Source organism: Aeromicrobium sp. Leaf289, assembly GCF_001423335.1.
Classification (GTDB): Bacteria; Actinomycetota; Actinomycetes; order Propionibacteriales; family Nocardioidaceae; genus Aeromicrobium.
In genome coordinates this window covers 669,989-725,649 of the sequence record NZ_LMNK01000002.1, presented here as the reverse complement: position 1 = coordinate 725,649, position 55,661 = coordinate 669,989, and the positions used below count along the sequence as shown (strand labels likewise).

The window sequence follows — 55,661 nt, the reverse complement described above, 5'->3', positions numbered from 1 at the left end:
CGGCCAGCGGCTCCGACGTCGGGAACATCGCGTCGATCACGGCGGCATAGCCGCGGGTGTAGGCGAACTCGAGGTACTCGGGGTCGGAGAGGTCCACGAAGGAGTGGCGCAGGCCGTCGAGCACGAGCAGGCGGCCGTCGGGGGTGGATCCCCCCGGCTCCACCGACGCGCAGTGGTAGGTGGTCTCGACCTCGCAGCCGCCGGGCGCCAGGGCCGCGGTGCCACCGACGAGCACCGCGCCGCCGACGGCGAGCAGGCCGAAGCCCGGCCCGCGCAGACGCAGCTCCAGCACGGCGGCGGCCACGGCCAGGAGCACCCCGAGGCCTACCAGGATCACGCTCACCCGGACGTGCGAGATGAGCACGAAGCCCGTCAGCACGGTGCCGACGATGGCGCCCACGGTGCCGATGCCCGAGAGGCGACCGACGACCGTCCCGGTCTCGTCGAGGGTGCGCAGCAGCAGCTTGGTCACCATCGGCGTCACTGCCGAGAGCAGGGCGCCCGGCACCACGATCGTCGCGGCGGCCACCAGGTACAGCAGCCCCACGGACTCGGGATCGGCCACGCTGCGCACCGCGAACGGTGTGGCGGCGATGACGACGCCCGAGATCGCGAGCAGCGGCGCGAGGGCCCGGCGCGGGTCGATCGTGTCGGCGGCCCTGCCGCCGGCCCACGAGCCCGCCGCGATGGCCGCCAGGGCCAGGCCGATGACGGTGGTCGACGTCTCGAGGGTGAGGCCGAGGTAGGGCGCGAGCAGCCGCAGCGCGACGATCTCGACCACCAGCACCGCGGCGGACGAGCCGAACACCAGGACGCCTGCGGCGAGGTCGCTCAGCGGTGGCGGCTCGCTCCCGGGGTCGGGAACGGCGCTGGAGGACTCTCCGTCGGTCATGCCGACAGTCTTCCAGCCGTTCCCGCCCCCGCAGGGTGGACGGCGTCCCTCAGTGGTCGCGCAGCTTCTCGATCAGCTCGTCCTTGCGCAGGTCCGAGTAGCCCTCGAGACCGAGCTCCTTGGCCCGGCCGCGCAGGTCGTCGACCGTCCAGTCCTCGTAGGAGCCGGACTCGCCCCCGCGCTTGCCGACGGTCTTCTCGCCGTCGCGGGCGGCCGCGTTGGAGATCCGGGCGGCCTTCTCCTTCGAGGCTCCGTGGTCGCGGAGCGTCTCGTACATCTCGGGGTTCTTCAGCGACGGCTCGTCGCTCGCGTCCTTGCCTGCCGGCATGGCGCACCTCCTGTCGTCGTCCGGTTCTCTCGTTCAATGGTGGCAGCGTCCCGTCAGAAGACGGGCTTGCCACCGGTCACGCCCAGCACCGTGCCGGACACGTATCTCGCGTCACGGTCCGACGCCAGGAACACGAAGGCGGGAGCCACCTCGGCCGGCTGGCCCGCGCGCCCCAGCGGGGTGTCGGATCCGAACTGCTCGATCTTCTCCGTCGGCTGGGTGGCGGGCTGCAGCGGCGTCCAGATGGGGCCGGGTGCCACCGCGTTCACGCGGATGCCGTCGGCCCCGAGCTCGGCGGCCAGGTTCACGGTCAGGTTGTTGAGCGCCGCCTTGGTGGAGGCGTAGTCCAGCAACGACGTCGACGGCTCGTAGGCCTGGATCGACGTGTTGTTGATGACGTTGCCCCCGCGCTCACGCAGGTGCGGCACTGCCGCACGGGTCAGCCAGAACGCGGCGTAGAGGTTGGTCTTCAGCACGCGGTCGAGATTCTCGTCGGTCAGCGCCTCGATGCCCTCCTCGCGCGCCATCTGGTAGCCGGCGTTGTTCACCAGCACGTCGAGACCGCCGAGCTCTCCGACGGTCTGGGCGACCACGTCGTCGCACGCCGCGCGGTCGCGCAGGTCGGCCTCGAGCGCCAGGACGCGGCGGCCCGCCTCGGCGACCAGGCGGCCGGTCTCGGCCGCGTCGTCGCCCTCGTCGGGCAGGTGCGTGAAGGCGACGTCGGCGCCCTCGCGGGCGTAGGCGATGGCGACGGCGCGGCCGATGCCGGAGTCTCCGCCCGTCACCAGGGCGACCTTGCCCTCCAGGCGGCCGTGGCCGACGTAGGACTCCTCGCCGTGGTCCGGCTGGGGGTCCATCGCCCCCGTGCTGCCGGGCGGGTCCTGCTGCTGGGCGGGGAAGCCGTCACTCATCGGATCCCCGTCTCGTCGGGGGCCGGCGTCGGCTCGAGGGGGACCTCGGGCACGTCGTCCGGATCGTCGGGCTCGATCGGCTGCACGTCGGGCTCGGCTCCCGGGTCGGATGCGGGGTCCGCGTCCGGCTGGGGTACGGCGAACGGGTCGTCAGGAGCGATGGTCATGGTGATTCCTTCCGTTGTCGTGCACACGTCGACGTTCGCGTGGATCGTCAGACCTTGCATCTCGGGCTCGTCCTCGAGGACCGCGCTCGCGCCGTCGGGCGTGGCGGGCTCCAGGACCATGAGCCGCAGACCCGGCGCGTCCTGCGCGGTCGTCCACGCCGCCACCCGGGAGATGGCGGCCAGGACGCCGGGAGCGGCCAGCTCCCCGCCCGCGCGACGAGCGTGGGCGTCGGGCCCCGTGGAGTACCGCAGCACCACGACGAAGCGGCGCTCCGCCACGCGGTGCCAGAGGGACTGCACCTCGGCGTCCGGCTCGACAGCGGCCGGCACCAGGCACAGCACGGCGTCCGTGGCGGGGTCGTCCTCGAGGTCCCGCAGGTGTGCCACGTCCTCGGCATGAGCGATGCTCAGCACCAGGGCCGATCGTCGGCCCTGTTCCAGTCCGATTCGGGTCGTCATGGGCGCGATGTACCCAGGACCGGGCGGGTCATGCGCCGACGTGCGCGACCGATCGCGCGTGCCTACGCTCGCGCCATGACCTCCTCCACCACCATCGACCTGGGCCGCCCCGTCTCGGGCGACGTCATCGAGCTGATCCTCGACGACCACCGCCGCTTCGAGGACCTGCTGCGCCAGCTGCGCAGCACCGCGTCGGACCGCGACGCCGTGCGTCAGGCGTTCTCGGCCTTGCACGTCGCCCACGCCGAGGCCGAGGAGCGCCACGTGTACCCGCAGCTCAAGAAGCGGCGGGCCGTGGACGCCCACGAGGCCGACCACGGCGAGCACGAGCACGCCGAGGGCAACGAGGCCCTGCTCGCGGTCATGGAGTGCGCCGCCACCGACACGCAGAAGTTCGACGACGCCGTCGAGGAGCTGACCCGGCTCGTCAGTCACCACCTCACGGAGGAGGAGCTGACGATCCTCAACCCGGCGCGCGAGGAGCTCGGTCCCGAGGTCCTCGCGAAGCTCGGCGAGGCCTTCGCGACCGAGCGCAACCAGCAGATCGACGCGGACTGCGGACGACTGGACAACCTCCGACGCATCGTCCGCGAGGCGCGGCGCGAGGGTCTCATCGACGAGGACTGACCCGGCGTGGGTCGGACCACACCGGTGTGGTTCGCTACCCCTCGGTTGAGCAGCAGCCGACGACCTCACGCACCAGGAGGTGGTCGCGCTGACCCGTTCTGCTCCACCCCCGTCGCCGTCCTCGCCCGAGGCCTCGGGCTCCACGACCGCCGGGCAAGGCCCCTCGGCGTCCTCGACCTTTCGCGTCCAGCCACCGCCCACCGAGTCGGTCGCGCACCGCATCGCCTCGCTCGCGCTCGCCGTGGTCCCGTGCGATGCCGCCGCCGTGACGGTGCCGTCGGCCTCGGGCCGACCGGCGCTCGCGGCGACGTCACCCCAGGCGATGCAGGCGCTCCGTCTCCCGGGAGGCCCAGGAGCCGGTTCCTCGCTCGCCGACGTCGGGCCCGTCGGCCACGTCCACGTCCGTGACACCGCCAGCGATCCGCGCTGGCGCGACTGGGGTCGCGACGTGGCGATGCTGGGCCAACGGTCGGTCGTCGTGGTGCCGTTGTCCAGCCGCAGCGGCGAGCCCGGCCGCCTCGACCTCTACGCCGAGGACCCCGACGCGTTCGACGACGAGGCGTGCCTGCGCGCCACCGAGCTGGGAGGACTCGCCTCGGTCGCGCTCGGCGTCGCCCACGATCGCGACGGGTTGCGCCGCGCCCTCGACGCGCGTGGCGACATCGGCATCGCCGTCGGCGTGCTCGTGGAGCGCTACGGACTGACGGTCGACGCCGCCTTCCAGGTGCTCGTCCGCCACTCGCAGCACCACAACGTCAAGCTTCGCGACGTCGCGCGTCGGCTGGTCGAGGAGGGCGACCTTCCGGACGAAGTGACGTCGCAGGCCTGACGCTCAGTCGATCCCGGGCAGGCTCCGCGTGTGGACCAGGTCGCGCGCCACCTGCGCCAGCTTCACGTTGTGGTGCTGCGAGTACCGCACGAGCACCGCGAAGGCCTGGTCGGCGTCGACGCCGAAGCGCTCCATGAGGATGCCCTCCGCCTGGCCGATCACGGTGCGACTGGCGAGGGCCTCCTGCAGCGACGCCCGTTCCTGCGACGAGGCGATGGCGATCGCGGCGTGGCTCGCGAGGTGACGCGCTGCCTCGCGGTCGGCCTCGTCGAACGCGTCGACCGAGGAGCCGTAGAGGTTCAGGGCACCGAGGCCGCGGTCGTCGAGGTTCAGCTGTACGCAGAACATCGCCCGCACACCGGCCTCGACCACCTCGGGACGCCAGCGCGGCCAGCGCTCGTCGCTCGTGAGGTCGGGGGCGTCGATCTCGTCGGCGTCCAGCGCATCGACGCACGGACCCTCGTGGAGCCGGTGCTGCAGGTCGTCGGCCCGCGCCACGAGCTCGCTGGTGGGGGCCACGGTCTCGATCCGGCCCCGCGCACGGACCAGCGAGACACCCGCGTCGGAGGCGCCGCGGACCAGCTCGAGCGCCAGCGACGTCAACCGCTCGGCGGTGCGCTCCGCGGTGGGCTGCGTCGCCAGCTCGCGGGCCATCGCCGCGAGCCGGTCGTCGAGCCCGTCGTCCACCTGTTCCGCCATGTGAGGATCCTCCTGGAGGGAGGATACCGAGGCGGGCCCCGGCCGGCCGCGTGAACGACCTGGCCACCCGCGCAGGGCCTCCGCACCACCCGGCACCATGGTGCTCATGACGGACTCCAAGGACGTGCAGCGCACGCTCGACCTCGCCCTGAGGATCGGCGAGATGCTGCTGTCCAACGGTGCGGGTGCGGCCGACGTGACCGCCACGATGGCCTCGGTGACCCATCACCTCGGACTGCGGCAGACCTTGGTCGACGTGACCTTCACGTCGCTCACGCTGAGCCACCAGGAGAGCGTGGACGACCTGCCGATCGTCATGCGCCGGCACGTGACCCACCGCGAGGTCGACTACGCCGACCTGACCGCCGTCGACCTGCTCGTCAACGCGCTGCTCACCGGCGAGATCGACCGCGAGGAGGCCGCGTCGCGCGTTGCTCGGATCGCCTCCACCGGCCACCCCCGGCCGCGTTGGGCGATCACCGCCAGCTGGGGCCTCACCGGTGCGGGCGTGGCTCTCCTGCTGGGCGGCGACTGGATCGTGCTCGCCGTGGCCGGTGTCGCCGGCGCCGCGATCGAGGTCCTGCAGCGACGGATCGAACGTCTGCGGCTGCCCTTCTTCTACTCCCAGGTGGCCGGAGCGCTCCTGGCCACGCTCATCGCGGTGGCCGTGGCCGCGACGCCCGCCGAGGTCAACCCGTCCCTGGTCGTGACGGCGGCGATCATCATGCTGCTCGCCGGACTCGGCTTCATCGGTGCGATCCAGGACGCGCTCACCGGCTTCTCGATCACCGCCAACGCCCGGATCATGGAGGTGATGATCGCGACCGTCGGCATCATCGTCGGCGTCTCCGCCGGTCTGCAGGTCGGCGAGTGGCTGGGGGTCGACTTCGCCCTGGACCCGGGGGCGTCCGGACTCTCGCAGCTGCCCCAGGTGATGGCGGGGGCCGGCGTGACCGCCGCGGCCTTCGCCCTCTCGGCCTACTCGCCCAAGCGCATCGTGGTGCCCATCGGTCTGCTCGCCGCCGTCACGTCGGGCGCCTACGCCGCACTCACCCAGGCCGACGTCGGCCGGCCGGCCGCCGCGGGCGTGGCCGCGTTCGCCGTCGGCTTCGTGGGCTACTCCGTGGCCCGCCGGTTCCGGGTGCCGCCGCTCGTGGTGGTCGTCTCGTGCATCGTGCCGCTGCTGCCGGGTCTGTCCATCTTCCGGGCCCTGTCGCTGCTGGCGGGCGAGAACCTGCTCGGCCTGCTCTGGATGATCACCGCCGGCGGCGTCGCCGTGGCGCTCGCGTCCGGTGTGCTGCTCGGCCAGTACGTAGCCCAGCCGCTCGGGCGGGAGGCGCGTCGGCTCGAGCGTCGACTGGCCGGACCCCGCCTCGTCGGGCCCCTGCGCGCTGCCGCCGCGCGCCGTCAGAAGGACTGAGCGAGCCCGGCCCGGGGGCCGTCGTTCGTCGAGCCGTGGGACCCGGCACCTGGCAGGGTGTCGGGTGCAGCGCGTATCGTGACGATTAAGCAAGCGCTTACCCACCCGGAGAGTCCCCATGAAGCTTCGTCTGTCCGAGGAGGACGCCGCATTCCGCGAGGAGATGCGCACGTTCTTCACCACCCAGGTCCCGCAGCACATCCGCGACACCGTCGCCGCCCGGCGCGAGCTCAGCAAGGAGCAGATCGTCGAGGCGCAGCAGACGCTGAACGCCGCCGGTCTCGCCGTGCCGAACTGGCCCGTCGAGTGGGGCGGCAAGGACTGGACCCCGCTGCAGCGCCACATCTGGCACGAGGAGATGCAGCTGGCCTGCGTCCCCACGCCGCTGGCGTTCAACGCGTCGATGGTCGGCCCGGTCATCGCGGCCTTCGGCTCCCAGGAGATCAAGGAGCGGTTCCTCCCGGCCACCGCCAACCTCGACATCTGGTGGTCGCAGGGCTTCTCCGAGCCCGACGCCGGCTCCGACCTCGCCTCGCTGCGCACCACGGCCCGTCGTGAAGGCGACGAGTACGTCGTCAACGGGCAGAAGACGTGGACCACGCTCGGCCAGTACGGCGACTGGATCTTCACGCTCGTGCGTACCGATCCCGACGCCCCCAAGAAGCAGCAGGGCATCTCGTTCCTGCTCATCGACATGACGTCGCCCGGCCTGACCGTGCGTCCCATCGAGCTCATCGACGGCGGCCACGAGGTCAACGAGGTCTTCTTCGAGGACGTGCGCGTGCCGGCCGAGAACCTCGTCGGCGAGGAGAACCGCGGCTGGGACTACGCCAAGTTCCTGCTCGGCAACGAGCGCGTCGGCGTGGCACCCGTCGGCTCCACGAAGCGCTGGCTGGCCGCGGCGAAGGAGATCGCCGGCGACCGCCTCGACTCCGACCTGCTGCTCGCCACCCGCGTCGCGGACCTGGAGAACGAGCTGCTCGCCCTCGAGCTCACGGCGCTGCGCGTCGTGGCCCACTCCGCCGACGGCAAGCCGCACCCGGCGTCGTCGGTGCTCAAGCTGCGCGGCACCGAGCTGCAGCAGGCCGTCACCGAGCTCTACGTCGACCTCGCCGGCCCGCTCTCGCTCGCGTCCGGCGCCGGAGACGGCTCCGACGTGCCCGACTGGGCCCGCGTCAGCACCCCGCAGTACCTCAACTTCCGGAAGGCGTCGATCTACGGCGGCTCCAACGAGGTGCAGCGTCAGATCATCGCCAAGACCATCCTGGGACTGTGAGGCAGCCATGGACTTCACCCTCGACTCCGAGCAGACCGCCCTGCGTGACGCGGTGCGCGGTCTGCTGAGCAAGACCTACGACTCGTCGGAGACCCGCCGCGAGGTCACCAAGACCGACCCCGGGTTCTCCGAGAAGACCTGGCAGCAGCTCGCCGAGCTCGGTGCCCTCGGACTGCCGTTCTCCGAGGAGGACGGCGGCTTCGGCGCCGGACCCGTGGAGGTCGCGATCGTGGCCGAGGAGATCGGACGCGTGCTCGCGCCCGAGCCGTACCTCGAGACGATCCTGGCCGCCGGCCTGGTGGCCGACCTCGGCTCGGCCGAGCAGCGCGCCGACGTCATCGGCCGCGTGGCCGAGGGCGCCCTGGTGCTCTCCTTCGCCCACCACGACGTCGGCGACGCCGTCGTGGCAGCCGAGTCCGACGGCACCTGGACGCTCACGGGCGTCAAGGAGCCGGTGCTGCACGGCGAGCGCGCCGACCTGCTGGTCGTCACGGCCCGCACCGACGCCGGCGTCGGCGTGTTCCTCGTCGACCCCTCGGCCGGTGGCGTGGACCGGATCGGCTACCGCACGCACGACGGCGGTCGCGCGGCGCGCGTCGCGCTCGACGGTGCCACGGCCACGCCCCTGGGCGACCCGGCCGCGGACGTCTCCGACGTCGTGGCCCGGAACGTCGCCCGTGGGCAGATCGCCCTGAGCCACGAGGCCGTGGGTGCCATGGACGTGGCCCTGCGGACCACGACGGAGTACCTCAAGACGCGCAAGCAGTTCGGCGTCCCGCTCAACACGTTCCAGGCGCTCACGTTCCGCGCGGCCGACCTGTACGTGTCGGCCGAGCTGGTCCGCAGCACCGTCACGTGGGCCACGCTCGTGCTCCAGGACGACCCGGACCGGGTCCTCGAGGCAGCAGCACGTGCCAAGCTGCAGGTCTCGCGCGCCGGCCGCCACATCGGCCAGGAGGCGATCCAGCTGCACGGCGGCATCGGCATGACCGCGGAGTACTCCGTCGGCCACTACACGAGCCGTCTGACCGCGATCGACCACACGCTCGGCGACGGCTCGGAGCACCTGCTCACGCTGGCCCGCTCGGTGGCCGACCACGGCGTCGTCGACCCCATCGGCTGACGGGCGGAGCGCGGCTCGTACCCACGGTCCAGCCGCACGTGGCGCAGATCCTTTTCCGGCGCCGCGTGCGGCTGTCGTGCGTCGGGGGCCGCCCGTGGCCGCAGCGCGCCACCGACGCACTCGACGGCCCCGGGATCCACCCAGCTCCACCCGGCGAGGCGGGGTCCCACCTCGTACCGTGGTCAGGAGATGAAGCCCTCCGCCCGACGCTGGCTGCTCGTGGCACTGGCGTCGGCCCTGCTGGCCGCGGCGCCGGTGCTCCCCCGCCTGCTCCCGGCCGAGGCCTCCGACGTCTCGGCGGACCGACTGCTCGAGCGGGTCGTCGCGTCACGCGACCTGGGGTGGTCGGGCGAGGTGCGCACCCGCGGCTCGCTGCAGATCCCCGAGACCGACTCGTTCGCCGGGGTCGCCGACCTGCTGGGTGACACCAGCACCCTGCGCGTCTGGTGGCGGTCGGACGAGCAGTGGCGCGTCGACCGCGTCCGCGCGAGTGGCGAGACCGACCTGGTGCGCGAGGGTAACCTGCTCACCACCTGGCGCTTCGAGTCCGAGCGCGCCACCTCGTCCCCGTACGCCACCGTCCGCCTGCCCGACGCCTCCGACCTCGTGCCGTCACAGCTGGCCCGGCGCCTGCTCGCCGGGGCCGACGCCGCCGAGCTGTCCCGCCTGCCGGAACGACGCGTGGCGGGGCGGTCGGCGCCCGGCCTGAGGCTGGAGCCGGCCGACGAGCAGTCGACCATCGCGCACGTCGACGTCTGGGCGGACGCCGAGACCGGTCTGGCGCTGCGCGTCGACGTGGTCGGCACCGCCTCGGACCTGCCCGTGGTGTCCACCGCCGTCACCCGGTTCGACCCGTCGACCCCCGATCCCGGCACGACCACGTTCACCGCTCCCCCGGGCGCCCGCGTGGGCTTTCGCGACGCGATCGACGTCGCGGCGGGCGCCAACGCCTTCGCACCGTTCGTGCTCCCCGAGGCAGTCGCCGGGCTCGAGCGCCGCGGCGACCCCGACGAGCTCGGAGCCGTCGGCGTCTACGGCCGTGGGCCCACCGCCCTCGTGGCGGTGCCGCTCCGCCGCGGTCTCGCCGGCCAGGTGCGCGAGCAGCTGAGCGCCTCGTCGGCCGTGCGCACCGACGTCGGCACCTCCCTGGAGATCGGGCCGCTGTCCGTGCTGCTCACCGAGGGTGGCCGTGGTCGGGGCACCTTCCTGCTGGCCGGGACCGTGACGCCCGAGGTGCTTGCGGACGCCGCGGCCGAGCTGGGCGATCAGGTGGGGCGGCGATGATCAGGACCCGAGCGCTGACGAAGCGGTACCGCGGCGTGCCGGCGGTCGACGGCATCGACCTCGACGTGCGAGAGGGCGACGTCTACGGGTTCCTCGGGGCCAACGGCTCCGGCAAGACCACGACGGTGCGGATGCTGCTGGGCCTCGTCCTGCCCACCTCCGGGGAGGCCGAGGTGCTCGGCGAGGCGATGCCTGCGTCGGCCGCGTCGGTCCTCCCGCGCGTCGGCGCCCTGGTGGAGGGACCCGGCGCCTACCCGCACCTGTCGGGACGCAGGAACCTCGCCACCTTCGACGCCGCCGGGCCCGACGCGCGGCGACGTGGACGGTCCGGTCGCATCGGGGAGGTGCTCGAGCAGGTGGGGCTGGACCCCGCCGACCGTCGGCCCGTGCGTGCGTACTCGCTCGGCATGCGCCAACGCCTCGGCCTGGCCGGTGCGCTGCTGCGTCGGCCGCGGCTGCTGGTGCTCGACGAGCCCACCAACGGACTCGACCCGCAAGGGATCCGGGAGATCCGCCAGCTCCTGCTGTCGCTCAATCGCGACGGCACCACGATCTTCCTGTCCAGCCACCTCATGAGCGAGATCGAGCAGATGTGCACCCGCGTGGGGGTGCTCGACCGCGGCCGACTGGTGCTGCAGGACCAGCTGGAGACGCTCCTGGCCCCGAGCGAGCGCGTCGTGGTGGGCACCCGCGACGTCGCGCGTGCCCTCGCTCTGCTGGGCGAGGCCGTGGAGTCGTCCGTCGGAGAGCGCCTGGTGGTGGTGTCCGACGACCCGGCCCGGGTGAACGCACGTCTCGTGTCCGCCGGCGTCCGCGTCGACTCCGTGGGGCCGTTGCGCGTCAGCCTGGAGGACGTCGTGCTGCGCGCGAGCGAGGCGTCATGATCCGGGTGGAGCTGGCCGCGATGCTGCGGCGCCGACGCACCTGGGTGGTCATCGCGATGTTGAACGCCCTGCCCGCGCTCGTGGCGGTGCTGCTCGCGACCACGCAGCTGGGACCCCGTCCCGGCACCGGGCCACCGTTCCTCTCCGCCGTCCTGAGCGACGGCACGCTCTTCCCCCTTGCTGCCCTGGGCATCGTGCTCCCGCTGTTCCTGCCGGTCGCGGTGGCGGTCGTGGCCGGTGACGCCATCGCCGGCGAGTCGCAGACGGGCACGCTGCGCTACCTGCTCGTCCGCCCCGTGGGCCGCACCAGGCTGCTGGTGGCGAAGCTGGTGAGCGTCGTGGCCTTCGTGCTCGTGGCCGTGCTGGTCGTGGCGGTCGTCGCCTACGTCCTCGGACGGCTGCTGCTCGGCGACGGAGATCCCAGCGGCACGGTCACCAGCGTCTCCGGCTCCACGCTCAGCCAGGCGGAGATGATCCAGCGGACGGTCCTGGCGCTCGGCTACGTGACGTGGATGATGCTGGGCGTGGCCGCGCTCGCGCTGCTGCTCTCCACGATCGTGGAGTCCGGGCTGACCGCCGCGCTCGGGACGGTGGCGGTGCTCATCGGCTCGACGGTGCTCCTCGGGCTCGAGGCCGCCGACGTGCTGCAGCCGTACCTGCCGACCCGGTACTGGCTGGCGTTCGTCGACCTGTTCCGCGACCCCATCCGGTGGACCGAGGTGGTGCGAGGCGTCGCCGCTCAGGCCGCCTACCTCGTGGTGTTCCTCGGGGCGGCCTGGGCCAACTTCGGCAGCAAGGACGTCAACAGCTGACGTCGGTCGGCGCGCGGGCGGCGTCCCGACCGAGCACCGAGGCCACCGTCGCGAGCACCGCGGCGTCACCGGGAAGCGCGCGGTGCGGGGTCGTCGAGCCGGGGCACAGCCGTTGCACCCGCAGGTTGAGAGCGCCGTCGAGCATCGCGGAGTCCGTGGGGACGACCACCCGGTCGGCGTCGGACCGCAGTGCGACCCACTCGGGTCCGTCCGGCGTCTCGTCACCGGCGTTCAGGCCACGCAGCAGGTCGCTGTCGGGCACGAGCTGCTCGCACGCGGTGGGGCAGCTGCCCGCGATCTCGACCGCCAGCGCGGCGACGTCGGTGCCGTGGTGGGGCGAGCCGATCGTCAGCACCCGTCGAGCCACGTCCGCCCCGCCCTGGTCGCGCACCCACAACCGGGCCACGACACCGCCTGCGGAGTAGCCGACGACGTCGACCGAGTCCGCGCCCGTGCGCTCGAGGGCCGCTTCCACCGAGCGGCCGAGTGCGGCCGCCTGGGCGCGCAGGTCTCCCCTGCCGTCGCCCTCGGGCTCGAGCACCTCGACGTCGCGGCCGGCCGACCGGAGCGCGTCGCGCAGGGGATCGAGGGACGCCACGCGTCCGCCGTACCCGGAGACCAGCAGCACGGGCCCGAGCTCATCCTGCGACGCGGGATCCGTGGCGTCGAGCGTGCGGACGACCCCGATGCCGACGGCGACCAGCACCACGGCCACGAGCAGCGCCGCCCCCGCCAGCAGGGTGCGCCGCCGCTGCGGCGCGAGGTCGTCGAGCACGACCCCATCCTCGCCGACGACCCCTGAACATGGCGCGGGCGCGAGGAAGCTCCTGGAACGTGAGGACCCCTCGCGCACCCGCTAGAGCCCACTGACCCTTGCTGCCTTCCGGCCCTGGGGGATTGGGTGAGATAGCGCCACGCGAGGGGCTGCGGCCAGCATACGGGGGCCGACCCGGTGGGTTCCAAGCGGGATGCGGCGGGTACGCTCGTCGGCGGAGGATTCGCATAGTGGCCTAGTGCGCTCGCTTGGAAAGCGGGTTGAGTGAAAGCTCTCAGGGGTTCGAATCCCCTATCCTCCGCAGAGATCGTGAGCCCCTCGGCACCTCAGTGCTGAGGGGCTCCGTCGTTCTCGAACACGCCGAGGGCTCACGGACTCCGCATCCGGCGTGGCGATTCGAGGAGGAGAGGAGCGAGCGACGAAGTCCCTACCTCCACGGGTGCCTTCCTCCAGAGGGAGCGTCCCGCTCCGCCGCGCGGCGGAGCGGACGCCTGCTCACGACCCACAGGTGCGATAGCGTCGCTCTTCCACACAGGAACAAGGAGGCACTCGTGCGTCGCGTCGTGCTGTACCAGCTGCTCTCGCTCGACGGCGTCGCCGAGGAGCCGGGCGACTGGATGTTCGAGGCCGGCCCGGAGATCTTCGACAACCTGGCCGCTGTGATCGAGCGTCAGGACACGGTCCTCCTGGGCCGAGGTACCTACGACTACTGGTGCGACTACTGGCCCACGAGCGACGTGCAGCCCTTCGCCGACTTCATCAACGGGACCGAGAAGCACGTCGTCACCTCCACGCCCCTGACGGGGTCGTGGCAGAACTCGACGGCGGTGCACACCGACGCCGCCGACCACGTTCGCTCGCTCGCCGCACAGGACGGCGGCGACATCGGCATCCACGGCAGCATCGGTCTGGCCCAGTCGCTGCTCGCGGCCGGTCTCGTCGACGAGCTACAGCTCGTGGTGGTGCCGACGGTGGCCGGACGCGGGAGGCGTCTGCTCGAGCCGGGTTCGCCGACCCGACGACTCGCCCTCGTCCGCTCCGAGCGGTCCTCCTCCGGCGACCTCCTGATCACCTACGTCTTCCGACCGGACGACTCGACGCCGTCCTGACCATCAGCCCGCCGCGCTCCCCACGACCGACAGCAGCTGCAGCCGCTCGTGGCTCTCGCTGCCGGGGACCGCGGTGTAGACGAGCAGGGAGTGCGCCTGCCGCGGGTCCTGGAGGATCTGGCAGCTCAGCTCGAGACGGCCCACCGTCGGGTGGTCGTACCGCTTGAGCTCGTGCGGCATGATCCCGACCTGGTGCTCGTCCCACAGCGCCCGAAACTCCTCGTTCTCGGCCGCCAACGCAGCGGCGAGGCGCGCCGCCTTCGACGTCGGCCCGCGCCGGGCCATGATGCCGCGCAAGCCGGAGACGTACATCCGGGAGAAGTGCTCGTGGTCCTCGGGCGGGTGGAGGTCCCGCGCCCCGGGGACGGTGAACCAGCGGTAGCCGATGCTGCGCTCCGGCCCGCTGAACCGCCGCAGGTCGCCGACGAGCGCGACACCGAGCGGGGTCTGGCGCAGGGTCTCGCCGAGCTCGGTCACGATCTCCGCCGGGGTGTCGACGAGCCGGTCGAGGATCCGCAGCATCCCCGGGCTCACGTGGTCGCTCTCGGCTCCGCGCTCCGGCGGCCGGTGCCCGGCGAGGTGGAACAGGTGGTCGCGCTCGTCGAGTGACAGGTGCAGGCCCTGGGCGATGGCCGCGACCATCTGCTCCGACGGCTGTGGTCCGCGCTCCTGCTCCAGCCGGGTGTAGTAGTCGGCCGACATGTGGCACAGCACCGCCACCTCCTCGCGGCGCAGCCCCGACGTCCGCCGTCGCTGCCCGCGCGGCAGGCCCACGTCCTCCGGCTGCAGCGCCTCGCGGCGCACGCGGAGGAAGTCCGACAGCCCGGTCCGATCGATCATGGCTCCATCGTGCCCCGTGGCGGTCCGCGCATCCACGGATCGTCGGACCCTGGATCCGGTCGGGGTCGTGCCGAAGGCTGGAGCCAGCGGCACGTGCCGCCCCCATCGTCAGGAGACACCGTGGCACCCAGGACCTACGACATCGCCGTCCCCGACCTCACCGGTCGGCGCGCGGTCATCACCGGCGCGAGCGACGGGATCGGGCTCGTCATCGCCCGGACGCTCGCCGCCGCCGGAGCCGACGTGGTCCTGCCCGTCCGGAACCGCACGAAGGGAGAGGCGGCCGTGCGGACGATCCGCGGGCGGCACCCGGGGGCTCGCCTGACCCTCCACGACCTCGACCTCTCGTCGCTTGCGTCGGTCGAGGCCTTCGCCGCCACGATGCGTGCGGAGGGCGAGCCGATCCACCTGCTCGTCAACAACGCAGGCGTCATGACGCCGCCGGAGCGCCAGACCACGCAGGACGGCTTCGAGCTCCAGCTCGGCACCAACCACCTCGCTCACGTCGCGCTCACCGCCCACCTGCTCCCGCTCCTCGTGGACGGCGGGGCACGGGTGACGTCGCAGGTCAGCGTGGCGGCCAGGAGCGGCGTCATCAACTGGGACGACCCCGGGTTCGAGCGCGCCTACGACGGCATGCGCGCGTACCGGCAGTCCAAGATCGCCCTGGGTCTCTTCGGCCTCGAGCTCGACCGCCGGAGCCGGGTCGAGGGCTGGGGCATCACGAGCAACCTCTCCCACCCGGGCGTGGCGCCGACCAGCCTGCTGGCGGCCCGGCCCGAGGTGGGTCGGTCCGGCGACACGCTCAGCGTGCGGGTCATCCGTCGACTCTCGGCCCTGGGGGTGCTCGTCGGCACTCCCGAGAGCGCGGCGCTGCCGGCGGTGCTCGCGGCGACCGCGCCGGACCCGGCGCCCTTCTACGGTCCGCAGGGCCTCGGGGGCACCGGTGGCGCCCCGGGTCCGGTGGATCTCTGGAAGCCTCTCAGCGACCTCGGCGACGCCACGCGTGCGTGGGACCTTTCCGAGGATCTCGCCGGAGTGGTGTTCGCGCGGGGATGAGTCGTCGGGCTCGGCTCAGTTCGCGGACTGGTAGGCCTCGATGAGCGACGACGGGACGCGGCCACGGGCCGGGACGTCCAGGCCCTGCTCCTGCGCCCAGGCTCGCACGGCCTTGGCGTCGACGCCGGAACCGCCGCCCGAGGAGGAGGTCCGGGTGGTGCGACCGGCGGCGCGGCGGCCGACGGCGATGTAGGGAGCCACGGCGTCGGCGAAGGCCTGACGCTCGGACTCGGTGAGGTCGACCTGGTAGCCCACTCCGTCGAACGTGAACGACACCGTCGGTGCCGGGGTGTCGATCTCGTCGCCACTCAGGTCGGAGTAGAACTTTTCCACGGTCTTTTTCGCCATGCCGGAACCATATCGCCCACCACCCGATAATGCGGGCATTTCCCGAGAGCATTCAGGACCAAAGTCATGAATAGTTTCGGAATGCGCCGACTTTCACGGGGCGGCGACGAAACCGCGGTCGCTCAGCACCGGCACGACGCTGCTGGCCCCGACTTCGGCCGCCACGCCGACGTCGTCGGACCAACCTGCCGCGACGAGCTCCTGACCACTCGCGCAGGCCCTCAGGTGGGCGGCCTCGCGTCCCTGCACGAGCCGGTACGCGTCGGCCGCGGCGGCAGCCTCCGGCGACAGGCCCGGCCACTCGAAGTCCTCGAGGGCCGCGAGCACCGCACCGGCACCCCACAGGTCCTCGAGTGCGGGTCGCAGCGAGCCGTCGCTCCACCGTTCCCCTGCGGCGACCACGGCCACGACCGTGTCGTCGGCGTCGTGCTCCCGCGCGATCCAGGCCGCGACGGCAGCCGCGTTGCGCAGGCTCGCGCCCACCACCGTGGTGGCCGAGCCCGCGAGTGCGTGCGCCACGGCCGACCCGTTCGGTGACGGCAGCACCAGTCGACCCGGCAGCGGGACCCGCAGCAGCCGCGCCGGCGAGAGCGTGGGCTCGTCCGGGCCCGCCGAGGCCCGGTCGGCGGCCAGCACCGCGCCGGTCTGCGCCGCGACCTCGGCCGCGTCGGCGCGACCGGTCGGGTAAGGCACCACGACGCTGCCGCGTTCCACCGCCACCCCCAGCGCCGTGGTGAACGACAGCACGTCGACGACGACGGCGACGTCGGCTCCGTCGGAGATCGCGCGGCCGCCGACCGGACCCCAGTCGAAGCGGACCGTGTGGCCCGGCTGGTGAGTCGTGAGCATGGGCCCAGTGTGCCGGGCAGCGGGAACCGTCAGGGCCGACGGCGGCGTGCCAGGACCACGGCGCCGACCACGAGGACGCCGAGCACGAGGACGAAGACGATGATCTCGACCCACCCGATCGCGTACCCGGTGGAGGTGGCCACGTCGTCGGCCTCGCCCGGGGTCGCGACCAGCTCGGCCTCGGCGCGGGTCTGCTGCGTGCTCGGCGTCTCGACCGTCACGTCCTCCCCGTCCGCGAGCAGCTGGTACCGCAGGGCGAGGAACTCACCGGGCACGACGTCGTGGTCGCGCACGCCGGTCTGGGCGTACGACCACTCGCCGCCCTCGTCGGCGGTGAGGAAGGCCCAGTACCCGTCGCCGGAGAGCGAGGCGCCGCACGTCTCCTGGGCCGCGTCGGGCCGACCGTCGATCCGGCAGACGAAGGGTGCGGACCCCTGCGTCTCCTCGACGTCGAGACCAGCCGCCTGGAGAGCGTCGTAGGCAGTGGCGTCGCCGGCGAGGTCCGTGGCGCAGCGGACGAGCTGATCACCGTCGAGCGTCGTGGGCTCGACCACGACCACGACGTCGTCGGACCCGCACTCGCCCTCGGCGGCCGCCTGCGCAGCGGACGGAGCGGCTACCAGGGCAGCGGCGCAGACGACGACGGACAGCAGGTGGTGAGCGTGGCGGAGCATGTCGTCCATCGTCACAGACGACGAGCCCGCCTCAGGGCTGCGGGACCGGTTCGGCCGTGCGGCCATACCGAGCACGCCGGGCCGCCCGGCGCAGGGTCACCAGCACGGCGGGTCCCAGCGTGGCCACCAGCAGCGCGTTGGTGACCGCGCGGCCCGTGTCCCAGCCCCAGGTCGACGTGACGAGGTTGAAGACCAGGAAGCGGTGCAGGTTCTCCAGGATCGGCGCACCCGGCACGAGCTGCAGCGTCTCGTCGGCCCCGGGGGCGGCGATGCCGAGCTGGAACGGCCACGACGACAGGTTCATCAGCATGCCGAACAGGTACGCCACGACCACGGCGTAGACCACGAGCATCGCGATCTCCGCCCGTCCCGTGACCCGCCGCGGCAGCAGACCCGCACCCAGTCCGATCCACGCGGCGCACATCATCTGGAACGGCAGCCACGGCCCCACGCCCGACGTGAGCAGGGCCGACGCGAACAACGAGGTGCAGCCCAGCACGAAGCCGAACCCGGGCCCGAACACCCGCCCGGCGAGGACGAGCACGAAGAACACCGTCTCGATGCCGGCCGTCCCGGCTCCCAGGGGTCTCAGTGCCGCGTTCACCGCCGTCAGCACGCCGAGCATCGCCAGCGCCTTGGCGTCCATGCCGCCCTCGGTGAGCTCGGCCACCACCACCATGACGACGATCGGCAGGAGCGCCATGAACAGGAACGGCTGGTCGACCCGCTCCGCCCCCGCGGTCGGCTCGATGAACAACGGCCACAGGAACATGACCAGGCCCGCGAGCGACGCGACGCCGAGCACGAGCGCCGAGCGCAGGCCCAGCCGCGCCGTCATCGTCGACCCCTGTCCCGGGCCGACGCGTGGCCGCACCCATCGGTGGATCCGCAACCGCAGCCGCGGCGCTGGGGTTGAGGATCCACCGATGCGGGGCCCCGTGCGGTCCTGAGGTTGAGGATCCACCGATGGGGGGAGGTCATGGGAGGGCTCCCTCGACGTCGGCGACGGTGAGCCAGTCCGACCCCAGGACCTTGGAGACCTGGGGGGCGAAGGCGGGCGACTCGGCCAGGACCTTGGACACGCCTCCGGCCGAGACCACCTCGCCCTCGGCGAGGACGACGACCGCGTCGGCCACCTGGGCGACGAACTCCACGTCGTGGGTCGACACCACGACGCCGCGACCCTCGGCCGCCTGGGCGTGCAGGATCGCCGCCAGCTGCGCCTTCGCGGCGTAGTCGAGGCCGCGCGTCGGCTCGTCGAGCAGCAGCACGCGGGGCGACGTCGTGAGCACGATGGCCAGCACGAGGGCGAGCCGCTGGCCCTCGGACAGGTCGCGAGGATGGTGGGCTCCGGCGATGCCCGGCGCGAGCCGGTCGAGCAGTCCGCGGCAGCGCCCCGGCTCGGCGTCCGCGTGGGTGTCGGCCGCCGCGCACTCGTCGTCGACGGTCTCGAGGTACAGCAGGTCCGACGCGGTCTGGGGCACGAGTCCCACCAGCGCACGGGCGGCCGCCGGCGACAGGCCGGCCGGGTCGAGCCCGTCGGCCCCGACGGCCACGGAGCCGCTCGCGCGCTTGAGACCGCCCTGCAGCGCCCACAGCAGCGACGACTTGCCCGACCCGTTCCGGCCCATGAGCGCGACCACCTGGCCGGGGTCGACCGTCAGGTCCACGCCGCTGACCGCGCGGTGCCGGCGGTAGTCGACCGAGATGTCGCGCGCCCGCAGCACCGGGGGCCCCGTCTGGGCCGATGCGGTCTGGGCCGACGCCGTCCGGGCCGGCGCGCCCGTGAGCCGAGAGCGCAGGTCGCCGGCCCGACGCCGAGCGTCGCGGACGGTGAGCGGAAGCGGCTCCCACCCGACGAGCCTGCCCAGCTCCACCAGTGGCGGCGCGACGGGACTCTCGCGCAGCAGGTCGGCCGGCTCGCCGTCGCGCACCCGACCACCCTCGACCACGACGAGGCGGTCGGCGAAGGGGATCACCCGCTCCATCCGGTGCTCGGCCACCACCACCCCGAGCCCGACGTCGGCCACGAGCCGGGCGACCGTGGCCAGCACGTCCTCGGCAGCCGTGGGGTCGAGCGCCGACGTCGGCTCGTCGAGCACCAGCATCCTGGGGTGCATCGTGAGCACGGCGCCGATCGCGACCCGCTGCTGCTGGCCGCCCGACAGCGTGCGCAGCGCACGACGTCGGAGGTCGGCGATGCCCAGCAGGTCGAGCGTCTCCTCCACCCGACGCCGCATGGTCTGCGGGTCGAGCCCGAGCTGCTCCATGCCGTAGGCCAGCTCGTCCTCCACGACGTCGCTCACGAAGCCCGACAGCGGGTCCTGCGGGACGTACCCGACGAGGTGCGCCAGCTCGCGCGGTGGCGTGCCGACGATGGACGTGCCGTCCACGCGCACGTCGCCCTCGAGCAGGCCGCCGCTGAAGTGCGGGACGAGGCCGTTGAACAGGCCGAGCAGCGTCGACTTGCCCGACCCCGTGCGTCCGCACACCAGGTGCAGCTCGCCGTCGGGCAGCACCAGGCCGACGTCGCGCAGGGTCGGCTCCGCCGTCCCGGTCCCTGCGGCGTCGTCGTAGGAGAAGGTCACGTCACGCAGCTCGAGCACGGTCCACCTCCTCGGCGTCGCGCCCCGGGCCACCGGCACGGTCGGCACCGCCGGCGACGTCGGGCGCCGGAGGTGGGGTCAGGAAGGCCGGGAGCACACCCACCAGCAGCACGAGCACGAGCGGGACGCCGATGGTGGGCCACCGCTCGAGGTCGGGGACCACCACGTACGGGTCGAGGTCGAAGGCGCGGTCGACCCCGACGGCGACCACGACGCCGCACAGCGCCGTGAGGACCTCGGGCCGACGCCACCGGTCGGGCCGGTAGCGGGTGCGCTGCACGCGCCGGCCGGCCGACCACAGCGCAGCGGCGGCGAGCAGGACCCCGAGCACGAGCACCGGCCCGGCGAGCAGACGGGGCGCGGTTCCGTCGAGGTAGGCGTACGCGCCGACGCAGAGCGCGCCGAGCCCGGTGAGCATGAGCACCCCGGTCAGGAGCCGCTCCCGCGGGGTCGCCGTGCCCGACCGCCCGTAGCCGCGCGCGTCCATCCCGGCCGCCAGGGTCATCGACCGCTCCAGGGCGTCCTCCAGCACCGGCACGACCACGCGCCGGAGCCGGCCGACTCCCTTGCCGGCGTCGCCCCGCAGTCGACGCGCACGGTTGACCCGCTGCACGCTCTCGGCGAGCTGCGGGAAGACCGACAGGGCCACGACCACGGCGGTGCCGACCTCGTAGAACGCGGGGGGCACGGCGGCGAGGAGGCGACGAGGGTTCGCCAGGGAGTTCGCGGCTCCCACGCACAGGATGATCACGGCCAGCCGCATGCCGTCGTAGAGCGCACCGAGCAGCGCCGTCGACGTCACGTCGCCCAGGAGCTGGATGCCGCGGGCCGCGTCGGGCAGCGGGATCTCGGGCAGGTGCAGCACGATCGTGTCGCCCTCGAGCGCACCTCCGCCGAACAGGATCCGGTACACGACCCGCAGCACCACGACGAACAGCGCGAAGTACACGTAGAACCGGAACGACATCGCCCACGGCGCCTCGCTGCGACGGGCCATCACCACCAGGACCACCACCGCCGCGATCAACGCGAGCACCAGCGGGTTGAGGGTGAACGACGCCGCCGCGGCGAGACCGAGCGCCCAGAGCCACCAGGCTCCGGGATGCAGGTCACGGGCGGGAGCGGTCATCGCCGTTCCGCGGCAGGGCAGGTCAGGGCGCGCTTCCCCTCCGCCGCCACGCGACGATCCCGGCGGCACCGAGCAGCACCAGCACGGCCGCGACACCGACCAGCGTGGGCCACGGCGACCCGGCGTCGGCCGACGTCGCGCGGGTCTCGTCGTCGGACGTGGTGCCGTCGTCGCCGGCTCCGTCGGAGGGGCTGGCGGCGCCCGCCTCGCCCCCCTGCCCCGACTTCTGCCCAGCCTTCTGCTCAGCCTTCTTCTCTTCCTGGGCCTTCTGCTCGGCCTTCGCCTTGGCGCTGGCCGAGGCCTCCGCGGACGGGACCGCCGACGTCGGCGCAGCCGTGGGCGCCTTCTGCGTGGGCCGGCTCGACGGCTTCGGGGCCGGGGCCGCGGCCGCCTTGCCCACCGGGGAGACCCCGGGCTGGGCCCTGCCGCTCTGGCCCTGCCAGCTCCAGGCGACCCAGCCGCCCTTCGGCACGGAGACGCCGCCGACGCCGGCCGTCGCGTAGCTCCAGCTGCCGTTGCCGCTGGAGACCCAGAGCGACCAGTAGGCGTCGGACGGCGAGGCCTGCACGCACCCGGCGTTGGCCGGCTTCGCGTTGACCTGGCAGACGAAGCCCTGCTGCCGGGCGGCGTAGCGGAGGGAGACGCCTGCGGCGTCGAACGCGGAGGTGGCCTTGCGACCACCGCCGGGGACGCACGTCGTGGAGGCACCCCCACCCAGCTGGTGGTAGTCGACGACCACGGTCACGCCGTCACCCTTGGCGCAGGCCGCAGCCTGCGCGGGTGCGGCGAGGACGACCGCACCGGTCGCCGTCCCGAGGAGGACGGCGACCAGCGCGGCGAGGAGTCGCCTGGTCACTTGACGACGGTGAACGACGCGATGCCCTGGCGCGTGTTCACGATGCCGCGGACGTAGACGTTCTTCTTGCCGGTCGACGAGCCGACGCCGAACGTGTAGTCGATGGTGCCGTCGGTCCGGGCGTTGGTGGTCTTGATGTACGTCCCGCCGTAGCCGATGCGCACGGGCTCGCTCGGGGCGAGGCCGCGGGCGGACACGCGGATCCTGCCGTTGCGCTTGACCGTCTTGACGTTCGTCGTCGCGACGAACCGCTTGGTCGTCGTGAGGACCCGCAGCGAGGCCTCGCCCTGGCGGGCGTCGCGCTCGCCGTAGACGTACACGGGGCGCACGCCCGGCGACGGGGCCGTGGCCGAGATGGTGGCGACACCGCTGGTGTTCGCCTTGCCGGCCTTGGCGATCGAGCCGTCGACCGAGTAGACGCAGTAGCGCTCACCGGGGGCCAGGCCCGACGCCGTCAGGGCGACCGGTGCGCCGGCGGCGACGTAGCCGCTGGGCGCGGTGACCTCGAACGTCTTCTTGGGAAGCGGGCTGGGGTCGTCGTAGGACTGCAGCGCGGTGATCGCCGGGGCGGTGGCGCGACGCCACTGGTCCGCGGTCTCGACCTCGATGCCGTCGTCCTCGGCCGTCGCGATGGCGGCGTCGTCGTAGCCGACGGCGCCGAACTGGCCGTCGAGCTCCGTGCCGCAGGCGCTGTAGGCCGTGACCTGGCGCTGCGCGATCCAGGCGGCGGCGTCGGCAGCGGCCTGCTCCTCGCCGAGCTTCTCGAGCGCCACGGCAGCGACCGCGGTGCTGTTGGTGTTGGCGGTCTCGGTGCCGGGGCCGCCGCTGAAGGACTTGTCGTCGCCCTGCTGGGAGACCAGCCACGCCTCGGCCTCGGCCAGGGCGGTCGCCACCGCCGGGGTGCCGCTCTGCGGCAGCAGCGCGTCGACCGCGATGGCGGTCGAGTCGGTCTGGGCGTCGTCGCCCGAGCAGGACGTGTCGGTGGCGGTGAAGTCCAGCCGGAACCCGCCGTCGGCGCACTGCTGCTGCAGCAGGAAGGTCGTGGCCGCAGGCGCCTCGCCGGAGTCGGCGGCGTGGAGGCCCTTCACCGCGAAGGCCTGACCGAACACGTTCGCGAAGTTGCCGAAGGCCGACTCGTCGGCCAGGCGACCCGTGCCGTCGACACGGGCCTCGGTGGCCCCCACCAGGTCGGTGCCGCCGAAGTCGGCGGCGTTGCGGTCGGCAGCCTGCGCGGCGACGAGCGCCTTGGCCGTGGATCCGGCGTACTTCTCCTCGCCGGTGCCGATGTAGCTGCCGAGATCCTCGGCGAGGGCGTCGGCGATGTCGGCGACCTTCGCGTTGTAGCCGCCGACGGCGTCGAGGGCGAGGAGGGTGTCGAGGGTCAGGCCCCAGTCGACGAAGTCGAACTGCTCGTTGTAGAGCACGCCGTCGACGACCTGGCCCGACAGCCAGTCGGCCGCGTTGACCGTCTGCGGGGTGCGCGACGTGTCGGCCTGCGCGGCCGGGACGGCGAGGAGACCGGCACCGAGGGCGGTGGCGGCGGTCGCGACGAGGCCGCGACGCAGGGACTTCTTCATGGGGTCCTCACCCGCTGCAAAGGCATGAGGATCCCGAGGGGACCCGCTGCGACCACGACAGCGTGATTGGTCAGGCGCCCGATGCGGCGTTCCGGCTCCCCTCGCGGAGCGAGGGCTACGGTTGCGGGTCAGCGCCGGATTCGGACCGGCTTCCCCGCACTCGGGCACGTGGAGTTGTGTGTCGAGTGACAGGCGGACCGTATCACTCGCACCAGCCCTGCGTCCCGGCGTCGCAGGTGCGACGAGGGTCTCAGACGAGGGGCTCGTCGGCCACGACCACGCCGTTGGCGTCGGCGTAGACCCACTGGCCGGACCGGATCGTCGCGCCGCCGAAGGTCACCGCGACGCCCACGTCGCCGAGGCCGCGCTTCTCGGTCCGGACGGGGCACGGGGCGATCGCCTGGACGCCCAGGTCGAGGTCCCGCAGGATCTCGACGTCGCGCACGGCGCCGTGGATGACCAGCCCGGACCACCCGTTCTCGACGAAGCGGGCGGCGATCACGTCGCCGAGGAGGGCGCGGCGCAGCGATCCACAGCCGTCGACGACGAGGACGCGGCCGTCGCCCGGCTCGTCCGCGAGGCGCTTGACGTGCGAGTTGTCCTCGAAGCAGGCCACCGTCTCGACGGCGCCGCTGAACGCCTCACGGCCACCGAAGCCGCGCAGCAGACCCGGCTGGACGACCACCAGCCGATCCGGGTGGTGGGTGTCGCAGAGGTCGGGCGTGGTCCAGCTGGTCATGGGTCCTCCATCGGTCGACTCAGCAGGACGCTACGCGTGCGCCGCGGCCGACGCCCGGCCACGACGTACTCAACGCACTCAACGCCTCAGGAGAGGACGGAACCGATCGCCAGGAACGCGACGAAGGCAGCCACGAAGAGCACCGTGCGCAGCAGGCCGGTGCGCAGCAGACGCGACTCGGCGGCCGTGAGCCGGCGCGGTGCCGGACGGCTGGAGCCGGAGTGCGCGATGTTCGCCATGCCTCAGACACTACCAGGCACGGGGCAACATGGAAGTTCGGTCAACCGAACTTCCATGGCGCCCGTCCTGCGGCCGTCCGCCGATACCCTGGACGTGTGCCTGACACCCCCTCCGCCTCGACCCAGGCCCCCTTGGCGCTGTCCTCCTCGATGCAGGACTACCTCAAGGTCATCTGGACGAGCCAGGAGTGGGACGACACCCCCATCTCCTCCAAGGCGCTGGCCGACCGCTTCGGCGTGACGCCCTCGACGGTCTCCGAGGCACTCAAGAAGCTCGCCGCCCAGGGGCTCGTCGACCACCGGCGCTACGGAGCCGTCACCCTCACGGCGTCGGGTCGGACGGCCGCGCTCGCGATGGTCCGTCGCCACCGGCTCGTCGAGACGTTCCTCGTCGAGTACCTCGGCTACGCGTGGGACGAGGTGCACGACGAGGCCGAGGTGCTGGAGCACGCCGTGAGCGACGACTTCGTCGAACGGCTCGCGGAGCGGCTCGGCCACCCCGAGTTCGACCCCCACGGCGACCCCATCCCGACGGCCGACGGCCGACTGCCCGCGCTCGACGCACGCCGGCTGGTCGACGTCGAGGCACCCGCCGACCTCGTCGTGGTGCGCGTCTCCGACGACGACCCGGCCCTGCTGCGCCACCTCGTCGAGCTCGGGCTCGTCCTCGGGGTCCGTGTGCACCTGGTGGAGCGGCACGACTTCGCGGGCACCCTGGCGGTCCGGATCGAGGGTCGCACGCTCGACGTCGGGCACGTGGCCGCGGCGGCGATCTTCGTCTCGGCCGCCTGAGACCCGCTGCACGGCACCACCCGGCGTCCTGGCCGACCGACCTCGCGCGGACCGCTGCGGCGGAAGCGACCCACGAGTAGCGTTTCGTCCATGAGCCTGTCCGAAGAAGTCCGCATCGCCCTCGACGGCAAGTGGCGCCACGTGCGCGAGCAGTCCCGCAGGGAGCTCGCCGAGATGGACCTGGCGTACGACCTCGACCTCGACATCGACGCCGCTCGCGAGCGGACGCTGCGCCAGCTCGAGGGCCTCGTCGACACCGGCGTCCCCGCAGCCGGCTTCCGCACCGAGCACGGCGGCGGCGGCGATCCGGGCATGGCCGTCACCGGCATCGAGATGCTGGCCCAGTTCGACCTCTCGCTCATGGTGAAGGCGGGCGTGCAGTGGGGTCTGTTCGGCGGCGCGGTCGAGAACCTCGGCACCGAGCGCCATCGCGACCTCATCCCGCGGCTCATCTCGCTCGACCTCGTGGGCTGCTACGCCATGACCGAGATCGGCCACGGCAGCAACGTGCAGCACCTCGAGACCACGGCCACCTTCGACGCGGACACGCAGGAGTTCGTCGTCGACTCCCCCACGCCGTCGGCCACGAAGGACTACATCGGCAACGCCGCCGCTCACGCCACCGTCGCCGCGGTGTACGCCCAGCTGGTCACCCGAGGTGAGAACCACGGCGTGCACTGCTTCATCGTGCCGATCCGCGACGAGAAGGGGCAGACCTGCGACGGCGTCGAGATCGGCGACGACCGCCACAAGGGTGGTCTCGGTGGCGTGGACAACGGCCGTCTCTCCTTCCACCAGGTGCGGATCCCGCGCGAGAACCTGCTCAACAAGTACGGCGACGTGGCCGAGGACGGTACCTACTCCTCGCCCATCGAGGACGTGAACCGACGGTTCTTCACGATGCTCGGCACGCTCGTGCGCGGGCGGATCAGCGTCGGCGGGTCGGCGCTCGCCGCCGCCGAGGTGGCCCTCAGCATCGCCGGACGCTACGCCCTGGAGCGGCGCCAGTTCGGCCAGGACGGCGAGCCCGAGGTGCTGCTGGCGGACTACCGCGTGCACCAGCGCCGCCTGCTCCCGCTCATCGCCCGTTCGTACGCCTACCGGTTCGCCCAGAACCAGCAGGTCTCGCGCATGGACCGGCTGCAGCGCTCGACGGAGCCCGACCTGCAGGAGCAGCGCGAGCTCGAGGGCCGCGCCGCCGGCCTCAAGGCGATCATGACCTGGCACGCGTCGCGGGCGATCAACGAGTCGCGCGAGATGTGCGGCGGCGCCGGCTACCTCGCCGAGAACCGCCTCACGGTGCTGCGCGGCGACATCGACGTGTTCACCACCTTCGAGGGCGACAACCACGTGATGCTCCAGCTGCTCAGCAAGGAGCTGCTCACGTCGTACGCCAAGGAGGTCGGCGGGCTCGACGCGGTCGGCATGGTGCGGTTCGTGGCCGAGACCGTGGCCGAGACGGTCCGCGAGCGGACGGCCGCGAGCCAGCTCATCCAGCGGCTCATCGACGCCGCGCCCACCGGTGGCGACGCCCACGACCTGCTCGACCGCGGCACGCAGCTGAGCCTGTTCGAGGACCGTGAGCAGCACCTGATCGAGACCGCTGCCCGACGTCTGCAGCGAGCCGCCAAGGCCGAGGGCGACGAGGCCTTCCGCATCTTCAACGAGGCGCAGGACCACCTGATCCGGTGCGGACGGGCGCACGTCGACCGGGTGGTGCTCGAGGCGTTCACCGCCGGCATCGCGCGCTGCGAGGACCCTGACGCCGCCGACCTGCTGCGCAAGGTCTGCACGCTGTACGCGCTGAGCGTCATCGAGGACGACCTCGCCTGGTTCATGGCCCACAACCGGATCTCCGACCAGCGCGCCAAGGCCGTGACCCAGCTGCTCAACGAGCAGCTCGCCGAGCTCCGCCCGCACCTGCTGACCCTCATCGAGGGCCTGGGCGTGCCGGAGGAGACGCTCGGCGCCGCGATGCTGCTCAAGCAGTGACCCCTCGACGCCTCGCCGGCGCCGTCGCCGCGACGGCCCTCCTCGTCACCGTGACGTCCGGATGCACCTCGCCGGACGTCGACGTCGAGGGCGTCGCGCGCTGGCAGGACCGCACCGACGAAGCGTTCCGGTCCGCCCTCGATGCGGTCGGTCCGCGGATCGCGCTGTCACCGGACGACGAGCTGGCCGGCCTGGCGGACACGCAGCGGTGCGACCCCGACGACCTGAGCCGGGTCCGGCACCGGGTCGACGCGAGGCTCGAGCTCTCCGAGCCGGCACCGCCCGACCTCGCCGACCGGGTCCGGGACGCCGTACCCGCCGAGTACGAGGTGGAGGTCGAGATCAGTCCCGACTCCGTGCTGCTCGGCGTGGTCAGTGGCTGCATCGACGTGCCGAAGATCCAGGGCGTCGACGTGTTCCTGGAGGGCCGCTACCGCGTCGACCCCTGACGCTCGGACCTGGGCGCTCGGCGGTGGGACGTCAGACCACGAAGGCGATCGCCAGCACCATCGGCAGGCTGACCAGTGACGCGATGCTGGTGACCACCGTCATCGACTTCAGGGCGCCCTGGGTGGTCAGGCCGAGCAACGACTTGAACATCCAGAAGAAGTTGGAGTTCACCGTCAGCGCGAACATCGCACCGGAGGCGATCGCGAGGCCGATGGCGATCGGTGCCACCTCGATGGAGGTGAGCACCGGGCCGATGATGCCGGCGGCGGTGATGGCGGCGACCGAGACCGAGCCGATGGCCAGGTGCAGGACGGCGGCGATGAACCAGGCGAGCAGGACGCTCGTGACGACGGCCGCGCCCTCGCTGGCCGAGAACAGCCCAGCGAGCGTGGCGTCGAGACCGGTGGCCTCGATGACGGCCCCGAGCGAGCCGCCGATGCCGGTGATCAGCAGGATCTCACCCGTCGTGTGGAACCCGGTCTTGAGCGCCTTGTCGGTCCGCTCGGTGCCCGCGGCCGCGCGGGCGAGGACGTAGGCACCGAGCAGTCCCACGAAGAGGGCGACGTTGGCGTTGCCGATGAAGGCGATGAACGCGTTGGAGAAGTCGAGCAGCTCCGCGAACGCACCGAAGGCGATCATCACGAGCGGCACGAGGATCGGCAGCAGCGACGTGAACAGCGGCACCTCGACGTCGTGGAGCGTGTCGCGCTCGCCCGGGCCGGTGCCGGCGGTGTTCTGCTCGACGCCGTCGTCGTAGTCGAGCGGGTCGTCCTCCGCCTCGTCGGCCTCGGGCTTCCACCAGCCGGCCCGCAGCATCAGCCCGAACAGGTAGGTGGTGATGACGGCGGTGAGCGGCCCCAGGACGATGCCGTAGAGCAACCACGTGCCGAGCGGGACGTCGAGGAGTCCCGCGATCGAGACCGCCGCGAGCCCGGGGATCACGAAGACGTAGCCGGCGAAGATGCCGGTGCCGATCGCGCCGGCGAGGTGCGCGAGCCCGCGCGGTCCGATGTGCGGGGCCGAGGAACGCGCGATGGGCGCGGCGAGCACGACCTGGACGTCGACGTAGATGGACGGGAAGACGGTGGAGAGCGCTCCGGTGAGGGCATAGGGCAGACGCTTCGCGCCCACGACCTTGAGCAGCGCGTGCACGAGCTTGCGGAAGGTGCCGAGCGAGTGCAGCAACGCCCCGATGAGCACGCCGAAGCCGATGAGCAGACCCACCTCGGCCATGATCGAGCCGAAGCCCTCGGTGATCGCCGTGATCGTGTCCGCGAACCCGACCCCGGCGGCGAGGCCGAGGTAGAGCGAGGCGATCACCAGCGAGATCACCGGATCGACCTTCACCCAGATGATCAGCCCGACGACCAGCACGATGGCGATGGCTGTGTGGACGACCTCCACGTCGATCCCCCCTCGTTCGATGTGGGCCTCACCCTAGGCGACGTCGGCCCGATCGGGTCTACGCCCGCGGCTGCGTCGCGTGGGTGAGTCGTCGGCGGCGGCGGCGTCTCGGCCGAGCGCTCGCCTGCGGCTGCGTCGCCTTGGCCGAGCGCCCGCCTGCGGCTGCGTCGCTGTGGCTCCGCGTCGACCTGCGCTCCGAAAGGGCCTCGACCGGAGCGGTGGGACTGGTCCTGGCTGGGTCTGCGGGGCGCGGCCGGGTTCTCGCTCGCTGCTGCGTTGCTGTGGCTGCGAGTCGGGGTGGTCTCCGAAAGGCCTCGACCGGAGCAGGGCGTCTGGGCTCGGGTGGGTGTGCGGGGCGCGGCCACGATTCTCCCTCTGCGCGGGATCCACGCACGATGCTTCCTTCGCGTGGACCGTGCCTCGCGAAGGAAGCATCGTGGCGACGACATGGCGCCCTGAAGGGCAGTGATTCTCCTTCTGCGTGGAACGGTCCACGAGAAGGGAGAATCCCTGCCCACCCGCCGCGNGAAGCATCGTGGCGACGACATGGCGCCCTGAAGGGCAGTGATTCTCCTTCTGCGTGGAACGGTCCACGAGAAGGGAGAATCCCTGCCCACCCGCCGCGTACCGAAGCCCCGTTGGACGCAGGATTCTGCCTTCGCGTGCTGGAGCCCGAACGATGCTGCGTTCACGACGGGATCCGACCACCAACGCAGCATCCTTCGCCCCCTCACGCACGAACGCAGAACCTTGCGTCCCCCGAGCCACGCTCCGAGAGCCCACCCGACCCCGGACCCGTCCACCGGTCGAGGCCCTGATCCTTCGCCCCCTCACGCACGAACGCAGAACCTTGCGTCCCCCGAGCCACGCTCCGAGAGCCCACCCGACCCCGGACCCGTCCACCGGTCGAGGCCCTTTCGGAGCGCAGGTCCACTCGCAGCCACAGCGACGCAGCCGCAAGACCCGCCCCAGCCGGAGCGACGCAGCCGCACGGCACGACCCAGCCACAGCGACGCAGCCGCACGGCACGACCCAGCCGGAGCCGCGCAGCAGCAGGTCGACCCGCGGCCAAGGAGACGCGGCCGCAGGTCGAGGTTCAGCGCGTCGGTGGTTGCGTGCCCCAGGCGACGCCAACGTGCACCATCGTCACGAGAAGGACGAGCCCGGCGTCGCCGATCCCGGCGTCGTACTCCGGTCGTGTCCAGGCGTAGACGAAGCCCACGAGCGTCCCGATCCCACTCACCCAGGCCACCACCTGCGTCCTTCGCGTCGCCCAGCGGTGCGCCTTGGCGATGGTCGCAGCCACCGCTCCCACGACGCCGAGCCACAGGACGACCGTGCCGAAAGGGCGCGCGCCCTCGCCGAGCACGAGACGCAGCAGGAACGGCACCGACAGCGCGCCCATCACCCACACCCACGGCCGCGCGAACCACGGCACCGTCGCCGGGGCCGCCGGCGCGGTCACGTGAAGTCGACCTGCCGCAGCCCTCGCAGCAGCGTGTAGGCCGCCTGCTGGTCGTCGGCGTCGAGCTCGGCCACGCCGAACTGGACGTCCATGAGGGCCTCGGTGGCCGCCTCGACCACGCGCTCGCCCTCGGGCGTGAGGGTCGCGAAGGTGCGCCGCCGGTCGGCCGGATCGGGCTCGCGGACCACGAGTCCGTGCGTCTCGAGCCTGTCGATCGCGTTCGTGACCGACGTAGGATGCACCATGAGCCGTTCGCCGATCTTGCTGAGGGGCAGGCGCCCCTCCCGGCTGAACGAGATGAGCCGGAGCACCTCGAACCGGGCGAACGTGATGCCGTGCGGCTTCAGCGCCGCGTCGAGCCGGCCGATCACCAGCTGCTGCACCCGCATGATCGACGTCGCGAGCCGCATGGCCGTGGCGTCGCCGATGCGGTCCTCCCACAGCTCCCCGGCCCGTTCCAGCGGGTCGAACGCGAGCCGCGGCGTGGGGGGCACGGAGGTCATGGGGTCAGTCTACCCAGGGTGGACGATTAGTTGGATGTCCGACTATTGTGGTTCCTATGGCTGATCTCCACGTCCCGTCGAACCCGGTCCGACTCGTCACCGCGTCGGCGCTCTTCGACGGCCACGACGCCTCGATCAACATCATGCGGCGCATCTTCCAGAGCCAGGGGGCCGAGGTGATCCACCTCGGGCACAACCGCTCGGTCAAGGAGGTCGTCGACGCCGCCATCGAGGAGGACGTGCAGGGCGTCGCGGTCTCGTCGTACCAGGGCGGGCACGTCGAGTACTTCGAGTACCTGGTCGAGTCGCTGCGCGAGCAGGGCGCCGGCCACGTCCGCGTGGTCGGTGGTGGCGGCGGCGTCATCGTGCCCGAGGAGATCGCCCGGCTCCGCGAGTCCGGCGTCACGATCTTCTCCCCCGAGGACGGGCAGCGCCTCGGGCTCGTGGGCATGATCAACTCCGTCGTCCGCGACTGCGACGTCGACCTGACCACCCTCGGCGACTTCGACGTCGACGCGGTGCTCGCCGGCGACCGCTCGGCCGTCGCCCGGGCCATCACGCTCGCCGAGACCGGCCGACTCGCCGACGCCGACCGCCAGCGCCTGCAGGACGCCGCGGCCGCGCACCCCTCCCCCGTCCTCGGCATCACCGGCACCGGCGGATCGGGCAAGTCCTCGCTCACCGACGAGCTCGTGCGGCGCTTCCGCGTCGACCAGCAGGACAAGCTGCGCGTGGCCGTCCTCGCCGTCGACCCCACCCGACGTCGCGGCGGCGGCGCCCTGCTCGGCGACCGCATCCGGATGAACTCACTCGACGGGGAGCGGGCGTACTTCCGGTCGCTGGCCACCCGCGGCTCCCACGAGCTGCCCGACTGCCTCGACGACGTCGTCGCCGTGCTCAAGGCCGCCGCGTTCGACCTCGTGGTCGTCGAGACCCCGGGCATCGGCCAGGGCGACGCCGCGATCGTGCCGCACGTCGACACCTCGATGTACGTCATGACGCCGGAGTTCGGCGCCGCGTCGCAGCTGGAGAAGATCGACATGCTCGACTTCGCCGACGTCGTGGCGATCAACAAGTTCGAGCGCCGCGGGGCCAAGGACGCCTACCGCGACGTCGGCCGCCAGCTGGTCCGCAACCGCGAGGCCTTCGGCAAGAAGCCCGAGGACATGCCGATCTTCGGCACGTCGGCCGCCACCTTCAACGACGACGGCGTGACCGCGCTCTACCAGCACCTGCGCGACGTCCTGGGCGAGCGCGGGCTGCCCGTCGCCGAGGGCGTGCTGCCGCCCGTGGCCGTGCGGTACTCGAGCGGGATCCAGGCCGTCGTGCCCGCCGACCGCGTGCGCTACCTGTCCGAGATCACCGAGACGGTGCGCGGCTACCACGCCGAGACCGAGCGCCTGGCCGACGCCGCCGACCGGGCCCAGCGCCTCGAGACCACCGCGAGCGAGCTCGCCGAGGCCGACCTGGACGCCTCGAGCGTCACCGAGCTGCTCGAGACCGCCCGCAAGGCCGTCCCGCACGACGTCGCCGACCAGATCGAGCAGTGGCCGGCCGTCGTCGAGGCCTACTCCGGCGACGAGCAGGTCGTGAAGGTCCGCGACAAGGAGATCGTCACCCAGCTCACGCGGGAGTCGCTCTCGGGCACCAAGGTCCCGCGCGTCTCCCTGCCCCGCTTCACCGGCCACGGCGACCTCGTGCGCTTCTGGCGGCGCGAGAACCTGCCCGGCCACTTCCCGTACACCGCGGGCGTCTTCTCGTTCAAGCGCGACGGCGAGGACCCGGCCCGCATGTTCGCCGGCGAGGGCGACCCCTTCCGCACCAACCGTCGCTTCAAGCTGCTGAGCGAGGACGGCGACGCCACCCGCCTGTCCACCGCCTTCGACTCGGTCACGCTGTACGGCCGCGACCCCGACCCGCGCCCCGACGTCTACGGCAAGGTCGGCACGTCGGGCGTCTCCGTGGCGACGCTCGACGACATGGAGGCGCTCTACGACGGCTTCGACCTCGTCTCGCCGTCCACGTCGGTCTCGATGACCATCAACGGTCCTGCACCCACGGTGCTGGCCTTCTTCCTCAACACCGTCGTCGACCAGCAGGTCGCCCGCTTCCGGGAGAAGGAGGGCCGCGCGCCCACCGAGGCCGAGCACGCCGAGCTGCGTTCGTACGCCCTCAAGAACGTCCGCGGCACCGTGCAGGCCGACATCCTCAAGGAGGACCAGGGCCAGAACACCTGCCTGTTCTCCACCGAGTTCAGCCTGCGGATGATGGGCGACATCCAGCAGTTCTTCATCGACGAGGGGGTGCGGAACTTCTACTCCGTCTCCATCTCCGGGTACCACATCGCCGAGGCCGGGGCGAACCCCATCAGCCAGCTCGCCTTCACCCTCGCCAACGGGTTCACGTACGTCGAGTCGTACCTGGCGCGCGGCATGGACATCGACGACTTCGCGCCCAACCTGTCGTTCTTCTTCTCCAACGGCATGGACCCGGAGTACTCGGTGCTCGGCCGGGTGGCGCGACGCATCTGGGCAGTCGCGATGAAGGAGAAGTACGGCGCGAACGACCGCAGCCAGAAGCTGAAGTACCACGTGCAGACGTCTGGTCGGTCCCTCCACGCGCAGGAGATGGACTTCAACGACATCCGCACCACGCTGCAGGCGCTCATCGCGATCTACGACAACGCCAACAGCCTGCACACCAACGCCTACGACGAGGCCGTCACGACGCCGAGCGCGGAGTCCGTGCGCCGCGCGCTCGCGATCCAGCTCATCATCAACCGCGAGTGGGGCCTGGCGATGAACGAGAACCCGCTCCAGGGCTCCTTCATCATCGACGAGCTGACCGACCTCGTCGAGAACGCCGTGCTGGCCGAGTTCGACGCCATCAACGAGCGCGGCGGCGTGCTGGGAGCCATGGAGACGGGCTACCAGCGCGGTCGCATCCAGGACGAGTCGATGCTCTACGAGCACCGCAAGCACGACGGCTCCCTGCCGATCATCGGCGTCAACACGTTCCGTCGCCCGGAGTCGGAGGTCGAGGCTCCGACGGTCGAGCTGGCCCGCGCCACGGAGGCCGAGAAGCAGTCGCAGCTCGACCGCGTGCACGCCTTCCAGGAGACGCACCGCTCCGAGGCCGAGGCAGCGATCGCCCGCCTCAAGAAGGCTGCGGTCGAGGGCGACAACGTGTTCGCCGTGCTCATGGACGCCGCCCGCGTCTGCTCCCTCCAGCAGGTCACCGAGGCGTTCTTCGAGGTCGGTGGACAGTACCGGCGCAACGTCTGAGCAGGGTCTCGAGCGCCACCGCCACGGACCCACGAAACGGCGCTCGAGCCCCTCCTGCGCGCCCCTCCCGACGCGCGCCCGTGCGCCATCTGCGCTACCAAGGAGGGGTAGGACGTGGCCCCCCAGCACCCGACGGTGCGGCCGCGGACTCGGAGGGAATCGAGATGGACACCTGGATCTGGATCGTCGTCGCCGTCGTGGTGGCACTGCTGCTGCTCGCCGTGGTGGTGTCGGTCGCCCGCAAGAGCGCCGAGGCCAAGCGCCGCCACCGGCTCGAGCAGGAGCAGCGGGACCGGCAGAAGGCCGGCACGCTCCGCGACGAGGCGCGTGAGGCCGCCGTGGCCGCGCAGCACACCGAGGCCGGCGCCGCCGTGGCGCGGGCCGACGCCGACGAGGCACGCCTGGAGGCCGAGCGCCTAGAGCGCCACGCCGTCGACCTGGAGAACGAGGCCACCGAGGTGCAGGGCGCCGCCGACGACCGGCTCGCCGAGGCCGATCGCCTGGACCCCGACGTGCCCGAAGCCGGGCGGGACCACCGAGCGACCGACCAGAGCCCGGTCGACGAGGCGCCCCTCACCCCGAGCACCGAGGCGCCGGCCGACCCGACGACGCACGGCTCCCACGTCGCGGACGACCACGGCGTGACCGATCGACCCGCCGTCGACCCGGACCCGTTCGAGACGCCGGGCGAGCACCGCACTCCCCCGCCCAGGTCCTGATCATCGGGACGGTGGCGGCGCGCTCATCGAGTCGCGCCGCCCCGGGACCCGGTCTACGTTCGTGACCACGCCTTCGGTCGTCGACCTGGCCCCATGACAAGGAGCTCGCCATGAGCACGCACGACCACCAGCCCGCCGCCTCCGAGCCGAGGCACGCCGACACGACCGCGGACAGCGACCGCGCCACCCCGGTCGTCGACCGCAAGGAGGTCGTCGAGCGGCAGAAGGAGCGCTTCGGCGGGGTCAAGATCGTCTGCGCGTTCTTCGGCTGGGTCACCGCCACCGGCATGACCGTGCTGCTCACCGCCCTCGTCGCCGCGGCCGGCGCCGGAGTCGGCCTGGTGTCGGGCGCCGACGTCACCGACGCCGCCGCCGACCAGGGACTCTCGGCCGAGGAGATCGGCTGGGCCGGCGTCGCGCTGGTCCTCGTGGCCGTCCTCGTGTCCTACTACAGCGGCGGCTACGTGGCCGGCCGCATGGCGCGCTTCGACGGCATCCGACAGGGCATCGCGGTCTTCGCGTGGGCCGTCGTCGCCGCGATCGTCGTCGCGGTCCTCGGAGCCGTGGCCGGGACCCGCTACGACGTCCTCGACCAGCTCAACGCCTTCCCGCGCATCCCGAGCGACCTGTCCGACCTGAGCCTCGCCGCCGTCGTGCTCCTCGTCGGTGTGGTCGCGGCCGCCCTCGTCGGCGCCATGCTCGGTGGACTGGCCGGCATGCACTTCCACCGCAAGGTCGACCGCGAGGGCCTCGGCCGCTGAGCCGGACCGACCCCGGGTGCCGCGACCGACGTTGCGGCCCCGGGGTTCGTCGCGCCCGGCGCCCGATACGGTCGGTCAGGTGACGACGCACCCCACCTACGCCCAGGTCGCAGCCCTCCCGACGGTGCACGAGCACGTGGTGGGGCCGGAGCACCTCGACGAGAACCGCCACATGAACATCGGCCACTACTTCACGTTCGGCGGGCACGCGCTCTGGGCCCGCCACCAGGACGAGCTGGGCATGCCGGACACCTACATCACCGAGCGGGGCCTCACCACGTTCACCGCGGAGCAGCACCTGCGCTACCTCGGCGAGTCCCTCGAGGGCGACCGGATCGGCGTGAGCGTGGTCATCGTCGACCGCAGCGACAAGGTGCTGCACGCCGCGGCGTTGATGACCAACCACACCCGGCAGGAGCTGTCCTGCGTGATGGAGGCGGTCTCGGTCCACGTCGACTTCGCGACCCGTCGACCGACGCCCTTCCCCGACGACATCGCCGCCCTGCTCGACGCAGCGATCGCCACCGACCGCACCGACTGGGCGCTCCCCCTCAGCGGAGGGCTCGGCATCCGCCGATGAGGGACGACCTCGGCCACGACGTCGACGTGCCCCGCGAGGCGCGCCGCGTGGTGAGCCTCGTGCCGTCCGTCACCGAAGGTCTGGCCGCTGCCCGCCCCGAGGCGCTCGTGGGCGCCACCGACTGGTGCACCCACCCCACCGACCTCGACGTCACGCGTGTGCGAGGCACCAAGAACCCCGACCGCGCCGCGATCGAACGGCTGCGACCGGACCTGGTGGTGGCGAACCAGGAGGAGAACCGCGAGCTCGACGTCCGACGTCTGCGTGAGGCCGGCGTGCCCGTGTGGGTCACCCGGATCGAGACCGTCGACGAGGCGCTCGGGTCGCTGCGACGTCTGTTCGACGACGCGCTCGGGTGGGGTGTGCCCGACTGGCTCGGCGCGGCGTCGGCTGCGTGGGAGGCGCCGGCCCCGGCGACGCGCGGCACCGTGGTGGTACCGATCTGGCGCGACCCGTGGATGGTCGTCGGCCCCCGCACCTTCACCGCCGACCTGCTGCGTCGGCTCGGGTGGACGGTGTCGGTCGGCGCGGCGCCGGACCCGACCTCGCGGTACCCGCACGTCGAGCTGGCCGACGTCGACAGCCCGGACGTCGACCTGGTGCTGCTGCCCGACGAGCCCTACGTGTTCGGACCCGACGACGGTCCCGAGGCGTTCACGTCGGCGCCGACGCGGCTCGTGTCGGGCCGGCTGCTCACCTGGTACGGACCGTCGCTGGTCGAGGCGCGGACCGCCCTCGACCTCTGAGTCACGGAAATCTCACGCCTGCACGGGTTGCTACCCGAGCAGGCGTGAGAATCCCATGCGCCGTGGGAGATTCCCAGGTCGACCTGGGAATCTGCGAGACGGGGCGGGTCAGGACTGGCGCTGCGACGCGGCCTTGCGCTCGAGCACGCGGCGCTCGGCCTTCTGCTTCTCCAGGGGGGTGATCTCGAGCTTGTGCTTGGACACGACGTAGGGCGTCTCGCCGACGATCGCGTTGTGGCTGCCCGAGAACAGGTACTTGCTGGACAGGTTGATGAGCGTCGCGAACCGGTTGCGGTTGCCCAGCAGGGTCGCGATGTGCAGGGCCACCCAGATGATCCAGGCCGGGAAGCCCGTGAGCTTGGGCATGTAGGTGATCTCCGCGACGGCCGACGACTTGCCGATCGTGGCCATGGTGCCCTTGTCGGAGTACTTGAACGGCTTCACCCGGTCGGCCTTGCCCTTGAGCTCGGCCTTGATCAGCTTGGCCACGTGCTTGCCGCCCTGGATCGCGGGCTGCGCGAGCTGCGGGAGCGGGTCGGGGCCGATCGCGATGTCACCGATGGCGAACGTGTCGGCGCGATCCTTGACGCGCAGGTGCTCGTCGACCTCGATGCGGCCGCCGCGGCCCTGCGGCACGTCCCAGTCGAGCACCGTCGGGTGCGCCGTGACGCCCGTGGCCCACACGACGATGCCCGCCGAGAGGAACTCGCTGTGGCCGTCCGTCTCGACGACCACACCGTCCTCGCGGACCTCCTTGACGGCCGTGTTCAGCCGCAGGTCGACGTCGCGCTTGAGCAGCGACTTCTCGGCGTAGGCACGGAGCTTCTCGTCGAACGGGCCCAGGACGTTCGGAGCCATCTCGAGCAGCGTGACGTGGATCCGCGCGCGGTCCAGCTCGGGGTAGGTGGTCGGCATGTCGTTGTTGCGGAACTCCGCGAACGCACCGGCGGTCTCGACGCCCGTGGCACCGCCGCCCACGACGATGATGCGCAGGTCCTCGTCCTGGCCGTTGATCGCGAACTCCTCGAGGTTCTCGAACAACCGGTCGCGCACCTGCAGCGCCTGCGAGCGCTTGTAGAGCGGGAGCGAGAACTCCTCCGCACCGGGGGTGCCGAAGAAGTTGGTGGTGACGCCGTTGGCGAGCACCAGGTAGTCGTACGTCACCGAGACCTCGCCGTGCAGGCTCAGCACCTTGGCCTGGTGGTCGATGTTCGTGACGATGCCCTTCACGAAGCGCACGTTCTTCTGGTCGGCGCGCACCGCACGCAGGAACCAGGTGATGTCGCCGGGGTTCAGCGACGCGGTCGCGACCTGGTACAGCAGCGGCTGGAAGGTGTTGTAGGTGTGCCGGTCGATGAGGGTGATGTCGACGTCGGCGCGCTTGAGCTTGCGGACGAGCGACAGGCCTCCGAATCCGCCTCCGACCACGACGACGTGGGGGCGCTTGCGGGCGGGAACGACGTTGCTGCTCATGCCTCAGACTCTACTCGCGCCGCTCCGGGGGCCGCCTCCCGACGAGGGGGTCAGTGAGCCCGGTCACGCCCGTGCGAGCCAGGCGCGCGCGTCGGGGCGACGCAGCTGCACGACCACGACGACGGCCGCCGCAGCCGTGACGATGCCGAGCGGGAGGAAGAAGACGGACACGCCGACCGTCAGGGCCGCGACGATCCTCAGGGCGACGACGCCGGCAGACATCCGCTTGGCGGTGGCGATCGCGGCGGCCAGGCCGACGGCGCTGAGCACGAGCCAGACCGTCGACGACAGACGCAGCAGCCCGATGACCTGGTCGGCGTCGACCCCGGCGGAGCGGAGCCAGTCCTGCGCCATCCCGGGCTCGGAGAGCGCGGACCGGTAGGCGTCGGCTCCGATCGTCGACACCAGCAGGGCGATCAGGCCGAAGAAGCCGACCACGGCGCACGAGACGACGGTGGTGACCACGGCGACGGTGACCGATCGCGGTCGAGCGGCGGAGGCCGGGCGCGACGGCACGGGGTGCGACGGGGCGGGGGTCGCGGACTGCTCGCCGTCGGACGGGAAGGCCGCAGGAGCCCCTGCCTCGGGCGTCGACGACGGCGGCACGGCGGCGAAGGGATCCGCTGCGCCGGTGCGGGTGGCCGTCGCGAGAGCGGGCACGGCCCGCCCGTTCACCTGGTCGAACCAGCGCCGCGACTCGGCCGTCCACAGCGACCATCCGCACACGCCGGCGAAGGCGGCCGGGAGCAGTCCCGGGAGCCCGATCGCCGCGAAGACCAGGAACGCCAGGCCGCACAGGATGGTCAGCATGATCCGCGACGTCCGATGACCTCGGGCGGCGTAGAGCGCGAAGACGGCTCCGGAGGCCGTGAGCACGACGCCGACGTAGGCGGCGTACCGAAGGGCGTCGAGAGCCTGGTCGAGGCCGATCCCGGCCTCCTTGAGCGGCTCGGTGGCCAGCGCCTCGCGCACCGCGTCCTGCAGCTCGATGGAGCCCCACGACGACAACGTCGAGACCAGGTTCACGAGCAGGAGCGCCGACCCCACGCCCACGAAGATGCAGGTGAGGGTCAGGGCCTGAGGTCTCGGCGGGCGGTCTGCCATGGGCCCCACCCTAACCCCCCGCCGCGGCCAGGCCGCGGCGGGGGTCGAGTGCCTCAGCCGGCCCGCACCGAGAGCGCGTCGACGGGGAGCCCGTCGGCGCCCACCTCGCGGTCGACCCGCACCGTGTCGCCGTCGCGGACCTCGCCGGCCAGCAGCGCCTTCGCGAGCCGGTCGCCGATGGCCTGCTGCACGAGCCGGCGCAGCGGACGGGCCCCGTACGCCGGGTCCCAGCCGGTGAGCGCCAGCCACTCCTTGGCGGCGTCGGTCACGTCGAGCGTGATGCGCCGCGCCTCCAGGCGTCGACCGAGCGAGGCCAGCTGCAGGTCCACGATGTGCGTCAGCTCTGCCGTGCCCAGCGGCTCGAACGTCACGATCTCGTCGAGTCGGTTCAGGAACTCCGGCTTGAACGAGGCCTTGACCACGTCCATCACCGCGCTCCTCTTCGCCGCGTCGTCCAGCGCCGGGTCGGCCAGGAACGCCGAGCCCAGGTTCGAGGTGAGGATGAGGATGACGTTGCGGAAGTCGACCGTCCGGCCCTGCCCGTCGGTGAGCCGGCCGTCGTCGAGCACCTGCAGGAGGATGTCGAAGACCTCCGGGTGCGCCTTCTCGACCTCGTCGAGCAGCACCACCGAGTAGGGCCGACGTCGGACCGCCTCGGTCAGCTGGCCGCCCTCGTCGTAGCCGACGTAGCCGGGAGGGGCACCGACGAGCCGCGAGACGGCGTGCTTCTCGGCGTACTCGCTCATGTCGATGCGCACCATCGCGCGCTCGTCGTCGAACAGGAACTCGGCCAGCGTCTTGGCCAGCTCGGTCTTGCCGACGCCGGTGGGACCGAGGAACAGGAACGACCCGGTCGGGCGGTCGGGGTCGGCGATGCCGGCCCGGCTGCGTCGCACCGCGTCGGAGACGGCGGTGACCGCCTCGCGCTGGCCGATGAGCCGCTTGCCCAGCTCGTCCTCCATGCGCAGGAGCTTGCCCGTCTCGCCCTCGAGCAGACGGCCCGTGGGGATGCCGGTCCACGCCGCGACCACCTCGGCGATCTCGTCGGCCGTGACCTCCTCGTTCACCAGCCGGTCCTCGCCGTCGCCGGACTCGCGCGCCGACTCGGCCTCCTGGGCCGCGGCCAGCTGCGCCTCCATGGTGGGGATCTCGCTGTAGAGCAGCCGCGCGGCCGTCTCGAGGTCGCCGTCGCGCTGGGCGCGGTCGGCGGCGATGCGCACCTCGTCGATGCGCTCCTTGATCTCGCCGACGGCGTTCAGGCTCTGCTTCTCGCTCTCCCACCGCTGCTCGAGCGCCCGCAGGGTCTCCTGCTTGTCGGCCAGCTCGCCACGCAGCTTGTCGAGGCGGTCGCGGCTCGCGTCGTCGCTCTCGTTCTGCAGGTGCAGCTCCTCCATGCGCAGGCGGTCCACCGCGCGGCGCAGCTCGTCGATCTCGACCGGGCTGGAGTCGATCTCCATGCGCAGGCGCGACCCGGCCTCGTCGACCAGGTCGATGGCCTTGTCGGGCAGCTGGCGACCGGGGATGTACCGGTCCGAGAGAGCCGCGGCCGCGACGAGCGCGGCGTCGGCGATGGCGACCTTGTGGTGGGCCTCGTACCGCTCCTTCAGACCACGCAGAATCGCGATGGTGTCCTCGACCGACGGCTCGCCGACGAGCACCTGCTGGAAGCGACGCTCCAGCGCCGGGTCCTTCTCGACGTTCTCGCGGTACTCGTCGAGCGTGGTCGCGCCGATCATGCGCAGCTCGCCGCGCGCCAGCATCGGCTTCAGCATGTTGCCGGCGTCCATGGCGGAGTCGCCGGTGGCGCCGGCGCCCACGACGGTGTGCAGCTCGTCGATGAAGGTGATGACCTGGCCGTCGGAGGCCTTGATCTCCTCGAGCACGGCCTTGAGCCGCTCCTCGAACTCACCGCGGTACTTGGCGCCGGCCACCATCGCGCCGAGGTCGAGGCTGATGAGCCGACGGCCGCGGAGCGACTCCGGCACGTCGCCGTCGACGATGCGCTGGGCCAGACCCTCGACGACGGCCGTCTTGCCGACACCGGGCTCGCCGATGAGCACCGGGTTGTTCTTGGTGCGACGGCTCAGCACCTGCACGACCCGACGGATCTCGGCGTCGCGGCCGATGACGGGGTCGAGCTTGCCCTCGCGGGCCACGGCCGTCAGGTCCACGCCGTACTTCTCGAGCGCCTGGTACGTGTCCTCGGCGTCGGCGCTGGTGACACGGGCCCCACCCCGGACGGTCTCGAACGCGGCACCGAGGGCGTCGGGCGTGGCGCCGTGCGCGGCGAGCACGTCCTTGGCGGACGAGGCGACGGTGGCGACGCCCACGGCGAGGTGCTCGGTGGAGATGTACTCGTCACCCAGCTCGGCGGCGAGGTCGGCGGCGCGCTGCAGCACCTCGTGCGTGCTGCGGGACAGCCCGGGGTTCTGGACGCTGGTGCCCGATGCGGACGGCAGCGCGTCGACCGCTGCCTTGAGCTCGGACCTCACGACCGCGACGTCGACGCCGGCGGCCTGCAGCAGGGGTGCGGCGGTGCCGCCGTCCTGGGCGAGCAGGGCCGTGAGCACGTGAGCCGGCTCGATGGCCGGGTTCCCGGCGGCTGCGGCCTGCTGCATCGCGGCGGCCAGCGCCTGCTGGCTGCGGGTGGTGAGGTTCGAGAGGTCCATGGGCTGCTCCTGGTGCGTCCTTCCGTCGGCGCGGTTCGCCGTACATCAGGTACAACATCATGAGAGTTGAGTCCATTCCACTCAACTTTGGAGTCCATCCGTCTCGGACACCTTCGGGGCATTCCGGGCCCCTCGACCGCCCCGGAACTGTCCGAAACGCAGTGTCGTCGCGGACCGCTCGGGCGAGCCTCGGCCTGCGGCTGCGTCGGCTGCGGTCGTCGTCGCGGCGGCCTCCGAAAGGGCCTCGACCGGGCGGCACCAGCGACGCGGGCGAGTCCTCGGACCGCGGCCTCCGTTTCGGACACTTCCGGGGCATTCGGGACCCCTCGACCGCCCCACAACTGTCCGAAACCGGCGTTCTCGGCCGAGCGCCGCGCCGACGCAGCCGCAGGTCCACCCGGAGCCGACGTCGGCGCAGCCGCAGGTCAGTACCCCGAGAAGTAGTCCGTCCGCACACCCGCGCAGCGGGAACGCAGGGCGGACCGGACGCCGGCGACCATCGCGGGCGGGCCGGACACGTACGCCGTGCGCGAGGCCGCGTCGGGCACCGCCTCGTCGATCGTCTCGCCGGTGACGAACGGGGCCGCCACGTGGACCCAGCCGTCGGGCAGGTCGCCCGGGGGCTCCGGCGAGACCAGCACCACCCGCACGCCGGTGGCCACCAGCTCGTCGCGGTACGGGACCGCGTCGCCGTCGGGCACGCCGTAGACGAGCACCACGTCGCGGGCCTCGCCCGAGCGCAGCTGGCTCAGGAACGGTGTCACCCCGATGCCGCCGGCCACGAGCAGGAGCGACTTCCCGCCGCGTCGGCTCGCGTCGCGCGGCCACACGAAGTCTCCGTGGACCCCCGTCGCGCGCACCCGCTGTCCCGCGTCGAGGTCCACCAGCGCCCGCTTGAACGAGGACGCGGGCTCGGGCACCCGGATCGCGATGCGCAGGTCGTCGGACTGCGGGGGCGAGCTGATGCTGAACACCCGCCGCACGCCGCGGCGGTCGGCACCGGCGTGCGGGAGGTGCAGCTCGAGGTACTGGCCGGGCTCGAAACGCACCCGGCGGCGGGGGCGGAAGGTGACCTCCCACGTGTCGCCGGCCAGCCGACGCGCGCCCGCGGACTCCAGCACCACGCCGGTCCGCCGGGCGAAGGCGAACGCCACCACGTTGCCCAGCACGATCGCGAGCTCCGGCGTCATCGAGAGCGGCCCCCACGTGGGCGGGGTGACGTCGAGGACCGACGCGAACGTCGGGAAGCCGAGGAAGACGCCCATGACGGCGGCCACGACCAGCTGCTGCCCGCGCCGTGGCGGCAGGGTGAGCGGCTCGCTCACCATGAAGCCCGCCATGAACAGGATCGGGTAGGAGTACAGCGCCGTCTGCCACGCCTGGGACAACGGCGTGCCGAAGCCCGCCGTGAGACCCACCAGCACCAGGGCGAACGCGACCACCGCGAACACCAGGCCGACGTCGAGCCGACGGGTCCGCCAGAGCACCAGCAGCGCGCCCACGGCGACGAACGGGGCCAGCGCCTCGGTGGCCGCGGTCTGCCACAAAGCGTTGATGCTGGACTCCCGACCCACCGCCCACTGCACGACGACGACGAGCAGCGCGCCGGCGGCGGCCGGGTTGAGCACGTGCCGCCCCCGCCAGGCCAGGAGGTACTTCGAGGCGTTCGCCAGCACCGCCGCGGCTGCGAGCCAGGCGAGGTTCGCGGCGCCGACGCCCGCGCCGTCGCCCCCGGCCGCCTCGGGGAGCGGGGCGAACAGGAAGAACAGCAGGAGTGCCGTGATCACCGCCGACTCGTCGTGCGGCTTCAGGCGCCACACGACGCCGAGCAGGCGGTTCGACCCGACCGAGGCGACCAGCAGCACCGCGAGCGCCACCAGGTTGCCGACGGTGGAGAGCCCCTCGATCACGCCGGTCGCCGTGAACACCACGTACACCGCCGCGACCACGGCCAGCACGATCGTGACGAGCCGGTACATCGTGACGCGGCCGAGGAGCCCGTCGATGCTCGGACGAGACCGCGCCGTCGTGCTTCGAGTCATGTGAACAGCTCCCCAGGGAGGTCGGGCGACCGCAGGACGCGACCGTCGGCGTGGATGCGGACGAAGTGGTGCGGGTGCAGGTCCATCAGGACCTCGGGATCGGCGAAGAAGTGCGCGGTGGCCAGGCCGTCGGCCTGCATGCAGGAGTGCTCGACGAGGGTCCACGTGGCCACCACGTCGTCCGTCGGGAGACCGGTGCGACCGTCGACCACGTGGTGCAGGCCGTCGCCCCAGGTCCGACGGTTCACCGCAGATGCGCAGAGGGCCTGCTCGGGCTCCAGCTCCAGGACACCGATGGCCTTCGTCGGGTCGGCCGGGTGCTCCAGCGCGACCCTGATCGGCGCCGAGCCGCGGTGGTAGAGGTCGCCGCTGGCGTCGACGGTGAACGCGTTCAGCCCACGGTTCTCCAGCACGACCGCCACGAGGTCGACGAGCAGGCCCTTGCCTGCCGCCCCGACGTCGAGCAGCAGCGGACGGTCGGTGCGGACGGTCCCGTCGACGTCGGCCACGACGGCGCCGTCACGCCGAAGCGCCGCCCAGTCCTCGGGCACCGCGTCGGCACCGGTGGGCCTGAGGGAGTAGTCGGCGTCGTAGCCGAGCGCCACGAGCGAGCGGCCCACCAGGGGCGTCACCGCACCGTCGGTCGCGGCGTGCAGGCCGTCGTAGAGGTCGAGCAGGAGCGCGGCGGACTCGACGTCGCGCCAGGTCCCCGCCTGCTGCGACATGGCCGTGACCACGGAGTCGCCGCGGAACCGCGACCACGCCCGGTCGAACCGCTCGATGACGGCGAGCACATCGACCTGGACACCCGGAGCCAGCGGCTGCGCGGTGTCGACCGCCCACCGCGTCCCGATGGCCTCGAACGTCCAGGTCGCCATGCGTCGGACCCCGGTGGGGCTCAGGCCTGGGCTTCGGACTTGATCTGGTCGACGGCCTCGTTGAAGCCGCCCGACGTGAGGGACGAGCCTGCGACCTTGGAGACGTCGATGTCGTCGATGTTCTTGCCGACGATCTCGTCGGCGATGCCGCCGGCGAACTTCTCCTGGTACTGCTTCGAGGTGCCGGACGCCTTGGGCGTGACCGTCACGTCGTCGATGACGCCGCCGTCGCCGAGGGTGATCTCGACGTCGACCTCGGAGGTGCCGCCGGGGTTGGAGTAGCTGCCGGAGCCCTCGTAGGTGCCGGCCGTGTAGTCGCCCGAAGCCTCGGACGACCCGCTGTCGTCGGAGGCCTCGCTGGTGGCCGAGCTCGAGGAGGACGAGCCGGCGTCGGAGTCGGCGTCGCTCCCGCACGCGGCGGTGAAGAGCAGGGTCGAGGTGGCCGTCAGGGCCAGGAGGGCCTTCTGGTGGCGGCGCAGGGTCATGGGTCTCTCCAGTCAGTCGGGCTGGGACGCGGATGTGGTTGCGTCGTCAACCAGCCCAACGGACCCGACCTCCGCGAGGTTCCATCCTCACGCACTCCACAGCGGGAGCACAGCACCCGGGACCCCGCACGGTCTTGACCTTCTCCACGGGTCCGTGCAAACTACTTTGCATGACAAACTGCTTTGCGGACGCATCATGACCGACGACGACCGCACCCCCGACCTCGCCGAGAGCTGGGCGCTGATCGAGTCCGAGCGCGAGCGCGCCCGACGTTCGGTCCGCGTCGACGAACGGGTGGTCTACGGCGTCTGGGCGCTGGCCTGGGGCGTCGGCTACCTGGCCCTGTTCGTGTGGGCCGGCCCGGAGGGGCAGCCGGGACTGCCCGGACCGATCGTCTTCGGCGTGCTCATCGTGGCCGCCATCGTGGTCACGGTCGCGCACATCGAGGGCCGGACGCGCGGTACCGGCGGGCCCGACGCCGAGACCAACGCGATGCTCGGCTGGGCGTGGCCCCTCGGCTTCATCGGCAGCAGCCTCACGGCTGGCGCGATCGGACGCGCCGGCATCGAGGGCGACGCCGCGGCCATCGTCTACAACGGCCTGCCGTGCCTCGTCGTCGCGTGCCTCTACATGGGCACCGGCGCGGCCCTGCGCGACCGACGCCAGCTCGTCCTCGGCGGCTGGATCGCGGTCACCGTGGGGATCGCCTCCTTCATCGGCGGCGCACACCTGTACCTGGCCATGGCGGTGCTCGGCGGCGGCGGGTTCGCCGTCGCGACCGTGGCGGCGGCACGCGACCGGGCGGGGCGCCCGTGAGCGAGCTCGACCCCGTCATCCACGCGCAGGCCCGCCTCCGGGTCACGGCCTTCCTGGCCGTGCTCGAGCCCGGCGAGACGCTCACCTTCCCCCGCCTGCAGAAGGAGCTCGGCATGACCGCCGGCAACCTCTCCACGCACCTGCGCAAGCTCGAGGACGCCGGCTACGTCGAGCAGACCAAGACCATCAACGGACGCAGCCCCGTCACCTACGTCGGCCTCACCGACACGGGCCGCACGGCCTTCGAGACCTACACCCGCACGCTCCGTCAGCTCATCCAGGGGGACTCATGACCAGCACACCCGTCCTGACCATCGACCACGTCAGCCGCTCGTTCGGCGACCGACCCGCCGTCGACGACGTCAGCCTGGAGGTCCGTGCCGGGCAGGTCGTCGGCCTGCTCGGACCCAACGGTGCGGGCAAGACCACGCTGCTGTCGATGGTCTCCGGGCTGCGCACGCCCGACACCGGCACGGTCCGCGTGCTCGGGCTCGACCCCCGTCGGCCGGCACACCGTGCCGTGATCGGCGTGACGCCCCAGGAGACCGGACTGCCCGAGTCCCTCACCGCCGCGGAGGTCGTGCGCTTCGTGGCCGACCACCACGCGGACCCGCTCCCGACCCTGGAGGCGCTGGACCGGTTCGGCATCGCCGAGCTCGCCGACCGGCGGTGCGGGGGCCTGTCCGGTGGGCAGAAGCGACGCCTCGCCTGCGCGCTCGCCCTCGTGGGACGCCCCGCCCTGGTCCTGCTCGACGAGCCGACGACCGGGCTCGACGTCGACGCCCGGCACGCTCTCTGGCGGGGCATCCGCGCCCACCGCGACGACGGCGTGGCCGTCCTGCTGACCAGCCACCACCTCGAGGAGGTCGAGGAGCTGTCCGACCGCGTGGCCGTCATGGCCGAGGGCCGGGTGCTCGTCGACGACACCCTCGAGCGTGTGCTCGGCCGGGTCGACGTGGACCGGCTCTCCTGGTCCGGCACCACGGGCCGCGTGGCCGAGCTCGACGGCGTGGTGGACGTCCAGGTCGACGGTGACCAGGTGGTCGTCCTCGCCCGCGACGCCGACCTCGTCGTCCGTGCCCTCGTCGACGGCGCCGCCGACTTCGCCCGACTGCGTGTCCGCGGCGCCTCGCTCGAGGACGCCTTCACCCACCTCACCGCCGCCTGACCCACCCAGCCCATCCAGCGTCCACGGGGGACCCCATGACCACGACCACCACCGCACCACGACGCACCGCACCCGCGCTGCGCATCACCCTCGCCCACACCCGGCTGTCCGTCCTCGAGGCGCTGCGCGAGCCGATCGTCATCGTGAGCACCGTGGCCTTCCCGGCCCTCGTGCTGCTGTGCTTCGTCGTGCCGCAGCGCGCGGTCGCGGGCGACCCGTCCGCAGCGACCGCCGCCACCGGCCAGATCGCGCTCTTCTCGATCGTGTCGGTCTGCCTGTTCACCTACGGCGCCGGCATCGCCGAGGACCGGCAGCGACCCTTCGACACGTTCATTCGGTCGCTCCCCGCCGGCCCCGTGGCGCCGTTGGTGGCCCGGATCGTCACCGGCGTGGTGCTGAGCGCCCTGGGCCTGCTGCCGGTCGCCGTGATCTCGACGTTGCTCACCGACGCGGACGTCCCCCTCCTTCGCCTGCCATGGGTGGGGCTGACGCTGCTGACCTGCGGCGTCCCGTTCCTCGTGATCGGCTTCGCCATCGGGTACTCGCTGCGCCCGAAGGCCGCGCTGGCCGTGGCCCAGATCGTGCTGTTCCCGCTCGCCTTCCTGGGCGGGTTGTTCGTCCCGCCCGAGACCTTCCCGTCGTGGCTCGACGCCGCCTCGCAGGCCACGCCCACCCGAGCGGCGCGCGACCTCGTCGTCTCGTCGATGACGGGGTCGGGCGGCGAGGCCACCCAGCTGCTGGTCCTGCTCGGCTGGACGCTGGCCGCCGGCGCGGTCACCGTCTGGGCGTTCCGCCGCGACGAGGGTCGTCGCTTCCGCTGACCGGGCGAGCCGAGCCCCCGATCACCGGACGACTCGCCGGGCTCGGCCGCGCTCGACGTGGGCGATCTCGCACCGCGGACGACTGCGCAGGGTTGGTGCGGAGAACTTAGGATGGCCTCATGCACACCGCATGATCCGGTCGGTGTGCCCGCAAGCCCCCAGGAGTCACACTGATGAGCAGGAAGCTCAGGGTCGCGATCGTCGGCGCCGGCCCCGCCGGCGTCTACGCCGCCGACATCCTCACCAAGTCCGAGGTCCCCGCACCCTTCGAGGGCGCGAGCGTCGACCTCCTCGAGCGCGACCCCACGCCCTTCGGGCTGATCCGCTACGGCGTCGCGCCGGACCACCCGCGCATCAAGGAGATCGTCAAGGCGCTCAAGCGCGTCATGGCCAACGACGACATCCGCTTCTTCGGCAACGTCGCGTTCGGCGACGACCTGAAGCTCGACGACCTGCGTCAGTTCTACGACGCCGTCGTGTTCGCCACCGGTGCGCGCCGCGACCGCGACCTCGACATCCCCGGCATCGACCTCGACGGCTCGCACGGTGCCGCCGACTTCGTGTACTGGTACGACGGGCACCCCGACGTCGACCGCGAGTGGCCCTTCCAGCCGCACCAGGAGTCCGTCGCGGTGCTCGGCGTGGGCAACGTCGGCCTCGACGTCTCGCGCATCCTGGCCAAGACGGCCGAGGAGCTGCTGGTCACCGAGATCCCCGACAACGTCTACGAGGGCCTGAAGAAGAACGTGACGAAGGACGTGCACGTGTTCGCGCGCCGCGGTCCCGCGCAGGTCAAGTTCACGCCCATGGAGCTGCGCGAGCTCAGCCACTCCCCGACCATCGACGTCATCGTCCACCCCGAGGGCTTCGAGCTCGACGAGGGCTCCCTCGAGGCGATCCGGGCCGCGAAGAGCCAGAAGCTCGTCGTCGACGTGCTGCAGAACTACCTGGCCAAGGAGCCCACGGGCGCCCCGCACCGCATCCACATCCACTTCTGCCAGAACCCCGTGGAGATCCTCGGCGAGGACGGCAAGGTCGTGGGTCTGCGCACCGAGGTCACCGAGCTCGACGGCACGGGCAACGTCCGCGGCACGGGCGAGCTCGTGGACTGGCCGGTCCAGGCCGTCTACCGGGCCGTCGGCTACTACTCCGACAACCTGCCCGGCCTGCCCTTCGACATCACCGCCGGCGTCGTGCCCAACGACGGCGGCCGGGTCGTGGAGATCGACGGCTCCGCCCTGCCGGGTGCCTACGTCACCGGCTGGATCAAGCGCGGACCGGTCGGCCTCATCGGCCACACCAAGTCCGACGCGGCCCAGACGATCTCGATGCTGCTCGAGGACGCTCCCACGCTCGCCCAGGCGGCGCAGCCGGAGCCCCAGTCCGTCGACGCCTACCTCGACTCGCGCGGCCTGGAGTACACGACGTGGGAGGGCTGGGAGAAGCTCGACGCCCACGAGATGGGCCTCGGCGAGGCCCACGAGCACGAGCGCGAGCGCGTGAAGGTCGTGCCCCGTGAGGACATGGTCAGCATCGCCCGCTCCTGACGCAGGCCCGAGCACGAGGGGTCGGCCGCACGCGGTCGGCCCCTCGTGCCGCGTCCGGGGTCAGTCGGGCTGGAGGGCGAGCAGCTGCAGGTGGCACGGGCCGTCCGGCGAGGACGTGGGGATCTCGTCGAGCCTGAACCGCACCTTCGTCCCGGCGGCGACGTCGACCAGCCGGCGGGTGGTGGCCGGTCCCGCGCCGTCGGCCGGCCCCACCTGGGCGCTCACCTGGTAGCTGACCGGGTTCTTGGTGGGGTTCGAGACGACGCCGACCGCAGCCCAGACGCCGTCGTCGTCGGGGTTGCACCGGACCCCGGAGAGCAGCTCGGGCACGGGCGTTCCCGCCGGCAGGCCGCTGGCCGTGGGCGAGGGGGTCGCCGTGGGCTTCGTGGCGGGCTGGGGGTCGTCGCCGCTGCAGCCCGCCGTCAGCACCGCGACGGCCAGGATCGGGGCCAGCAGGGCCGGACGACGTGCACGCATGGCCCCATCCCACCACGTCGACCCCGCTCGTCCGGCCGCACCACGCGCCTGCATCACACCTGAGGGTCGCCTCACGTTCGCACGTCGGCGTCCCGTACGCTGGAGATCGTTGGACGTCCGAGCAATCGAGGGTGAGGAAGAGACGATGACGATCGCGCGACTGGGTGTCGTCGGGGGCGGACTCATGGGGTCCGGCATCACGGAGGTCGGCGCCCGCGCGGGCCTGTCCGTGGTCACGGTGGAGGTCGACGACGACGCCGCCAAGCGTGCCGCGGAGCGGGTCGAGGGTTCGCTGCGCCGGGCCGAGAAGCGCGGCAAGATGACGCCCGAGGACGTCGCGGAGACGCTCGAGCGGGTCACGTTCACGGCCGACCTGGAGGCGCTGGCCGACCGCGACCTGGTGGTCGAGGCCGCCAGCGAGGACGAGCAGACGAAGCTCGAGCTGTTCCGCACCCTCGGCTCGCTCCTGGAGTCCGACGACGCCGTCCTCGCGTCGAACACGTCGTCCATCCCGATCGTCAAGCTCGGCGCCGTGTCGGGTCGCGCCGACCGCGTGATGGGGGTGCACTTCTTCAACCCGGCACCGGTCATGAAGCTGGTCGAGCTCATCCCGTCGCTCACCACGAGCCCCGAGACGCTGCAGCGCATGCAGTCGTTCGTCTCCGAGACGCTCGGCAAGGAGCCGATCGAGGCCACCGACCGGGCCGGCTTCGTGGTCAACAGCCTGCTCGTGCCGTACCTGCTGTCGGCGATCCGCATGTACGAGGCGGGGTACGCCTCGGCGGCCGACATCGACTCCGGCATGGTGCTCGGGTGCGGGCACCCGATGGGCCCCCTGGCGCTGGCCGACCTGATCGGTCTCGACACCGTGCGCGCCATCGGCGTCTCGATGTACGACGAGTTCAAGGAGCCCCTCTACTCCCCGCCCCCGGTCCTCGACCGCATGGTCGACGCGGGCCTGCTCGGCAAGAAGTCCGGCCACGGGTTCTACCCCTACGATCGCTGAGTGCCCGACGACGAGATCATCCGCCCGCGCCTGGCTGACCTCGCCTGGCCGCGGCGCACGTCGCGCCTGACGCTGCGTCCGCTCACCGTCGACGACGTCGACGCGGTGCTCGCGTACCGGTCCGACCCCGACGTCGGTCGCTGGCTCGGGCGTCCGGCCCGCTCGCGGGAGGAGGTGATGGCCTCCCACTTCACCGAGCAGGACCTCCCGCACTCGCTGGCCGTCGAGATCGAGGGCGCCGTCGTCGGCGACATGATGCTGGTGGTGGAGGACGCCTGGGCCCAGCGCGACGTCCGTGAGCAGGCTCGGGGTTCCGTCGCGGTGCTCGCCTGGGTGCTGTCGCCGGTCCACCACGGTCGCGGCCTCATGACGGAGGCGGTGGATGAGCTGCTGCGGATCTGCTTCGAGGACCTCGGCGTGCGCCGGGTCAGGGCGGAGTGCTTCGCCCTCAACGAACCGTCGTGGCGCCTCATGCAGCGCGTCGGCATGCGCCGCGAGCTGCACGGCGTCCGTGACAGTCTCCACCGCGACCTCGGCTGGGTCGACACCCTCGGCTACGCCCTCCTCGCCGACGAGTGGCGCGCGGCCCGCTGAACGGTTCGGACATGTCCGGGGCGTTCCGACCCGGGTCCGTGACCCGGAAGTGTCCAGGACGCGGGTCCGGTGACCTGCGACGGCGGTGCAACACCGGGCGTTGCATGATGGGCGTGACCCGCGTCATACGCTCTGGAGGCCCTCGTGATCGTCCCGTTCAGCATCCGCGACTTCCTCGACCGCGCCGTCACGGTCTACCCCGACCGGGTGGCGGTCGTCGACGAGCCGGACCAGCCTGCGGCGTCATGGGGTGAGCTGACGTACGCCGAGGTGATGCGGCTCGCTCAGGCGCAGGCCGCGCGCCTCGACGAGCTCGACGTCCCGGTGGGTGGTCGCGTGGCGATGGTGTCGCAGAACGCCGCCCGGCTGTACACGTCGTTCTTCGGCGTCTCCGGCTGGGGGCGCGTGTTCGTGCCGGTGAACTTCCGGCTCGCGCCGGCCGAGGTGGAGTACATCGTGCAGCACAGCGGCGCGGAGGTCGTGATCCTCGACCCGGGCCTGGAGCACCTGCGCGACGCCTGCTCGGGCGCCAAGCACGTGTTCGTCGTCGGCGAGGACGACGAGGCGGTGTGGGGCTGGAGCCCCGCCCCCGGCGGGGGTGCCGGGCAGCGGGCGGCGGAAGGTACCGGCCAGCGGCCGGAGCACGGCGCCGAGCCTCGCGCGTGGGAGCCCGACGAGAACGCCACCGCCACGATCAACTACACGTCGGGCACCACGGCACGACCCAAGGGCGTGCAGCAGACGCACCGCGCCCTCTGGACGAACGCCACCGTGTTCGGCTGGCAGGCCTCCGTCAGCGACCGCGACGTCTACCTCCACACGCTGCCGATGTTCCACTGCAACGGCTGGGGCCAGGTCTACGGCGTCACCGGCATGGGCGCCAAGCACGTCGTGCTGCGCCAGGTCGACGGCGCCGAGATCCTGCGCCGCATCGAGGACCACCAGGTCACGTACCTGTGCTGCGCCCCCGCGGTGCTGTCCGCCGTGCTCGACGCACTGAAGGACTGGGACGGCCCCACCGGTCGCGACCGCGTGCGCTGCGTCGTGGCCGGGGCCCCGCCGCCCACCCGCACGATCGAGCGCGTGCGCGAGGAGCTGGGCTGGGAGTTCATCCAGATCTACGGCCTCACCGAGACCGCGCCGCTGCTCACGATGAGCCGGATGCGCGAGGAGTGGGACGACCTCGATCCCACCGAGCAGGCCCGCAACCTCGGCCGCGCCGGCGCCCCCGCGCTGTCGACGTCGATCCGCGTCGACGACTCCGGCGAGCTGCTCGCCCGCAGCAACACCGTGCTGGAGGGCTACTGGGAGAATCCCGACGCCTCCGCGGAGTCGCTCGCCGGCGGGTGGTTCCACACCGGTGACGGCGGCGCGTTCGAGGACGGCTACGTGACGATCGCCGACCGCAAGAAGGACGTCATCATCTCCGGCGGCGAGAACGTCTCCTCGATCGAGGTCGAGGACGCCCTCGCCTCCCACCCCGCCGTGCGCGAGGTGGCCGTGATCGGCATCCCCGACGAGAAGTGGGGCGAGCTGGTGACCGCACTCGTCGTGGTCGATCCCGACGCCGGCGTCGACGAGGCCGCCCTCATCGCCCACACGCGCGAGCACCTGGCCGGCTACAAGTGCCCCAAGCGCATCGAGTTCCGCGAGGAGCTGGCCCGCACCGCCACCGGCAAGCTGCAGAAGTTCAAGCTGCGAGCCGAGTTCTGGGAGGGTCAGGAGCGCCAGGTCAACTAGCGTCCGGCGCCGCGCCCGAGGCGAGTCGGTTGAGGTCGATCGGGCCCCACTCCTGCTCGACCCAGAGGCCGACGAACACGGCGCGGACGAGGGCGACGGCTGACTGGGCGCGACGCTCGAACTCCGCGTCGTCCACGTCGTCGAAGGCCAGGGCGATCAGCACGTCGTCGATGGCACCGATGATCCGCAGGGCGGTCTCCCCGTCGAGCTCGACCTTCTCGGTGCCGTCGTCGGCGGCAGAGAGACGCTGCAGCATGGTGGCGTAGCGACCCTTCACCTGCCGACGCAGCGCGATCGCCTCGGGGCCGAGGTTGTAGAGGTCGACGAGGTGGGCGCGGGCGAGGAACGGCCGCTCGTGGGTCTGCGTGAGGAACGCGCGGACCGCTACCTCCGCGCCGGCCAACCGGTCCGGCGCGTCGAGCACCCGCGCCTCGAGCTCCTCCACCCAGCTCGTGTGGAAGCGGTCGGCGTGGTCCATGAGGCACGCCGCCTTGTGCGGGTAGACCTCGTAGAAGGCTCGCTTGGACATGCCCGCCGAGGCAACGATGTCGGCCACGGCGATCTCGCCGAAGGGACGCCGGGCGAGCACGTCCTCGAGACCGGCGAGGATCCGTTGCGCGATGTCGGCCGTCCTCGCGAGGCTCGCGTCCTGGTCCTGCACCGTTCCCCCACCCGCTCTTCCTGGAAGTCCGCTTGACATCGGTACACACGCGTACCATCCTGGGTACGCAAGCGTACCAAGAGTTCGCCCCGACGTGCGTGGCGTGCGACTCGAGTCCAGGGGCGAGTCGCGCGCCGGCCGGTCCGGTGAATTCTTCTCGTTCGCCGGACTGGGGACAAACTTGCGCATAGGCTCCTCACGCCCGCCGATCGTCGGGCACCTCTCGACATCCAGGGGCCCCCTTGTCCAGCTCGCCGCGTCCTGCCCTGCACCTGTTCGGCCGCATCGGGGTGACCGCGGTCGCCGCGTTCGCCACGGTCGCGACCTCCGCGCCTGCGGCTCTGGCCGCCGAGGGCGACCTGGCCCCGGAGACCTCGGAGCCGACGTCGACGTCCGAGCCGGCCGACGCGGCGCCGACCTCCGACTCGACCGCGCCGGAGAACACCGAGCCCGCCGGCGACACCGAGTCGACCCCGCCCCCGGCGGACGAGACCCCCGACGAGACCCCGGACGCCCCGGCCGAGCCCGCCCCGAGCGAGCAGGACACGGACGGGACCGAGGCCGATCCCGCGCCGAGCGCCGCTGCGGAGGGTGAGGCGGAGGGCGAGGCCGACATCGAGGCCGCCGACGAGCTCGGCTCCCAGCAGATCGCCATCACGATGGCCCTGAAGGCGGGCGACTTCTACCCCGACGACGTGGGCAGCCAGTACGTGTACGTCGCCATCTACCAGGGCGACGAGTACCTGCGCTCCGCCAACTGCAGCGCTCCTGTCGAGACCGTCGAGGCCGGCACCGAGGTCGCCTGCCTGAACGAGTCGGACGCATCACCCACCGTCGAGCTCGGCCCCGGCGAACGGGCCGTGATCGAGTACTACGACGGGACCCAGTACCGGAACGTCTACGTCGATCCGTGCCTCGCGTCGGAGTGCTCCGCCGATCCCGTGGCCGTGGACCTCGTGCGCGAGGGACCCG

The 55,661-nt window shown here is 72.3% G+C and carries 55 protein-coding genes, 1 tRNA gene, 1 other RNA gene and 1 riboswitch (2 of these 58 running past the window's edge); of the genes, 28 read left to right on the top strand and 29 right to left on the bottom strand.

What is annotated here, in order from left to right:
- The 4 genes in view from ASF37_RS07430 to ASF37_RS07415 are tightly spaced (at most 53 nt apart) and all read right to left on the bottom strand, a layout consistent with a single transcriptional unit that may run on beyond the window.
- On the bottom strand, positions 1-892 hold the 5' portion of the coding sequence (locus ASF37_RS07430) for a fused MFS/spermidine synthase (RefSeq protein ID WP_056579732.1). It extends 614 nt beyond the left edge of the window; 892 of the gene's 1,506 nt are visible here — the first part of the coding sequence; it begins with the start codon at positions 890-892; the stop codon falls past the left edge of the window.
- A 49-nt stretch (positions 893-941) separates the two neighbouring features.
- Positions 942-1,220, bottom strand: coding sequence for a Rho termination factor N-terminal domain-containing protein (locus ASF37_RS07425; RefSeq protein ID WP_056579730.1), 279 nt, complete (start codon positions 1,218-1,220; stop codon positions 942-944).
- A gap of 53 nt (positions 1,221-1,273) precedes the next feature.
- A complete protein-coding gene (locus tag ASF37_RS07420; protein ID WP_056579729.1) occupies positions 1,274-2,131 on the bottom strand; it encodes a glucose 1-dehydrogenase in 858 nt (285 codons plus the stop codon).
- The gene (locus tag ASF37_RS07415; RefSeq protein ID WP_156367950.1) at positions 2,128-2,757 is read right to left on the bottom strand and encodes a hypothetical protein; all 630 of its coding nucleotides are present in this window, start codon (positions 2,755-2,757) and stop codon (positions 2,128-2,130) included. The genes ASF37_RS07420 and ASF37_RS07415 overlap by 4 nt, the downstream gene beginning before the upstream one ends.
- 75 nt (positions 2,758-2,832) lie before the next feature.
- Here ASF37_RS07415 and ASF37_RS07410 point away from each other — a divergent pair, with 75 nt between their 5' ends.
- Both ASF37_RS07410 and ASF37_RS07405 read left to right on the top strand, forming a co-directional pair.
- Positions 2,833-3,384, top strand: a complete 552-nt coding sequence (locus ASF37_RS07410; protein ID WP_056557206.1) for a hemerythrin domain-containing protein — start codon at positions 2,833-2,835, stop codon at positions 3,382-3,384.
- Positions 3,385-3,463: 79 nt separating this feature from the next.
- Positions 3,464-4,213 carry a GAF and ANTAR domain-containing protein gene (locus ASF37_RS07405; protein ID WP_056579727.1) on the top strand — a complete coding sequence of 250 codons (750 nt, stop codon included), beginning with the start codon at positions 3,464-3,466 and terminating at the stop codon, positions 4,211-4,213.
- A gap of 3 nt (positions 4,214-4,216) precedes the next feature.
- Here the strand turns inward: ASF37_RS07405 and ASF37_RS07400 are convergent, their stop codons facing one another.
- Positions 4,217-4,912 carry a GAF and ANTAR domain-containing protein gene (locus tag ASF37_RS07400; RefSeq protein WP_055963082.1) on the bottom strand — a complete coding sequence of 232 codons (696 nt, stop codon included), beginning with the start codon at positions 4,910-4,912 and terminating at the stop codon, positions 4,217-4,219.
- Between the two features lie 106 nt (positions 4,913-5,018).
- Here ASF37_RS07400 and ASF37_RS07395 point away from each other — a divergent pair, with 106 nt between their 5' ends.
- The 6 genes from ASF37_RS07395 to ASF37_RS07370 all read left to right on the top strand — a co-directional run bounded on the left by ASF37_RS07395 (position 5,019) and on the right by ASF37_RS07370 (position 11,711).
- Positions 5,019-6,332 carry a threonine/serine exporter ThrE family protein gene (locus ASF37_RS07395; protein WP_056579725.1) on the top strand — a complete coding sequence of 438 codons (1,314 nt, stop codon included), beginning with the start codon at positions 5,019-5,021 and terminating at the stop codon, positions 6,330-6,332.
- Positions 6,333-6,450: 118 nt separating this feature from the next.
- A complete protein-coding gene (locus tag ASF37_RS07390; protein ID WP_055963076.1) occupies positions 6,451-7,608 on the top strand; it encodes an acyl-CoA dehydrogenase family protein in 1,158 nt (385 codons plus the stop codon).
- Between the two features lie 7 nt (positions 7,609-7,615).
- Entirely contained in the window at positions 7,616-8,731 is a 1,116-nt protein-coding gene (locus tag ASF37_RS07385) for an acyl-CoA dehydrogenase family protein (RefSeq protein ID WP_056579724.1), read from the top strand.
- Positions 8,732-8,920: 189 nt separating this feature from the next.
- Positions 8,921-10,015, top strand: coding sequence for a sigma-E factor regulatory protein RseB domain-containing protein (locus tag ASF37_RS07380; RefSeq protein WP_056579722.1), 1,095 nt, complete (start codon positions 8,921-8,923; stop codon positions 10,013-10,015).
- Positions 10,012-10,899: an ABC transporter ATP-binding protein gene (locus tag ASF37_RS07375; protein WP_056579721.1), complete on the top strand. Its 888-nt coding sequence runs from the start codon at positions 10,012-10,014 to the stop codon at positions 10,897-10,899. The genes ASF37_RS07380 and ASF37_RS07375 overlap by 4 nt, the downstream gene beginning before the upstream one ends.
- Complete coding sequence (locus ASF37_RS07370) at positions 10,896-11,711, top strand: ABC transporter permease (protein WP_056573749.1); 816 nt, start codon at positions 10,896-10,898, stop codon at positions 11,709-11,711. Before ASF37_RS07375 ends, ASF37_RS07370 begins: the two co-directional genes overlap by 4 nt.
- Here ASF37_RS07370 and ASF37_RS07365 read toward each other — a convergent pair.
- Both ASF37_RS07365 and ffs read right to left on the bottom strand, forming a co-directional pair.
- A complete protein-coding gene (locus ASF37_RS07365) occupies positions 11,701-12,486 on the bottom strand; it encodes a triacylglycerol lipase (protein WP_056573752.1) in 786 nt (261 codons plus the stop codon). The two genes, ASF37_RS07370 and ASF37_RS07365, sit on opposite strands and share 11 nt — an antisense overlap.
- Positions 12,487-12,544: 58 nt before the next feature.
- An RNA gene (ffs, locus tag ASF37_RS16825) (signal recognition particle sRNA small type) lies at positions 12,545-12,640 on the bottom strand.
- Between the two features lie 62 nt (positions 12,641-12,702).
- Here ffs and ASF37_RS07360 point away from each other — a divergent pair.
- Together ASF37_RS07360 and ASF37_RS07355 are read left to right on the top strand one after the other, a co-directional pair.
- Positions 12,703-12,787, top strand: a tRNA-Ser gene (locus ASF37_RS07360).
- Positions 12,788-13,037: 250 nt separating this feature from the next.
- Positions 13,038-13,595: a dihydrofolate reductase family protein gene (locus ASF37_RS07355; protein ID WP_056579719.1), complete on the top strand. Its 558-nt coding sequence runs from the start codon at positions 13,038-13,040 to the stop codon at positions 13,593-13,595.
- Between the two features lie 3 nt (positions 13,596-13,598).
- On the opposite strand, the gene ASF37_RS07350 is transcribed toward ASF37_RS07355, so the two are convergent.
- A complete protein-coding gene (locus ASF37_RS07350) occupies positions 13,599-14,435 on the bottom strand; it encodes a helix-turn-helix transcriptional regulator (protein WP_056556460.1) in 837 nt (278 codons plus the stop codon).
- 120 nt (positions 14,436-14,555) lie between these two features.
- Here ASF37_RS07350 and ASF37_RS07345 point away from each other — a divergent pair, with 120 nt between their 5' ends.
- Positions 14,556-15,494: an SDR family oxidoreductase gene (locus tag ASF37_RS07345; RefSeq protein WP_056579717.1), complete on the top strand. Its 939-nt coding sequence runs from the start codon at positions 14,556-14,558 to the stop codon at positions 15,492-15,494.
- Positions 15,495-15,509: 15 nt separating this feature from the next.
- On the opposite strand, the gene ASF37_RS07340 is transcribed toward ASF37_RS07345, so the two are convergent.
- From ASF37_RS07340 to ASF37_RS17130, 10 genes are all read right to left on the bottom strand, one after another.
- A complete protein-coding gene (locus ASF37_RS07340; protein ID WP_156364880.1) occupies positions 15,510-15,842 on the bottom strand; it encodes an Lsr2 family protein in 333 nt (110 codons plus the stop codon).
- 93 nt (positions 15,843-15,935) lie between these two features.
- A complete protein-coding gene (locus ASF37_RS07335; RefSeq protein ID WP_056579715.1) occupies positions 15,936-16,691 on the bottom strand; it encodes a 2-phosphosulfolactate phosphatase in 756 nt (251 codons plus the stop codon).
- 29 nt (positions 16,692-16,720) lie between these two features.
- Positions 16,721-17,374: a hypothetical protein gene (locus ASF37_RS07330; RefSeq protein ID WP_056579713.1), complete on the bottom strand. Its 654-nt coding sequence runs from the start codon at positions 17,372-17,374 to the stop codon at positions 16,721-16,723.
- Positions 17,375-17,396: 22 nt separating this feature from the next.
- Positions 17,397-18,203: an ECF transporter S component gene (locus ASF37_RS07325; protein ID WP_055963035.1), complete on the bottom strand. Its 807-nt coding sequence runs from the start codon at positions 18,201-18,203 to the stop codon at positions 17,397-17,399.
- A gap of 139 nt (positions 18,204-18,342) precedes the next feature.
- On the bottom strand, positions 18,343-19,971 hold the full coding sequence (locus tag ASF37_RS07320) for an ABC transporter ATP-binding protein (protein WP_056580516.1): 1,629 nt from the start codon (positions 19,969-19,971) through the stop codon (positions 18,343-18,345).
- A complete protein-coding gene (locus ASF37_RS07315) occupies positions 19,955-21,100 on the bottom strand; it encodes an energy-coupling factor transporter transmembrane protein EcfT (protein WP_056556474.1) in 1,146 nt (381 codons plus the stop codon). Before ASF37_RS07315 ends, ASF37_RS07320 begins: the two co-directional genes overlap by 17 nt.
- Before the next feature lie 22 nt (positions 21,101-21,122).
- On the bottom strand, positions 21,123-21,956 hold the full coding sequence (locus tag ASF37_RS07310) for an LPXTG cell wall anchor domain-containing protein (RefSeq protein WP_056579711.1): 834 nt from the start codon (positions 21,954-21,956) through the stop codon (positions 21,123-21,125).
- Complete coding sequence (locus ASF37_RS07305) at positions 21,953-23,533, bottom strand: hypothetical protein (protein WP_056579709.1); 1,581 nt, start codon at positions 23,531-23,533, stop codon at positions 21,953-21,955. The genes ASF37_RS07310 and ASF37_RS07305 overlap by 4 nt, the downstream gene beginning before the upstream one ends.
- Before the next feature lie 85 nt (positions 23,534-23,618).
- A riboswitch (cobalamin riboswitch) is annotated at positions 23,619-23,688 on the bottom strand.
- Between the two features lie 95 nt (positions 23,689-23,783).
- On the bottom strand, positions 23,784-24,272 hold the full coding sequence (gene rraA, locus ASF37_RS07300; RefSeq protein WP_056579707.1) for a ribonuclease E activity regulator RraA: 489 nt from the start codon (positions 24,270-24,272) through the stop codon (positions 23,784-23,786).
- A gap of 86 nt (positions 24,273-24,358) precedes the next feature.
- Positions 24,359-24,511: a hypothetical protein gene (locus ASF37_RS17130; RefSeq protein ID WP_156368144.1), complete on the bottom strand. Its 153-nt coding sequence runs from the start codon at positions 24,509-24,511 to the stop codon at positions 24,359-24,361.
- Between the two features lie 96 nt (positions 24,512-24,607).
- On the opposite strand from ASF37_RS17130, the gene ASF37_RS07295 reads away from it, so the two are divergent.
- From ASF37_RS07295 to ASF37_RS07285, 3 genes are all read left to right on the top strand, one after another.
- The gene (locus tag ASF37_RS07295; RefSeq protein WP_056579705.1) at positions 24,608-25,303 is read left to right on the top strand and encodes a metal-dependent transcriptional regulator; all 696 of its coding nucleotides are present in this window, start codon (positions 24,608-24,610) and stop codon (positions 25,301-25,303) included.
- 90 nt (positions 25,304-25,393) lie between these two features.
- Positions 25,394-27,295: an acyl-CoA dehydrogenase gene (locus ASF37_RS07290; RefSeq protein WP_056556489.1), complete on the top strand. Its 1,902-nt coding sequence runs from the start codon at positions 25,394-25,396 to the stop codon at positions 27,293-27,295.
- Positions 27,292-27,744, top strand: a complete 453-nt coding sequence (locus ASF37_RS07285; protein ID WP_056579703.1) for a hypothetical protein — start codon at positions 27,292-27,294, stop codon at positions 27,742-27,744. The genes ASF37_RS07290 and ASF37_RS07285 overlap by 4 nt, the downstream gene beginning before the upstream one ends.
- Positions 27,745-27,775: 31 nt before the next feature.
- On the opposite strand, the gene ASF37_RS07280 is transcribed toward ASF37_RS07285, so the two are convergent.
- The 3 genes from ASF37_RS07280 to ASF37_RS07270 all read right to left on the bottom strand — a co-directional run bounded on the left by ASF37_RS07280 (position 27,776) and on the right by ASF37_RS07270 (position 31,117).
- Positions 27,776-29,149, bottom strand: coding sequence for a GntP family permease (locus ASF37_RS07280; protein WP_056579701.1), 1,374 nt, complete (start codon positions 29,147-29,149; stop codon positions 27,776-27,778).
- 1,096 nt (positions 29,150-30,245) lie between these two features.
- Positions 30,246-30,614 carry a hypothetical protein gene (locus ASF37_RS07275; protein ID WP_055963007.1) on the bottom strand — a complete coding sequence of 123 codons (369 nt, stop codon included), beginning with the start codon at positions 30,612-30,614 and terminating at the stop codon, positions 30,246-30,248.
- Entirely contained in the window at positions 30,611-31,117 is a 507-nt protein-coding gene (locus ASF37_RS07270; protein ID WP_056579699.1) for a MarR family winged helix-turn-helix transcriptional regulator, read from the bottom strand. Before ASF37_RS07270 ends, ASF37_RS07275 begins: the two co-directional genes overlap by 4 nt.
- 56 nt (positions 31,118-31,173) lie before the next feature.
- Between ASF37_RS07270 and icmF the strand changes: the two genes are divergently transcribed.
- The 5 genes from icmF to ASF37_RS07245 all read left to right on the top strand — a co-directional run bounded on the left by icmF (position 31,174) and on the right by ASF37_RS07245 (position 37,207).
- Positions 31,174-34,401 carry a fused isobutyryl-CoA mutase/GTPase IcmF gene (icmF, locus tag ASF37_RS07265; protein WP_056579697.1) on the top strand — a complete coding sequence of 1,076 codons (3,228 nt, stop codon included), beginning with the start codon at positions 31,174-31,176 and terminating at the stop codon, positions 34,399-34,401.
- 164 nt (positions 34,402-34,565) lie between these two features.
- Entirely contained in the window at positions 34,566-35,120 is a 555-nt protein-coding gene (locus ASF37_RS07260; RefSeq protein ID WP_056556501.1) for a hypothetical protein, read from the top strand.
- 110 nt (positions 35,121-35,230) lie between these two features.
- A complete protein-coding gene (locus ASF37_RS07255; RefSeq protein ID WP_056579695.1) occupies positions 35,231-35,881 on the top strand; it encodes a hypothetical protein in 651 nt (216 codons plus the stop codon).
- A 79-nt stretch (positions 35,882-35,960) separates the two neighbouring features.
- Positions 35,961-36,461 carry a thioesterase family protein gene (locus ASF37_RS07250; protein ID WP_056556506.1) on the top strand — a complete coding sequence of 167 codons (501 nt, stop codon included), beginning with the start codon at positions 35,961-35,963 and terminating at the stop codon, positions 36,459-36,461.
- Positions 36,458-37,207, top strand: a complete 750-nt coding sequence (locus tag ASF37_RS07245; RefSeq protein ID WP_056556509.1) for a helical backbone metal receptor — start codon at positions 36,458-36,460, stop codon at positions 37,205-37,207. Before ASF37_RS07250 ends, ASF37_RS07245 begins: the two co-directional genes overlap by 4 nt.
- A gap of 108 nt (positions 37,208-37,315) precedes the next feature.
- Here ASF37_RS07245 and ASF37_RS07240 read toward each other — a convergent pair whose 3' ends face one another.
- The 6 genes from ASF37_RS07240 to ASF37_RS07215 all read right to left on the bottom strand — a co-directional run bounded on the left by ASF37_RS07240 (position 37,316) and on the right by ASF37_RS07215 (position 45,858).
- Entirely contained in the window at positions 37,316-38,680 is a 1,365-nt protein-coding gene (locus ASF37_RS07240) for an NAD(P)/FAD-dependent oxidoreductase (RefSeq protein WP_055962987.1), read from the bottom strand.
- 63 nt (positions 38,681-38,743) lie between these two features.
- Complete coding sequence (locus ASF37_RS07235) at positions 38,744-39,784, bottom strand: hypothetical protein (RefSeq protein WP_056579693.1); 1,041 nt, start codon at positions 39,782-39,784, stop codon at positions 38,744-38,746.
- A 53-nt stretch (positions 39,785-39,837) separates the two neighbouring features.
- Positions 39,838-42,453 carry an ATP-dependent chaperone ClpB gene (gene clpB, locus ASF37_RS07230; protein WP_056579691.1) on the bottom strand — a complete coding sequence of 872 codons (2,616 nt, stop codon included), beginning with the start codon at positions 42,451-42,453 and terminating at the stop codon, positions 39,838-39,840.
- A gap of 425 nt (positions 42,454-42,878) precedes the next feature.
- Positions 42,879-44,495 (bottom strand): FAD-dependent oxidoreductase, encoded by a 1,617-nt coding sequence (locus ASF37_RS07225; RefSeq protein WP_056579689.1) that lies wholly within the window; start codon positions 44,493-44,495, stop codon positions 42,879-42,881.
- Positions 44,492-45,373 (bottom strand): FAD:protein FMN transferase, encoded by an 882-nt coding sequence (locus ASF37_RS07220; RefSeq protein ID WP_056579687.1) that lies wholly within the window; start codon positions 45,371-45,373, stop codon positions 44,492-44,494. The genes ASF37_RS07225 and ASF37_RS07220 overlap by 4 nt, the downstream gene beginning before the upstream one ends.
- Before the next feature lie 20 nt (positions 45,374-45,393).
- On the bottom strand, positions 45,394-45,858 hold the full coding sequence (locus tag ASF37_RS07215) for an FMN-binding protein (protein ID WP_200931190.1): 465 nt from the start codon (positions 45,856-45,858) through the stop codon (positions 45,394-45,396).
- 196 nt (positions 45,859-46,054) lie between these two features.
- On the opposite strand from ASF37_RS07215, the gene ASF37_RS07210 reads away from it, so the two are divergent.
- The 5 genes from ASF37_RS07210 (at position 46,055) to ASF37_RS07190 (ending at position 50,211) form a co-directional block, all read left to right on the top strand.
- Positions 46,055-46,675 carry a hypothetical protein gene (locus ASF37_RS07210; protein ID WP_056579686.1) on the top strand — a complete coding sequence of 207 codons (621 nt, stop codon included), beginning with the start codon at positions 46,055-46,057 and terminating at the stop codon, positions 46,673-46,675.
- Positions 46,672-46,968 carry a transcriptional regulator gene (locus ASF37_RS07205; RefSeq protein ID WP_055962972.1) on the top strand — a complete coding sequence of 99 codons (297 nt, stop codon included), beginning with the start codon at positions 46,672-46,674 and terminating at the stop codon, positions 46,966-46,968. The genes ASF37_RS07210 and ASF37_RS07205 overlap by 4 nt, the downstream gene beginning before the upstream one ends.
- On the top strand, positions 46,965-47,843 hold the full coding sequence (locus tag ASF37_RS07200; RefSeq protein WP_055962968.1) for an ABC transporter ATP-binding protein: 879 nt from the start codon (positions 46,965-46,967) through the stop codon (positions 47,841-47,843). Before ASF37_RS07205 ends, ASF37_RS07200 begins: the two co-directional genes overlap by 4 nt.
- A 35-nt stretch (positions 47,844-47,878) precedes the next feature.
- Positions 47,879-48,664, top strand: coding sequence for an ABC transporter permease (locus ASF37_RS07195; RefSeq protein ID WP_055962965.1), 786 nt, complete (start codon positions 47,879-47,881; stop codon positions 48,662-48,664).
- Between the two features lie 173 nt (positions 48,665-48,837).
- Positions 48,838-50,211 carry an FAD-dependent oxidoreductase gene (locus tag ASF37_RS07190; protein ID WP_055962959.1) on the top strand — a complete coding sequence of 458 codons (1,374 nt, stop codon included), beginning with the start codon at positions 48,838-48,840 and terminating at the stop codon, positions 50,209-50,211.
- A gap of 60 nt (positions 50,212-50,271) precedes the next feature.
- On the opposite strand, the gene ASF37_RS07185 is transcribed toward ASF37_RS07190, so the two are convergent.
- Positions 50,272-50,688 carry a hypothetical protein gene (locus ASF37_RS07185; RefSeq protein WP_056579684.1) on the bottom strand — a complete coding sequence of 139 codons (417 nt, stop codon included), beginning with the start codon at positions 50,686-50,688 and terminating at the stop codon, positions 50,272-50,274.
- Between the two features lie 145 nt (positions 50,689-50,833).
- Here ASF37_RS07185 and ASF37_RS07180 point away from each other — a divergent pair, with 145 nt between their 5' ends.
- The 3 genes from ASF37_RS07180 (at position 50,834) to ASF37_RS07170 (ending at position 54,028) form a co-directional block, all read left to right on the top strand.
- Positions 50,834-51,694 carry a 3-hydroxybutyryl-CoA dehydrogenase gene (locus ASF37_RS07180; protein ID WP_055962953.1) on the top strand — a complete coding sequence of 287 codons (861 nt, stop codon included), beginning with the start codon at positions 50,834-50,836 and terminating at the stop codon, positions 51,692-51,694.
- Entirely contained in the window at positions 51,695-52,288 is a 594-nt protein-coding gene (locus tag ASF37_RS07175; protein WP_235499967.1) for a GNAT family N-acetyltransferase, read from the top strand.
- 144 nt (positions 52,289-52,432) lie between these two features.
- Positions 52,433-54,028 carry an AMP-binding protein gene (locus ASF37_RS07170; protein ID WP_055962950.1) on the top strand — a complete coding sequence of 532 codons (1,596 nt, stop codon included), beginning with the start codon at positions 52,433-52,435 and terminating at the stop codon, positions 54,026-54,028.
- Here ASF37_RS07170 and ASF37_RS07165 read toward each other — a convergent pair.
- Complete coding sequence (locus ASF37_RS07165) at positions 54,021-54,689, bottom strand: TetR/AcrR family transcriptional regulator (protein ID WP_055962947.1); 669 nt, start codon at positions 54,687-54,689, stop codon at positions 54,021-54,023. The two genes, ASF37_RS07170 and ASF37_RS07165, sit on opposite strands and share 8 nt — an antisense overlap.
- 242 nt (positions 54,690-54,931) lie before the next feature.
- Between ASF37_RS07165 and ASF37_RS07160 the strand changes: the two genes are divergently transcribed.
- A protein-coding gene (locus tag ASF37_RS07160) for an Ig-like domain-containing protein (RefSeq protein ID WP_056579682.1) crosses the window boundary here: on the top strand, positions 54,932-55,661 show its start. 1,328 nt of this gene lie beyond the right edge of the window; only the first 730 of its 2,058 coding nucleotides appear in the window; the start codon lies at positions 54,932-54,934; the stop codon falls past the right edge of the window.

Excerpts from the sequence above, each read along its gene's own strand:
- ASF37_RS07215 (WP_200931190.1), bottom strand. The coding sequence starts at position 45,858 with ATGACCCTGCGCCGCCACCAGAAGGCCCTCCTGGCCCTGACGGCCACC.
- ASF37_RS07370 (WP_056573749.1), top strand. The coding sequence starts at position 10,896 with ATGATCCGGGTGGAGCTGGCCGCGATGCTGCGGCGCCGACGCACCTGG.
- clpB (WP_056579691.1), bottom strand. The coding sequence starts at position 42,453 with ATGGACCTCTCGAACCTCACCACCCGCAGCCAGCAGGCGCTGGCCGCC.
- ASF37_RS07325 (WP_055963035.1), bottom strand. The coding sequence starts at position 18,203 with ATGACGGCGCGGCTGGGCCTGCGCTCGGCGCTCGTGCTCGGCGTCGCG.
- icmF (WP_056579697.1), top strand. The coding sequence starts at position 31,174 with ATGGCTGATCTCCACGTCCCGTCGAACCCGGTCCGACTCGTCACCGCG.
- ASF37_RS07290 (WP_056556489.1), top strand. The coding sequence starts at position 25,394 with ATGAGCCTGTCCGAAGAAGTCCGCATCGCCCTCGACGGCAAGTGGCGC.
- ASF37_RS07240 (WP_055962987.1), bottom strand. The coding sequence starts at position 38,680 with ATGAGCAGCAACGTCGTTCCCGCCCGCAAGCGCCCCCACGTCGTCGTG.
- ASF37_RS07305 (WP_056579709.1), bottom strand. The coding sequence starts at position 23,533 with ATGAAGAAGTCCCTGCGTCGCGGCCTCGTCGCGACCGCCGCCACCGCC.
- ASF37_RS07220 (WP_056579687.1), bottom strand. The coding sequence starts at position 45,373 with ATGGCGACCTGGACGTTCGAGGCCATCGGGACGCGGTGGGCGGTCGAC.
- ASF37_RS07180 (WP_055962953.1), top strand. The coding sequence starts at position 50,834 with ATGACGATCGCGCGACTGGGTGTCGTCGGGGGCGGACTCATGGGGTCC.
- ASF37_RS07195 (WP_055962965.1), top strand. The coding sequence starts at position 47,879 with ATGACCACGACCACCACCGCACCACGACGCACCGCACCCGCGCTGCGC.
- ASF37_RS07225 (WP_056579689.1), bottom strand. The coding sequence starts at position 44,495 with ATGACTCGAAGCACGACGGCGCGGTCTCGTCCGAGCATCGACGGGCTC.
- ASF37_RS07390 (WP_055963076.1), top strand. The coding sequence starts at position 6,451 with ATGAAGCTTCGTCTGTCCGAGGAGGACGCCGCATTCCGCGAGGAGATG.
- ASF37_RS07255 (WP_056579695.1), top strand. The coding sequence starts at position 35,231 with ATGAGCACGCACGACCACCAGCCCGCCGCCTCCGAGCCGAGGCACGCC.
- ASF37_RS07400 (WP_055963082.1), bottom strand. The coding sequence starts at position 4,912 with ATGGCGGAACAGGTGGACGACGGGCTCGACGACCGGCTCGCGGCGATG.
- ASF37_RS07340 (WP_156364880.1), bottom strand. The coding sequence starts at position 15,842 with ATGGCGAAAAAGACCGTGGAAAAGTTCTACTCCGACCTGAGTGGCGAC.
- ASF37_RS07235 (WP_056579693.1), bottom strand. The coding sequence starts at position 39,784 with ATGGCAGACCGCCCGCCGAGACCTCAGGCCCTGACCCTCACCTGCATC.
- ASF37_RS07245 (WP_056556509.1), top strand. The coding sequence starts at position 36,458 with ATGAGGGACGACCTCGGCCACGACGTCGACGTGCCCCGCGAGGCGCGC.
- ASF37_RS07315 (WP_056556474.1), bottom strand. The coding sequence starts at position 21,100 with ATGACCGCTCCCGCCCGTGACCTGCATCCCGGAGCCTGGTGGCTCTGG.
- rraA (WP_056579707.1), bottom strand. The coding sequence starts at position 24,272 with ATGACCAGCTGGACCACGCCCGACCTCTGCGACACCCACCACCCGGAT.
- ASF37_RS07415 (WP_156367950.1), bottom strand. The coding sequence starts at position 2,757 with ATGACGACCCGAATCGGACTGGAACAGGGCCGACGATCGGCCCTGGTG.
- ASF37_RS07270 (WP_056579699.1), bottom strand. The coding sequence starts at position 31,117 with ATGACCTCCGTGCCCCCCACGCCGCGGCTCGCGTTCGACCCGCTGGAA.
- ASF37_RS07260 (WP_056556501.1), top strand. The coding sequence starts at position 34,566 with ATGGACACCTGGATCTGGATCGTCGTCGCCGTCGTGGTGGCACTGCTG.
- ASF37_RS07385 (WP_056579724.1), top strand. The coding sequence starts at position 7,616 with ATGGACTTCACCCTCGACTCCGAGCAGACCGCCCTGCGTGACGCGGTG.
- ASF37_RS07335 (WP_056579715.1), bottom strand. The coding sequence starts at position 16,691 with ATGCTCACGACTCACCAGCCGGGCCACACGGTCCGCTTCGACTGGGGT.
- ASF37_RS07425 (WP_056579730.1), bottom strand. The coding sequence starts at position 1,220 with ATGCCGGCAGGCAAGGACGCGAGCGACGAGCCGTCGCTGAAGAACCCC.
- ASF37_RS07395 (WP_056579725.1), top strand. The coding sequence starts at position 5,019 with ATGACGGACTCCAAGGACGTGCAGCGCACGCTCGACCTCGCCCTGAGG.
- ASF37_RS07185 (WP_056579684.1), bottom strand. The coding sequence starts at position 50,688 with ATGCGTGCACGTCGTCCGGCCCTGCTGGCCCCGATCCTGGCCGTCGCG.
- ASF37_RS07210 (WP_056579686.1), top strand. The coding sequence starts at position 46,055 with ATGACCGACGACGACCGCACCCCCGACCTCGCCGAGAGCTGGGCGCTG.
- ASF37_RS17130 (WP_156368144.1), bottom strand. The coding sequence starts at position 24,511 with ATGGCGAACATCGCGCACTCCGGCTCCAGCCGTCCGGCACCGCGCCGG.
- ASF37_RS07330 (WP_056579713.1), bottom strand. The coding sequence starts at position 17,374 with ATGGACGACATGCTCCGCCACGCTCACCACCTGCTGTCCGTCGTCGTC.
- ASF37_RS07420 (WP_056579729.1), bottom strand. The coding sequence starts at position 2,131 with ATGAGTGACGGCTTCCCCGCCCAGCAGCAGGACCCGCCCGGCAGCACG.
- ASF37_RS07350 (WP_056556460.1), bottom strand. The coding sequence starts at position 14,435 with ATGATCGATCGGACCGGGCTGTCGGACTTCCTCCGCGTGCGCCGCGAG.
- ASF37_RS07190 (WP_055962959.1), top strand. The coding sequence starts at position 48,838 with ATGAGCAGGAAGCTCAGGGTCGCGATCGTCGGCGCCGGCCCCGCCGGC.
- ASF37_RS07375 (WP_056579721.1), top strand. The coding sequence starts at position 10,012 with ATGATCAGGACCCGAGCGCTGACGAAGCGGTACCGCGGCGTGCCGGCG.
- ASF37_RS07200 (WP_055962968.1), top strand. The coding sequence starts at position 46,965 with ATGACCAGCACACCCGTCCTGACCATCGACCACGTCAGCCGCTCGTTC.
- ASF37_RS07410 (WP_056557206.1), top strand. The coding sequence starts at position 2,833 with ATGACCTCCTCCACCACCATCGACCTGGGCCGCCCCGTCTCGGGCGAC.
- ASF37_RS07380 (WP_056579722.1), top strand. The coding sequence starts at position 8,921 with ATGAAGCCCTCCGCCCGACGCTGGCTGCTCGTGGCACTGGCGTCGGCC.